The sequence below is a fragment of the Paenibacillus sp. JZ16 genome (genome assembly GCF_015326965.1).
Classification (GTDB): Bacteria; Bacillota; Bacilli; order Paenibacillales; family Paenibacillaceae; genus Paenibacillus_AQ.
Genome location: NZ_CP017659.1, coordinates 1,960,829 through 2,018,499, shown reverse-complemented (window position 1 = coordinate 2,018,499; position 57,671 = coordinate 1,960,829). Strand labels below are relative to the sequence as shown.

The 57,671-nt window shown below is 49.9% G+C and carries 58 protein-coding genes (2 of these 58 running past the window's edge); 39 read left to right on the top strand and 19 right to left on the bottom strand.

Annotated features, from left to right (window positions below; genetic code table 11):
• Both BJP58_RS09035 and BJP58_RS09030 read right to left on the bottom strand, forming a co-directional pair.
• A protein-coding gene (locus BJP58_RS09035; RefSeq protein WP_194543639.1) for an ABC transporter permease subunit crosses the window boundary here: on the bottom strand, nt 1–227 show its start. 715 nt of this gene lie to the left of the window's left edge; 227 of the gene's 942 nt are visible here — the first part of the coding sequence; the start codon lies at nt 225–227; its stop codon lies off the left edge, out of view.
• Between the two features lie 44 nt (nt 228–271).
• Nucleotides 272–1,534: an ABC transporter substrate-binding protein gene (locus BJP58_RS09030; RefSeq protein WP_194543638.1), complete on the bottom strand. Its 1,263-nt coding sequence runs from the start codon at nt 1,532–1,534 to the stop codon at nt 272–274.
• A gap of 431 nt (nt 1,535–1,965) precedes the next feature.
• Between BJP58_RS09030 and BJP58_RS09025 the strand changes: the two genes are divergently transcribed.
• The 4 genes from BJP58_RS09025 to BJP58_RS09010 all read left to right on the top strand — a co-directional run bounded on the left by BJP58_RS09025 (nt 1,966) and on the right by BJP58_RS09010 (nt 7,772).
• Nucleotides 1,966–3,168 carry an ROK family transcriptional regulator gene (locus BJP58_RS09025; protein WP_233355011.1) on the top strand — a complete coding sequence of 401 codons (1,203 nt, stop codon included), beginning with the start codon at nt 1,966–1,968 and terminating at the stop codon, nt 3,166–3,168.
• 69 nt (nt 3,169–3,237) lie between these two features.
• Nucleotides 3,238–4,728: a glycerol kinase GlpK gene (gene glpK, locus BJP58_RS09020; RefSeq protein WP_194543636.1), complete on the top strand. Its 1,491-nt coding sequence runs from the start codon at nt 3,238–3,240 to the stop codon at nt 4,726–4,728.
• Between the two features lie 189 nt (nt 4,729–4,917).
• Nucleotides 4,918–6,648, top strand: coding sequence for a glycerol-3-phosphate dehydrogenase/oxidase (locus BJP58_RS09015; RefSeq protein WP_269468914.1), 1,731 nt, complete (start codon nt 4,918–4,920; stop codon nt 6,646–6,648).
• 131 nt (nt 6,649–6,779) lie between these two features.
• On the top strand, nt 6,780–7,772 hold the full coding sequence (locus tag BJP58_RS09010) for an aldose 1-epimerase (protein WP_194543635.1): 993 nt from the start codon (nt 6,780–6,782) through the stop codon (nt 7,770–7,772).
• Between the two features lie 100 nt (nt 7,773–7,872).
• Here BJP58_RS09010 and BJP58_RS09005 read toward each other — a convergent pair whose 3' ends face one another.
• Complete coding sequence (locus BJP58_RS09005; RefSeq protein WP_194543634.1) at nt 7,873–8,577, bottom strand: YwaF family protein; 705 nt, start codon at nt 8,575–8,577, stop codon at nt 7,873–7,875.
• 261 nt (nt 8,578–8,838) lie between these two features.
• Between BJP58_RS09005 and BJP58_RS09000 the strand changes: the two genes are divergently transcribed.
• Complete coding sequence (locus BJP58_RS09000) at nt 8,839–9,786, top strand: hypothetical protein (RefSeq protein WP_194543633.1); 948 nt, start codon at nt 8,839–8,841, stop codon at nt 9,784–9,786.
• Between the two features lie 86 nt (nt 9,787–9,872).
• Here BJP58_RS09000 and BJP58_RS08995 read toward each other — a convergent pair whose 3' ends face one another.
• The 3 genes from BJP58_RS08995 to BJP58_RS08985 form a co-directional block, all read right to left on the bottom strand.
• Entirely contained in the window at nt 9,873–10,217 is a 345-nt protein-coding gene (locus BJP58_RS08995; RefSeq protein WP_009590070.1) for a LytTR family transcriptional regulator DNA-binding domain-containing protein, read from the bottom strand.
• Nucleotides 10,218–10,350: 133 nt separating this feature from the next.
• Nucleotides 10,351–11,544: a peptidyl-prolyl cis-trans isomerase gene (locus BJP58_RS08990; protein WP_194543632.1), complete on the bottom strand. Its 1,194-nt coding sequence runs from the start codon at nt 11,542–11,544 to the stop codon at nt 10,351–10,353.
• Nucleotides 11,545–11,678: 134 nt separating this feature from the next.
• The gene (locus tag BJP58_RS08985; protein WP_194543631.1) at nt 11,679–12,749 is read right to left on the bottom strand and encodes a permease; all 1,071 of its coding nucleotides are present in this window, start codon (nt 12,747–12,749) and stop codon (nt 11,679–11,681) included.
• Between the two features lie 292 nt (nt 12,750–13,041).
• Here BJP58_RS08985 and selD point away from each other — a divergent pair, with 292 nt between their 5' ends.
• Nucleotides 13,042–14,094: a selenide, water dikinase SelD gene (gene selD, locus BJP58_RS08980; protein ID WP_194543630.1), complete on the top strand. Its 1,053-nt coding sequence runs from the start codon at nt 13,042–13,044 to the stop codon at nt 14,092–14,094.
• A 39-nt stretch (nt 14,095–14,133) separates the two neighbouring features.
• The gene (gene mnmH, locus BJP58_RS08975) at nt 14,134–15,186 is read left to right on the top strand and encodes a tRNA 2-selenouridine(34) synthase MnmH (protein WP_194543629.1); all 1,053 of its coding nucleotides are present in this window, start codon (nt 14,134–14,136) and stop codon (nt 15,184–15,186) included.
• A 193-nt stretch (nt 15,187–15,379) separates the two neighbouring features.
• Here the strand turns inward: mnmH and BJP58_RS08970 are convergent, their stop codons facing one another.
• Nucleotides 15,380–16,024 carry an SDR family oxidoreductase gene (locus BJP58_RS08970; RefSeq protein ID WP_194543628.1) on the bottom strand — a complete coding sequence of 215 codons (645 nt, stop codon included), beginning with the start codon at nt 16,022–16,024 and terminating at the stop codon, nt 15,380–15,382.
• Between the two features lie 179 nt (nt 16,025–16,203).
• On the opposite strand from BJP58_RS08970, the gene BJP58_RS08965 reads away from it, so the two are divergent.
• The 5 genes from BJP58_RS08965 (at nt 16,204) to BJP58_RS08945 (ending at nt 24,087) form a co-directional block, all read left to right on the top strand.
• Nucleotides 16,204–16,893, top strand: a complete 690-nt coding sequence (locus BJP58_RS08965; RefSeq protein WP_194543627.1) for a phosphatase PAP2 family protein — start codon at nt 16,204–16,206, stop codon at nt 16,891–16,893.
• 107 nt (nt 16,894–17,000) lie between these two features.
• Nucleotides 17,001–18,059 (top strand): FUSC family protein, encoded by a 1,059-nt coding sequence (locus BJP58_RS08960; RefSeq protein WP_071220011.1) that lies wholly within the window; start codon nt 17,001–17,003, stop codon nt 18,057–18,059.
• A 293-nt stretch (nt 18,060–18,352) separates the two neighbouring features.
• Entirely contained in the window at nt 18,353–20,683 is a 2,331-nt protein-coding gene (gene helD / locus BJP58_RS08955; protein ID WP_194543626.1) for an RNA polymerase recycling motor HelD, read from the top strand.
• Nucleotides 20,684–20,993: 310 nt separating this feature from the next.
• Nucleotides 20,994–22,697, top strand: a complete 1,704-nt coding sequence (locus BJP58_RS08950; protein ID WP_194543625.1) for a methyl-accepting chemotaxis protein — start codon at nt 20,994–20,996, stop codon at nt 22,695–22,697.
• 85 nt (nt 22,698–22,782) lie between these two features.
• Entirely contained in the window at nt 22,783–24,087 is a 1,305-nt protein-coding gene (locus tag BJP58_RS08945) for a bacillibactin exporter BcbE (RefSeq protein WP_336245466.1), read from the top strand.
• Between the two features lie 61 nt (nt 24,088–24,148).
• Here the strand turns inward: BJP58_RS08945 and BJP58_RS08940 are convergent, their stop codons facing one another.
• Both BJP58_RS08940 and BJP58_RS08935 read right to left on the bottom strand, forming a co-directional pair.
• On the bottom strand, nt 24,149–25,387 hold the full coding sequence (locus tag BJP58_RS08940; protein WP_194543623.1) for an MFS transporter: 1,239 nt from the start codon (nt 25,385–25,387) through the stop codon (nt 24,149–24,151).
• Between the two features lie 8 nt (nt 25,388–25,395).
• Nucleotides 25,396–25,836 (bottom strand): MarR family winged helix-turn-helix transcriptional regulator, encoded by a 441-nt coding sequence (locus BJP58_RS08935; RefSeq protein ID WP_308116327.1) that lies wholly within the window; start codon nt 25,834–25,836, stop codon nt 25,396–25,398.
• 230 nt (nt 25,837–26,066) lie between these two features.
• On the opposite strand from BJP58_RS08935, the gene BJP58_RS08930 reads away from it, so the two are divergent.
• The 4 genes from BJP58_RS08930 to BJP58_RS08915 all read left to right on the top strand — a co-directional run bounded on the left by BJP58_RS08930 (nt 26,067) and on the right by BJP58_RS08915 (nt 32,514).
• A complete protein-coding gene (locus BJP58_RS08930; RefSeq protein ID WP_194543622.1) occupies nt 26,067–26,804 on the top strand; it encodes a glycerophosphodiester phosphodiesterase in 738 nt (245 codons plus the stop codon).
• Between the two features lie 4 nt (nt 26,805–26,808).
• Complete coding sequence (locus BJP58_RS08925; protein ID WP_194543621.1) at nt 26,809–28,017, top strand: SLC45 family MFS transporter; 1,209 nt, start codon at nt 26,809–26,811, stop codon at nt 28,015–28,017.
• Between the two features lie 153 nt (nt 28,018–28,170).
• The gene (locus tag BJP58_RS08920; protein WP_194543620.1) at nt 28,171–29,181 is read left to right on the top strand and encodes a LacI family DNA-binding transcriptional regulator; all 1,011 of its coding nucleotides are present in this window, start codon (nt 28,171–28,173) and stop codon (nt 29,179–29,181) included.
• 111 nt (nt 29,182–29,292) lie between these two features.
• On the top strand, nt 29,293–32,514 hold the full coding sequence (locus BJP58_RS08915) for a cellobiose phosphorylase (RefSeq protein ID WP_194543619.1): 3,222 nt from the start codon (nt 29,293–29,295) through the stop codon (nt 32,512–32,514).
• Between the two features lie 131 nt (nt 32,515–32,645).
• On the opposite strand, the gene BJP58_RS08910 is transcribed toward BJP58_RS08915, so the two are convergent.
• The 3 genes from BJP58_RS08910 to BJP58_RS08900 all read right to left on the bottom strand — a co-directional run bounded on the left by BJP58_RS08910 (nt 32,646) and on the right by BJP58_RS08900 (nt 34,485).
• Nucleotides 32,646–33,236: an IS3 family transposase gene (locus BJP58_RS08910; RefSeq protein ID WP_267907880.1), complete on the bottom strand. Its 591-nt coding sequence runs from the start codon at nt 33,234–33,236 to the stop codon at nt 32,646–32,648.
• 273 nt (nt 33,237–33,509) lie between these two features.
• Nucleotides 33,510–34,199, bottom strand: coding sequence for a helix-turn-helix domain-containing protein (locus BJP58_RS08905; protein WP_194543617.1), 690 nt, complete (start codon nt 34,197–34,199; stop codon nt 33,510–33,512).
• 112 nt (nt 34,200–34,311) lie between these two features.
• Complete coding sequence (locus BJP58_RS08900) at nt 34,312–34,485, bottom strand: glycine zipper domain-containing protein (protein ID WP_194543616.1); 174 nt, start codon at nt 34,483–34,485, stop codon at nt 34,312–34,314.
• A 218-nt stretch (nt 34,486–34,703) separates the two neighbouring features.
• Between BJP58_RS08900 and BJP58_RS08895 the strand changes: the two genes are divergently transcribed.
• The 3 genes from BJP58_RS08895 to BJP58_RS08885 all read left to right on the top strand — a co-directional run bounded on the left by BJP58_RS08895 (nt 34,704) and on the right by BJP58_RS08885 (nt 36,461).
• Complete coding sequence (locus BJP58_RS08895) at nt 34,704–35,327, top strand: TraX family protein (RefSeq protein ID WP_194543615.1); 624 nt, start codon at nt 34,704–34,706, stop codon at nt 35,325–35,327.
• A 57-nt stretch (nt 35,328–35,384) separates the two neighbouring features.
• The gene (locus BJP58_RS08890) at nt 35,385–35,816 is read left to right on the top strand and encodes a hypothetical protein (RefSeq protein ID WP_113057284.1); all 432 of its coding nucleotides are present in this window, start codon (nt 35,385–35,387) and stop codon (nt 35,814–35,816) included.
• Nucleotides 35,817–35,885: 69 nt separating this feature from the next.
• Entirely contained in the window at nt 35,886–36,461 is a 576-nt protein-coding gene (locus BJP58_RS08885; protein WP_071220022.1) for a macro domain-containing protein, read from the top strand.
• 383 nt (nt 36,462–36,844) lie between these two features.
• Here BJP58_RS08885 and BJP58_RS08880 read toward each other — a convergent pair whose 3' ends face one another.
• Nucleotides 36,845–37,042, bottom strand: coding sequence for a hypothetical protein (locus BJP58_RS08880; protein ID WP_194543614.1), 198 nt, complete (start codon nt 37,040–37,042; stop codon nt 36,845–36,847).
• Between the two features lie 88 nt (nt 37,043–37,130).
• On the opposite strand from BJP58_RS08880, the gene rpiA reads away from it, so the two are divergent.
• The 4 genes from rpiA (at nt 37,131) to BJP58_RS08860 (ending at nt 39,572) form a co-directional block, all read left to right on the top strand.
• Nucleotides 37,131–37,847, top strand: a complete 717-nt coding sequence (gene rpiA / locus BJP58_RS08875; protein ID WP_194543613.1) for a ribose-5-phosphate isomerase RpiA — start codon at nt 37,131–37,133, stop codon at nt 37,845–37,847.
• A gap of 49 nt (nt 37,848–37,896) precedes the next feature.
• On the top strand, nt 37,897–38,346 hold the full coding sequence (locus BJP58_RS08870) for a MarR family winged helix-turn-helix transcriptional regulator (protein ID WP_071220025.1): 450 nt from the start codon (nt 37,897–37,899) through the stop codon (nt 38,344–38,346).
• A gap of 30 nt (nt 38,347–38,376) precedes the next feature.
• Nucleotides 38,377–38,808 carry a GNAT family N-acetyltransferase gene (locus BJP58_RS08865; RefSeq protein WP_071220026.1) on the top strand — a complete coding sequence of 144 codons (432 nt, stop codon included), beginning with the start codon at nt 38,377–38,379 and terminating at the stop codon, nt 38,806–38,808.
• 128 nt (nt 38,809–38,936) lie between these two features.
• Nucleotides 38,937–39,572, top strand: a complete 636-nt coding sequence (locus BJP58_RS08860) for a GDSL-type esterase/lipase family protein (RefSeq protein WP_194543612.1) — start codon at nt 38,937–38,939, stop codon at nt 39,570–39,572.
• 82 nt (nt 39,573–39,654) lie between these two features.
• Here BJP58_RS08860 and BJP58_RS08855 read toward each other — a convergent pair whose 3' ends face one another.
• Nucleotides 39,655–40,326: a tetratricopeptide repeat protein gene (locus BJP58_RS08855; RefSeq protein WP_071220028.1), complete on the bottom strand. Its 672-nt coding sequence runs from the start codon at nt 40,324–40,326 to the stop codon at nt 39,655–39,657.
• A 178-nt stretch (nt 40,327–40,504) separates the two neighbouring features.
• Here BJP58_RS08855 and BJP58_RS08850 point away from each other — a divergent pair, with 178 nt between their 5' ends.
• Both BJP58_RS08850 and BJP58_RS08845 read left to right on the top strand, forming a co-directional pair.
• On the top strand, nt 40,505–40,759 hold the full coding sequence (locus BJP58_RS08850; protein ID WP_071220029.1) for a helix-turn-helix domain-containing protein: 255 nt from the start codon (nt 40,505–40,507) through the stop codon (nt 40,757–40,759).
• A 206-nt stretch (nt 40,760–40,965) separates the two neighbouring features.
• The gene (locus BJP58_RS08845) at nt 40,966–41,073 is read left to right on the top strand and encodes a YjcZ family sporulation protein (protein ID WP_233355008.1); all 108 of its coding nucleotides are present in this window, start codon (nt 40,966–40,968) and stop codon (nt 41,071–41,073) included.
• A gap of 285 nt (nt 41,074–41,358) precedes the next feature.
• Here BJP58_RS08845 and BJP58_RS08840 read toward each other — a convergent pair whose 3' ends face one another.
• The 3 genes from BJP58_RS08840 to BJP58_RS08830 form a co-directional block, all read right to left on the bottom strand.
• Nucleotides 41,359–43,332: a stalk domain-containing protein gene (locus BJP58_RS08840; RefSeq protein WP_194543611.1), complete on the bottom strand. Its 1,974-nt coding sequence runs from the start codon at nt 43,330–43,332 to the stop codon at nt 41,359–41,361.
• Between the two features lie 250 nt (nt 43,333–43,582).
• A complete protein-coding gene (locus BJP58_RS08835; RefSeq protein WP_194543610.1) occupies nt 43,583–43,753 on the bottom strand; it encodes a hypothetical protein in 171 nt (56 codons plus the stop codon).
• Nucleotides 43,754–43,836: 83 nt separating this feature from the next.
• Entirely contained in the window at nt 43,837–44,046 is a 210-nt protein-coding gene (locus tag BJP58_RS08830) for a DUF5316 family protein (protein WP_194543609.1), read from the bottom strand.
• 475 nt (nt 44,047–44,521) lie between these two features.
• Between BJP58_RS08830 and rsmD the strand changes: the two genes are divergently transcribed.
• A complete protein-coding gene (rsmD, locus tag BJP58_RS08825) occupies nt 44,522–45,127 on the top strand; it encodes a 16S rRNA (guanine(966)-N(2))-methyltransferase RsmD (RefSeq protein ID WP_194544876.1) in 606 nt (201 codons plus the stop codon).
• Nucleotides 45,117–45,632, top strand: coding sequence for a pantetheine-phosphate adenylyltransferase (gene coaD / locus BJP58_RS08820; RefSeq protein WP_071220034.1), 516 nt, complete (start codon nt 45,117–45,119; stop codon nt 45,630–45,632). The genes rsmD and coaD overlap by 11 nt, the downstream gene beginning before the upstream one ends.
• Here coaD and BJP58_RS08815 read toward each other — a convergent pair.
• Nucleotides 45,610–46,842 (bottom strand): nucleoside recognition domain-containing protein, encoded by a 1,233-nt coding sequence (locus BJP58_RS08815; protein ID WP_194543608.1) that lies wholly within the window; start codon nt 46,840–46,842, stop codon nt 45,610–45,612. The genes coaD and BJP58_RS08815 overlap by 23 nt on opposite strands.
• Nucleotides 46,843–46,955: 113 nt before the next feature.
• On the opposite strand from BJP58_RS08815, the gene BJP58_RS08810 reads away from it, so the two are divergent.
• Nucleotides 46,956–47,996: a SepM family pheromone-processing serine protease gene (locus BJP58_RS08810; protein WP_194543607.1), complete on the top strand. Its 1,041-nt coding sequence runs from the start codon at nt 46,956–46,958 to the stop codon at nt 47,994–47,996.
• Here the strand turns inward: BJP58_RS08810 and BJP58_RS08805 are convergent.
• Nucleotides 47,986–49,221, bottom strand: a complete 1,236-nt coding sequence (locus BJP58_RS08805; protein WP_194543606.1) for a nucleotidyltransferase — start codon at nt 49,219–49,221, stop codon at nt 47,986–47,988. The two genes, BJP58_RS08810 and BJP58_RS08805, sit on opposite strands and share 11 nt — an antisense overlap.
• A gap of 198 nt (nt 49,222–49,419) precedes the next feature.
• Between BJP58_RS08805 and BJP58_RS08800 the strand changes: the two genes are divergently transcribed.
• From BJP58_RS08800 to smc, 11 genes are all read left to right on the top strand, one after another.
• A complete protein-coding gene (locus BJP58_RS08800) occupies nt 49,420–49,929 on the top strand; it encodes a YceD family protein (RefSeq protein WP_194543605.1) in 510 nt (169 codons plus the stop codon).
• A gap of 51 nt (nt 49,930–49,980) precedes the next feature.
• Nucleotides 49,981–50,154, top strand: a complete 174-nt coding sequence (gene rpmF, locus BJP58_RS08795; protein WP_006211382.1) for a 50S ribosomal protein L32 — start codon at nt 49,981–49,983, stop codon at nt 50,152–50,154.
• Nucleotides 50,155–50,294: 140 nt separating this feature from the next.
• Entirely contained in the window at nt 50,295–50,906 is a 612-nt protein-coding gene (fapR, locus tag BJP58_RS08790; RefSeq protein WP_179090709.1) for a transcription factor FapR, read from the top strand.
• 24 nt (nt 50,907–50,930) lie between these two features.
• Complete coding sequence (gene plsX / locus BJP58_RS08785; protein ID WP_071220039.1) at nt 50,931–51,917, top strand: phosphate acyltransferase PlsX; 987 nt, start codon at nt 50,931–50,933, stop codon at nt 51,915–51,917.
• An 8-nt stretch (nt 51,918–51,925) separates the two neighbouring features.
• Entirely contained in the window at nt 51,926–52,915 is a 990-nt protein-coding gene (locus BJP58_RS08780; protein WP_071220040.1) for a beta-ketoacyl-ACP synthase III, read from the top strand.
• Between the two features lie 48 nt (nt 52,916–52,963).
• Complete coding sequence (gene fabD / locus BJP58_RS08775) at nt 52,964–53,896, top strand: ACP S-malonyltransferase (RefSeq protein WP_194543604.1); 933 nt, start codon at nt 52,964–52,966, stop codon at nt 53,894–53,896.
• A gap of 47 nt (nt 53,897–53,943) precedes the next feature.
• The gene (fabG, locus tag BJP58_RS08770) at nt 53,944–54,693 is read left to right on the top strand and encodes a 3-oxoacyl-[acyl-carrier-protein] reductase (protein ID WP_071220042.1); all 750 of its coding nucleotides are present in this window, start codon (nt 53,944–53,946) and stop codon (nt 54,691–54,693) included.
• Between the two features lie 109 nt (nt 54,694–54,802).
• Complete coding sequence (acpP, locus tag BJP58_RS08765) at nt 54,803–55,036, top strand: acyl carrier protein (protein ID WP_006211375.1); 234 nt, start codon at nt 54,803–54,805, stop codon at nt 55,034–55,036.
• A gap of 163 nt (nt 55,037–55,199) precedes the next feature.
• Complete coding sequence (gene fabF, locus BJP58_RS08760) at nt 55,200–56,438, top strand: beta-ketoacyl-ACP synthase II (protein WP_194543603.1); 1,239 nt, start codon at nt 55,200–55,202, stop codon at nt 56,436–56,438.
• Nucleotides 56,439–56,450: 12 nt separating this feature from the next.
• The gene (gene rnc, locus BJP58_RS08755; protein ID WP_071220044.1) at nt 56,451–57,149 is read left to right on the top strand and encodes a ribonuclease III; all 699 of its coding nucleotides are present in this window, start codon (nt 56,451–56,453) and stop codon (nt 57,147–57,149) included.
• A gap of 206 nt (nt 57,150–57,355) precedes the next feature.
• Nucleotides 57,356–57,671: the beginning of a chromosome segregation protein SMC gene (gene smc / locus BJP58_RS08750; RefSeq protein WP_194543602.1), read on the top strand. It continues 3,254 nt past the right edge of the window; 316 of the gene's 3,570 nt are visible here — the first part of the coding sequence; its start codon is at nt 57,356–57,358; the stop codon falls past the right edge of the window.

Genomic DNA, 57,671 nt, shown 5'->3' with positions numbered 1-57,671 from the left:
GCGAAGTTATCAAATCCGATGAATTGGGGGGAGGTTAGTCCATCCCACGACGTAAACGACAGGAACAGGGATGCTGCGGAAGGTGCCATATAGAACAGACCGAGGCCCAACACGACAGGCAGAATGAAGATGTACCCCCAGACAGCTTCGTGTACGGCGAGTTTCCCTGCTTTTCGCTTGGTTGTCGTTTTAGGAGGTTCTGTGGTCACGGTGATGGGAGAGCTCACAGGCTGCACCGTCCTTTCTTAATTTCCGTATTGGGAGCGGTTCGTCATTTCGTTTCTGTCGCAAGGATGGCATTCATCTGTTCGCCGGCATTTTTTAATGCTTCTTCAAACGATTTCTTTCCGAGGAAAGCCGCCTGAATTTCCTTCACTTCAGCGTCCTGCCATTCTGCGGTTTTCTGGGATACCGGATAAGGTACGGCGAACTCCAGGCTGTCCACGAACACCTGCAGATCAAGAGAAGGAATGGACTTCAGCCAGCCGCCCTCCGTGCCTTTGTACGCAGGCATCGAGAATCCCGATTCCGCGAGTAATTCCTGCCCTTCCTTACCGGAAAGAACTTGAATCAGCTCCCAGGATTCCTGCTCGACTTTCGTTTTGCCGTTGATGGCCCAGCTGAGTCCATGAACGATCGATGCCTTTTCCTTGCCGGCAGGAAGTTCAGCGACACCGAGTTTGTCGCCGAGAAGCTTATACAACTCAGGCGAGTTCACCGATATCCCCGGGAACATGGCCGCCTTGCCGGAGCCGAACAATTGGCGGGACTTCGTTTCAAGCTGCTGCTGCGCGCTTGGGGAATAGCCTTTTTCAATCAAGCTCTGTTCCCACTGGAACGCCGATAGTGCTTCGGGTGTATCAAATCCGGATGATTTCTTATCGTCCGAGATGACGTATCCGCCCGCTTGGGCAATGAAGTTGTAATATCCGATTTGGCTGTCGATCGGGGCTATGAAGCCGTAAATGCCGTTTGATTTATCCGTCAGCTTGGCTGCGTTCTCCTCGACGGTTTGCCAGGTCCAGGTTTTGTCGGGATAAGGCAGACCTGCTTTGTCAAACAATTCTTTATTGTAAAAAAGTCCGACGGAATCCTGGAAATAAGGAAGTCCGTGAAGTTTACCCTGATAGGTGTACATATCGACGAGCGCTTCGGTATAAACCGAGGTATCCAGACCGCTTTGCTCAATTAGGGGAGACAGGTCTTTAATTAGACCGGAGGAGGCATAGGAATGAAAGTTAGGGCCGTTCATCCAGTAGACGTCAGGGCCGCTGTTGCCGGCGAGGCTGGTTTTCAGCTTGGTCCAATAATCGGCCCATGGGGTGTAAGTCACTTTCACTTCAACATTCGGGTGCTTCTCATTGAAAATTTTAATGGACTTGTCCAGCGTGTCCCGCACATTTTCGTCCCATAGAGCGACGTTGATGACCTTCTTGCCGTTATCTCCGCCAGAAGCATTGCCGCCTCCGCAAGCGGACAGTAACGCGGTGAACACAAATAATATCGAAATCAGGACAGCAATTCTTTTTTTCATCAGATAACCCTCCTTGAATTCACATGATTTTTGATCAAGCGTGGTTGGTCGTACGGCTTGTTCGAAGTGAATCGGACCCCTTAAGCGCCTCCTTTATGTAAGTGATGTAAAAAGCGATAGTTATTCCATAAGTCGAAAAAAGTTAACATCAAGATGCTATCTTTCTTGACCGAACAACCAGCTTCTATTGCGAAAGATTATATAATTCCCTTTATTATTTTTCAAGATAGCGATTACAAATCGATTTAAATTCTTTTTTTCACAATATGAGCGAATCGTTATGGGACCTAACGAGACTTCTTATTTCGATTGATGGAATAAGTTTTTGTTCCGTTCTGGAACATGTTATAGTGGTTCTATCCTCATTTTTCCGATACAGAAAGTCCTACTATATGAAGAAATTAAAGAAAGGTTGAGCTCGCTTGAACAATATGAAAAAAGGTGATCACAAGCTGATTCAGGCATTAAACCGGTCCAAGGTGCTGAACAAGATCCGTACAGAGGGACCCATATCGAGAATCGATCTGGCCAAAAAAAACAAGCTGAGTCCCTCCACGGTCGCCTCTGCCGTACAGGAGCTTATCAAGGAAGGCTACGTTTCCGAGATTGGAACAGGCTCCTCCAGCGGTGGAAGAAAGCCCATTCTGCTCAAATTCAATCCGGATAATCATTATTTGTTTGCAGTAGCGATTACGAATTCGGTCATGATGCTGGCCCGCATGAATCTGGAGGCGAAGGTGCTCCGGAAGGAAACGCATCCTCTAGCCGGGCTCCAAGGAGAAGCCGTTATCGAGCGGCTGCTGAGCTTGATGGACGATTTCATGTCAGGACAAGTGGACCTGGGGCGGTGTGTCGGGATATCCATTAACGTGCCGGGCATTGTGAGTGATAGTCAGGGCATGGTGCGTTATAACACGAAACTTCGCATGACCGATGTTCCGTTGAAACGGATTATGGAAGAACGCTACGGGCTGAGGACGTGGGTAGAGAACGATATGAATTCCGTTGTGCTGGCTGAACGCCGATTTGGCGATTACGCATATGCGAACCTGATTTATATATCCATTGGCGACGGGCTTGGTTCCGGTATTTTGATTAACGATCATCTCCTAAGGGGCAAGCATGGCGGTGCCGGCGAATTCGGTCATACGAGCGTAAACCGCAGCGGCATCCGCTGTGAATGCGGCAATGTAGGCTGCTTGGACAGTTACATCAGCTGGATTGCCGTGTATTCGCGAATCATTACGGCGATCGCGACAGGGAGACCGACGCTGATTCAGGAGCTGAGCGGGGGAGATTACAGTAAAATTGTTCCGTCCGTATTCAAGGAAGCTCTTCGCAGAGGGGACAAGCTGGCAAAGGATCTGAATGAGGAAGTGGCGGAGCTTCTGGGAGCGGCCATCGTCAATCTGATCAACATGTTTAATCCCGAAGCTCTGATCCTGGGCGGGGACATGGCACATGGAAACCCGGAATTGCTGGACATGGTTCGCAGCTATATTGACCGGCATGCGCTGCCGATTCTGAAGGAGGACATGGTATTTGGCCTGGCCTCCCTTGGCGAGGAAGACAAGCTAATGGGTGCGGCTTCGGTCTTGCTGCAGGACTTGCTAGGTTTCTCCCTGACGGAATAATGGATTTGACAACGTTTCCACCTGCACGTTATCTTTGGTTAAATGCATATGCGGAAGGGGAGAAGTTGATTGGAGCAGTACATTCTGGCACTTGACCAAGGAACGACAAGCTCGCGCGCGATCCTGTTTAACAAGGAAGGAGAAATCGTACACTCAGCTCATAAGGAGTTTCCGCAATATTTTCCCAAGCCGGGCTGGGTGGAGCAGAATGCCAATGAAATATGGGGTTCCATTCTTGCGGTCATTGCAACCTGCTTATCCGAAGCGGGCGTAAAGGCGGATCAGATTGCCGGAATCGGAATTACGAATCAGCGGGAAACGGCCGTGGTATGGGATCGCAAGAGCGGCGAACCGATTTACCACGCCATTGTCTGGCAGTCCCGCCAGACGGCGGGCATCTGCGAGGAGCTGATTGCCGCCGGACATGACGGGACGGTTCGGGAGAAGACTGGACTCTTGATTGATCCTTATTTCTCGGGAACGAAGATCAAATGGATCCTAGATCATGTAGATGGTGCCCGTGAGCGGGCCGAGCGCGGAGACGTTATATTCGGGACCATCGATACCTGGCTGATCTGGAAGCTGTCCGGAGGCCAGGCGCACGTGACCGATTATTCCAACGCATCGCGTACGATGCTCTATAACATTCATGAATTAAAATGGGATGAGGAGCTCCTGCAGCTCCTAGATATTCCGATGGCGATGCTGCCTGAAGTCAGGCCTTCTTCCGAGATTTATTCCAATACCGTTTCCTATCATTTCTTTGGGCGCAAGGTTCCCATTGCCGGAGCAGCCGGCGATCAGCAGGCGGCGCTGTTCGGGCAGACCTGCTTCTCGAAAGGCATGGTGAAGACAACTTACGGAACCGGCAGCTTTATGCTGATGAACACCGGCGACAAGCCCGTAAAATCCGAGCATGGGCTGATCACTACGATCGCCTGGGGACTGGAAGATGGCGTACAGTATGCACTCGAGGGCAGCGTGTTCGTGGCCGGCTCGGCGATCCAGTGGCTGCGCGACGGGCTGCGGATGTTCCGCGAAGCGAAGGACAGTGAGCCTTATGCGCGCCGGGTCAATTCCACGGAGGGCGTGTACGTGGTGCCGGCTTTTGTTGGACTTGGCAGCCCATACTGGAACAGCGATGTCCGAGGGGCAGTCTTCGGCCTGACACGAGGCACGTCGAAAGAGCATTTCATCCGTGCAACCCTGGAGTCGCTTGCATACCAGACGCGGGATGTTCTATCCGTGATGGAAGAGGATTCCGGCTATAATATCACATCCCTGCGTGTGGATGGAGGGGCCGTATCCAACACGTTTCTCATGGAATTCCAAAGCGACATCCTGAATGTGCCGGTCGAGCGGCCGAACATTACGGAGACAACGGCACTCGGTGCCGCCTATCTGGCGGGGCTCGCTGTCGGCTTCTGGAAGGATCAGGAGGAAATCTGCAGCAAATGGAGCATGGGGCAAAGCTTTAAGCCAACCATGGAGGAAGACGTAAGGGAGCAATTATACAGCGGCTGGAAAAAAGCCGTTTATGCGGCAATGGCTTTTCATTAGCATTTTCTGTGGTATAATGATCAATAAGTGAATATTTGTCTGGAGACTTGGAGAGACCACTAGGCGCGGAATACCTCATGTTATGGGGTTTGTTACTGCGTGTTTCGTGGTCTCTTTTTTGCTGTCTTTTTTCATTGGAAGGGTAACGAGAGATAAAAACAGGGTAAATCATACTGGGAGGGATTCATTGTGAAGCAGGCACAGACGTTTTCAAGTTTGGACCGCAGGCGTCGATTTCAAGAAATGGCAGAGGGAACCTTCGATCTGATTGTCATCGGCGGCGGCATAACGGGTGCAGGAATTGCGCTGGATGCGGTCACGCGCGGGATGTCGGTTTTGTTGGTTGAGATGCAGGATTTTGCCGCAGGAACGAGCAGTCGTTCGACCAAGCTGGTGCATGGCGGACTGAGGTACCTGAAGCAGTTTGAAGTCGGCATGGTGGCCGAGGTTGGCAAAGAACGGGCCGTTGTGTATGAGAACGGACCGCATGTAACCACGCCGGAATGGATGCTCCTGCCGATACACCAGGGTGGCACCTTTGGGAAATTCAGCACCTCCATCGGGTTGATGGTGTATGACTTTCTGGCTGGCGTAAAGCGGGGAGAACGGCGTTCCATGCTGTCCGCATCCGAGACGCTGAAGCGGGAGCCGCTTCTGAAGCAGGAGGGCCTTAAAGGCGGCGGCTATTATGTGGAATACCGGACGGACGATGCCAGGCTGACGCTGGAGGTCATGAAGGAGGCAGCCGCCAGAGGGGCGGTTCTGTTTAATTACGCAAAAGCCGAATCGTTGAATTATGATGCAAATGGACGAATTACCGGTATCACCGTACGGGATATGCTGGGTGGCGGGGTCAAGTCCGTATCCGGAACCAAGATTGTAAACGCAGCAGGGCCGTGGGTGGATCAGGTGCGCGAAATGGATAAGTCCAAGAAGGGGAAAATGCTTCAGCTGACCAAAGGGGTTCATCTGGTCATCGATCAATCCAAATTCCCGCTTCGTCAAGCGGTGTACTTCGATACACCTGACGGCAGAATGGTCTTTGCCATTCCCCGTGACGGGAAGTCCTATGTCGGAACCACCGATACGGTCTATAAGGCCGATCCTGTACGTCCCTTGATTACGGTGGAGGACCGGGATTATATATTGAAAGCTATACATTACATGTTCCCTGGTGTGAAGCTAAGTCCGGCAGACGTGGAATCGGGATGGGCGGGAGTCCGGCCCCTTATACTGGAGGAAGGCAAAAGCCCGTCTGAAATTTCACGCAAGGATGAAATATGGGAGTCCCCGTCCGGCCTGATCACCATTGCCGGTGGCAAGCTTACGGGCTATCGCAAAATGGCCGACACCGTTGTCGATCTGGTTGCAAAACGGATCCAAGAGAACGGCGGGAAAGCATATGGTGCCTGCGTAACGAAGAATCTGCCGATTTCCGGCGGTCAGGTTGGCGGATCCAGCCAATTCCCTGATTTTGTCCGCAAGCAGGCGGAGATTGGCGCCGCGCAAGGAATTGACCGTAAGCTCGCTGAGCAGTGGGCGCGAATGTACGGATCTAACGTGTCGGAATTGTACCGCCTGGCCAAAGAGGGCTCCGACCAAGCGGAGGCAGCGGCGCTTCCGGTATCGGTGCTGGTTCCGCTGATGTATGCGATTCAGCATGAGATGGCAGCGAAGCCGGCCGACTTTTTCATCCGTCGCACGGGTTCCCTGTTATTTCATATCGATTGGACGAGAAAATGGAAGATGCCCGTGATTGATTATATGGCTAGGGTACTGGGTTGGAGCGAGCAGCAGACCCGCGAATACACGAAGGAACTGGATGAGGAGCTGGTTTCGGCCACACAGCCGGCAGTAAGCGATCAATCGGCCCCGGCTCCAATTCCGCAAAACCCTTCTACAACGAAACTTTCATCTTAACCGGCATGCAATTTTAAACGGACGGAGGGCGGAGGGGATGACAAGGGTTGACGATCCCCTCTCAAATATAGAAGTAAGGGCACTGATATGATAATCTATATACGTTCACACTTGAGAGGAGAGATCACCCGATGAACCATAAAGCGTATGAAGGATCATATCACGGAGAGCGCGCGGTTTGGCTCCAGCACGGCCCTTACGAGGCGGCGATATTGCCCGAAATCGGAGGCAATCTCATTGCTTTTAGGGATAACGAAAGCGGTTACCGGTTCCTTCGCGAACCGGAAGCAGACGAAATGGAAGCATTCAAATCCAATCCGGGCGTACACGGCATTCCTGTTCTCTTTCCGCCTAATCGTTATGAGGACGGGCGGTTTCCATGGAATGGACAAACCTATCAGTTCCCGATCAATGAGGAAGCGACGGGCAATCACCTTCATGGTTTTTTACATACGATTCCTTGGAGCGTCGAGGATTTTGGCAGCAGCGAGTCTGAAAGTTACGTGGTGGTTTCGGTCACCATTGATGAGAATCATCCGGTGTATGCGATGCTCCCGCACCAGTTCACTTTCCGGCTTCGCTACACGCTGAATCAGGATGGCTTGGCCCAGCATGTGTTTATACGTAATCAGGGTACCCGCAGCATGCCGTGCCTGCTAGCCTTTCATACGGCGATCAATGCTCCGTTTGCCCCGGAGAGCACGGCGGATGATTGTGTCGTAAGAATAACGATCGGCGAACGGTGGGAAATGAGTGACCGGATGCTGCCGACCGGCAAGTTCCAGACTCTGACGACAGAAGAGGAGCTGCTTCGGACAAGCGGTGTAACTCCCTATTTTGATTCGATGGACAACCATTACACGGCCGTCCCGCAGAACGGCAGAAACCGTATGGAATTGACAGATACCAAGCTTGGCAAAACATTCGTTTACGATGTCGGCAATTCGTATAAGCAGTGGATGGTATGGAACAACAAGGCCTCCCGGAAGTTCTTCTGTCCGGAGCCGCAGATCAACCTGGTCAACGCACCGAACGTAGACTTGCCTGCTGACGATATCGGTCTGTTCGGTTTGGCTCCGGGAGAAATTTGGGAAGCAACCTCAAGGCTGTATCTTAAGGATTAGTAGTCAGACCCTTTCCCCCAAAAAAAAGCGTATGGATTCTGGCACCCGGCTACACAGGGCGTTTACCATCCATACGCTTTATGTTTATTTGATTCCTTCTTCAACTGCCGGACGAAGAAAAAGTTTGTTCCTGTTTACGGCGGCGACTGCGTTTAATGCGATCCGGCATGACAAAAAAGACGATATACATAAGGATAAACAGCGTGAGTGCGATGAGTTCCTCAACGAAAATGTATACGGGATGCGGTCCAAGCAGGTCCAGCAGCGAAGCCGTGTCCGGCTTGCGCATCAGGAACATATAATTCGAGCCGACAGCGAGGTTGACCAGCCCGACAACGAATGCGGATACGTTTAGGAAGACCATCGTCCAGCCGATGGATTTCCAGGTTGGACGGTATCCTCGAACCCATGTCATGTACAAAGCCGTCAATATGATCGCGATATGGACGACGAAGAAATGAAAGAACCGGAAGTGTGGGAAAGGATAGCCCAGATTCGGTGTTAATATAGCCTGTAAGGCCCCTCCGATGCCGGCAAAGTAAACCAACGGATATAGGCGGCGTTCATCCGTAAGCAGGATGGCGATGGAGAGAAACAGGGTCAGACTGCACAATTCCAATGGAAGCGAAGTGGCAGGGTCCCATATTCCCGTTGACGCATACCAGATATGAAGGGAGGCTTCCGGTAACGAAAGCGCAGCAAGCAGTCCCCATCTCACGGTCTTTTGCAGAGAAGCATTGGAGGCGATTACGGTTCTAAACAAGTACAATAGTAAGCCAAGAGCGATAAACACCATAATGGCCATCCAATGTTCGATGGAGAAAGCAGTAAAAACTTCCGGATATCTCGGATCAAAATAGGGATCGATTCGTGATCATCCTCTCTATGTTCATAAGCCTTAGATTTGATATTACCATAGTGTGGAATGGGTTAGGAATAGGATCATATCTCGCATCCTTATGTATCATCAGGTACAACCAGACCAGAATACATTACATTTATGTGGGTGTGCAAGACCCCAATAACCTGCCGTTATAAATTATAACGATGGAAGAGAGGTACATTTATGGCGAGCAAACGACAGGGAATCAAACGTTATGCAAGTCTCCTGCTTAGCTTAGCTCTGATCTTCAGCTTAAGCGGACTTGCTCCTCCAGGGGAAGCCGAAGCAGCCAGCTCCAAGTACAAAAAGTTTTTCGATATCAGCAAAAAGGGAGCCGCCATTCCCGGTTACTCCGGAACCAAAGAGTGGATTCCGCAAGGGCTGGCTCTTGTTCCGAGCAAGAATTGGATCATTATATCGCATTATTGGGGCAATAAGGACAGCAATCAAGCCAGCAGCATTTCGATTACAAGCAGCAAAACCAACAAACGTATCAAAACCCTGTATTTGTATGAGAGCGGGAGCAAAAAACATACCGGGCATGTCGGAGGGCTTGCGGTCAGCAAAAAACATCTGTGGGTGGCGTCCGGCAAAAAGGTGTATAAAATTCCGCTGAGTACAATTAGCAGCAAGAAAGATTATGGCAATATTGTCATGACACCTTATGCGCTCGGTCATAAAGCATCCTATGCCACGTATTCCGACGGCATTCTATGGATCGGCGAATATATGGATGGCGAGGATCAAGGGGGCAAGCAGTGTGCGCCGGGACCTAAGGGCAAGCTGCGAGGCTATCCATTAACGTCCAGCGACGCTTTGCCGCCGAATCGGAAAGCCGCCTATACCTGGAGCACACCTGACCGTATCCAAGGGGCGGTCGTGACGAAAACCCGCGTTGTATACAGTCAATCCTGCGGACGCAACAATGCAAGCAAATTGCTCATATATACTCGTGGAACAAAGGGAAAGGCTGCGGCCACGCCGTTGACGATGCCTCCGATGTCCGAGAATATTGCGATGCGGGGCCATGACCTGTACGTTCTGTTTGAATCCGGTGCCCGCAAGTACAGAAACGGTGCATTGCCGCTGAAGCATCTATACATCGTTAATGCTAGGAAACTGAAGTTATAGCCTGTAAATTAAAAGATCCCGCCTCCGTTTGACCGGATACGGGATCTTCTGTCTTGAGCGCCTGATTCTTGAGGAGAGCGCTGCTCTTAAACAGGCTGTTTTACTTCTGCGACAAGGCGCTTGAGCGATTCTTGCTTCCATCTCGGAATCCGAAGATGTTTAGCAGAAGGTGCCTTCTCCCCAAAGTAAACGATGCCTTGTTCTACCGTCGTGATTTTGTCAACGTTGACGTAGCAGTTGCCGCCGACATGATAGAACTGTTTACCGGAGAGCAGGGATGCGATTTTTTCGGCAGTCATTCTCTTTTTAATATTGTAGTTTCTGCCGTGAAAGCTGACCAAACCGTGCGATCCGGTTTTAAAGAACAGAATGTCTGTCTCCACCACGAAGTCCTCATACATGTTGCGGGATTCCGATACGTGCTTCATCATTCTGCTTCCCCCTTTTCCAAGATCAACATTTGATAACGCTTACATTCTAACATGTTTTCCCTGGTGTTGAAAGAACTTTTTATTTCGCATTAAAAAAAGCCCATACCGCAAGGGTAGGGGCTTGGACTAACATTTAAGGTGCAGCAGGTGCTTCAGGTGCTTCTGGTGCTTCTGTTGCAGGATCTGCTGGCGTTTCAGCCGCAGTTTCGTCCAGCGTATTGGTGATGGTTGCTTTATCCTTCAGCTCCTGAATATAGGCTGTGGATTCGGAATAAACCTTCTGGTTCTCAAGCTGACTGCGGATTTCTTCCTTCTTATCTTCAAGGGTAGGGTTCGTAGCTTCTTTATGATCGGTAACCTTGATGATGTGGTAACCGAAAGAACTCTTCACCGGGTCGCTGATTTCGCCCTTCTTCAATTTGAACGCTGCTTCTTCAAATGCAGGGTCCATCTGGCCGCGTCCGAAGAAGTCCAGGTCGCCGCCGGTCTCCTTCGTAGCATCTTGGTTCTTCTCTTTTGCAATCGCTGCAAAGTCAGCGCCTTCCTTCAGCTGCTTCACGATGGCTTCGGCTTCTTCCTTGGTCTCGACCAGGATGTGGGATGCGCGAACTTGCTCAGGCGTAGCGAAGCTGTCTTTGTATTGGTCGTAGATTTGTTTAATCTCATCATCGGTTACTTTGATTTTATCGGCCATCAGCTTTTTGAGCTCGACCTGGGTTTTGGTCTGTTCTTTAAGATCGTCGAGCGTCATGCCGGCTTGCTGAAGCTGCATATTGAATTGGTCCTCGGATGGGAAGGTCGCCTTCAAGGCATCCACTTCTTTACTTACATCAGCGTCGGTCACCGTTATGGATTTCTTCTTCAGCTCCTGCTGGATCAATTCCTCTGTGATCATGGAATTGAGTGTTTGTTTACCGCCTGCGCTGACAAGCTCATCATACAGATTATCCTTGGTAATGTTAACGTCATTGACTTTAGCTATAGCTTCATTGCCGGATCCTTTGGCAAACGGAGGGACAATCAGGACGACGATTAACGCTGCCGCCAATACGAGCGAAGCGATCATCCAACCTTTGCTTCCGTTACCGCCGCCACCTGCAGGAGACTGTTCATCGAAATGCGGTTGATCCCCTGCCGGATGCATGAGTGCAGGCTGTTCGTTCTCATCCTTGTGAAGCTCGATGGGCTCCGGATAGGTTGAATCTATTCTTTCTTCTTCATGAGACAAGCTGCCCGGATCTTGTTGGTTATTCTCTTTCTCTTGGGCTTGTCCTTGTTCATCCTCGGGTTGCCCCGGATGGTTTGGCTGCAAATCGTTATCTTTCATTTAATGATTGACTCCCTTCGACTGCATGTAATAATGAGTTGGTTCATTCTTTAATCACTTTACCAGATAAGCCAAGGGTTTACCTTAAGAAAAAATAAAAATTGAAAAGATAAGCGAAAAAGTTGGAGCTGGGTCTACAGGATCAGCATGCCCGCTATACCGCATACGATTCCGAGCAGCACTACAGAAGCAACAACAAACCACATGACATTCCTCGGGAATGAGCGTCGTACCATGAGCAGGGACGGAAGACTGATGGCCGGCAGCGTCAGAAGCAGCGCTGCGGCCGGGCCCGCTCCGAGACCCGCTGCCATAAAGGCCTGAATGATCGGGATTTCCGCTGCGGTTGGAATGACAAACAGCATTCCCATCACGGAGAAGAAGATGACGGCCAGCAGCGTGTTTCCTGCAGCAGCTCCCAGATGCGGAAACATCCACACTTGCAGTGCGCCAAGGAGAAGCACGGCTATCAAATACGCCGGAACCACGCGAATCAACATATGACCGATGCTGGCGAGCCAGCGTTTCCACAGCGGACGTTCATCGGTTTGATCGGTGCTCTCCGGCGCGTCAATCTCTACCGGATCCACCTCTTTGGCGAAGCGGTTAGCCAGGTAACTGACGCCAAAGGTCAGAATGAGGCCGAAGACTAAACGCAGCGCGGTAAATTTCCAGGATAAAACAAACGTCATAAAGACGAGGGTTGCCGGATTGATGGTCGGATTGCCGATCCAGAACGCGAGGGCGGAGCCCACGGACACCTTTTTCTTACGCAGACCGATCGCGATCGGTGCCGCGCAGCAGGAGCACATCATCCCCGGAATGGAGGCAATTCCTCCAATCGCCGTGCTGCCGAAGGTGGTTTTGCCGAGAACGCGGAGCAGCCATTGGGAGGGCAGTAGCGACTGGATCAAGGTCCCGAGCAGAATACCGAGCACCGCCGCTTTCCATACTGCTTTAAAATACGTGACCGCATAGTCCCAAGCCGCTTGCCAAGAAGGCACGACATTGCCGGGCTCCATGCCTAATATGGAGGAGCCGATGCTGTGCTCCATAATAGCTTTGAGCGCTTTATCATAATAAGGCCACCACTTTACGTAGGTTAGCCCTGTTGCTGCAATGATGATGAAGACGGTGATAAACCAGATGGTTCTTCTGCGATCCGAATGATCGAAGGCCATTCTGCCGTCGCTTGAGTGATTCATGATCTATATTCCCCCGATGCGGTGTGAAATGATTTACATATCCAATCAATTAGTATATCACATTGTGAGCAGAAAGAAGAAAGATATTCCCGGTAATTGCAAGATATAGGAAGACCATTAGACTTGGAGCAGCCAATTTCTTATAATATAGATATTGTGTGTGATCACAAGTGTTAGTAAACGGACGAATATCAGATTATCCCCGGGGTAGATGAGACGTTTTTATGCATCCACGCCGGGTTTGTTGCATGTGTTTTATAAATTCAACTCTTAAGCGAAGGGAAGACCCGTGATGAGTCAATCGGAGAAAATAAAATTAACCTCGTATTCTTCTAAAGGAGGATGCGGCTGCAAGATCGGACCTGCGGACCTGGCGCAGGTCATTCGCAAGCTCCCGCAAGCCGAGCCGAATCCTAATTTATTGGTCGGTTTAGATACAAGTGATGATGCAGGCGTATACCGTCTCACGGATGATTTGGCTATGGTTCAGACCGTCGATTTCTTTACGCCGATTGTGGATGATCCCTATGATTTCGGACAAGTGGCTGCTGCGAATGCTATCAGCGATATTTACGCCATGGGAGGCAAGCCGCTGACTGCCTTGAATATCGTGGCATTCCCGATCTCAACGCTGGACAAGCAGGTATTGACGGATATTTTGAGAGGTGCAGGAGATAAATTGAAGGAAGCGGGGGTTACCCTGGTTGGCGGGCACTCCATCGATGATAAAGAACCGAAGTTCGGCCTTGCCGTTACAGGTACTGTCCATCCGGACAGAATAAGAACCAATGCCGGCGCTAAGCCAGGCGATGCCTTGATTCTGACGAAGCCGATCGGCGTGGGTATCCTTACGAGTTCCATCAAGAAAGATCTGTTAAGCGATGAGGAGATTCGCCGAGTTACCGCGGTCATGGCCGCATTGAACAAAACGGCTGCCGAGCTCATGGAACCGTATGAGGTGCATGCTTGCACCGATGTAACTGGTTTCGGTCTCCTTGGACATGCGCTCGAAATGGCCAAGGGAAGCGGCACGGGGATCCGTATTTCCAAACCTTCCGTTCCCATTTTGGAGCGGGTTCGAGAGATGGCTGATGGCGGTGTTATACCAGGCGGTACGAAAAACAATTATGATCACGTGAAGGACGATGTGGATTTCCCGAATGACATGGATCAGATCGATAAGTGGATTCTGTGCGATGCCGTTACTTCAGGAGGACTCCTCATTGCGGTTGATGGCTCGCAGGCCGATCAGCTTCTGGCAGAGCTTCGCGAAGCCGGGCTGGAAGCCGGGAGAATCGGCCAGGTCGTGCATGACCATCCGAATCGCATTGTCGTTGAGTTATAAAGTGAATCGGGTTTTGTATCAATAAAGGAGCGAGCAGACATGTTTCAAGACATCACCGTAAAAGAATTAATGGAACTGCAAAGCAGCAAGAAGATTACTTTGATTGATGTCCGTTCCCCTTCAGAGTACAGGGATTCCACGATTCCGGGAAGTCTGAACATTCCGGTCTTCAATGATGAAGAACGGGCGGAGATCGGGACGATTTATAAGCAGGTGAGCGTGGATGCGGCTAAAGAGCGTGGACTTGCCATTATGTCGGCCAAGCTCCCGAGCTTTGTGAAGCAATTCAAGGAGATCAAGGGAGATAAGGCGGTCTATTGCTGGCGTGGCGGCATGCGCAGCAGGACGGCCGCAACCGTTCTCTCATTGATGGATATCCATGTTAACCGGATTACGGGCGGGATTAAGGCTTACCGGAAGTATGTGCTGGATACGCTGGAGCATAAGAGTCTGGACGCGGAAGCATTCGTCCTTCACGGCTTGACAGGCACAGGCAAGACGGCAGTGCTTAGACAGCTTCAGCAGGAAGGCTACCCTGTCGTGGACCTGGAAGGGCTGGCAGGACATCGCGGCTCGATCTTTGGCCATATCGGTCTACAGGCGAATAATCAGAAGACATTCGATTCGGAATTGTTTGAGCGGCTGAAGCAACTGGAATCCTCGCCGTATTTGTTATTTGAAGCGGAGAGCAAACGGATCGGCAAAATCGCCGTTCCCGATTTCCTTATGCAAAAGAAGGAGTCGGGGGTAGCCATCGTGTTGGAACTGCCGATGGGGGAGCGTGTTCGCCAGATCCTGGAGGATTACAACCCTGCGGCTTATAAAGAGCAATATTTGGCGGCCTTTCAATTAATCAAAAACAGGATCCATACGCCTATCGCCGCGGAAATTGGCAAGTCTTTGGAAGAGGGGCTGTTTGCCCAAGGAATACAGCTGCTCCTTGAGCATTATTACGATCCCAAGTACAATCACTCCTTCAGTCAATACGAGGGCAGCACGCCCATCGTTGTGGCGGTAGACCGGGTGGAAGAAGCAGTGGATGCGGTTAAAGACATATTGCGGACTCAAATGCAGCAGAAGACCGGCGCGTAAGAATGCATTACAAACGTAGGAATGCATTACAAACGCTAATTGACAAAGCGAGTTATAAAATATGCGCCTGCGTTGGCAGGGACCGCTTTTATTTTGAGCTGGTTAATAGTACGAAAAGATCGCCCCTGAAGTAGAGCGGATAAGAGCGTACCGCTTATACTTCGGGGCGATCTTTTTTGATAAAGGACTCTTTTCAAATGGAGGCTAAAGCTTTGGATATGGGAGTATCCCCTGAAATTAAGTCGAAGGAACGACGGAAGGTATTTTCTTCATCCAGTGATAACAGAATCGTTCGCGCTACATCCTCGCGCGGAATCGAACCGCCCCGTATATTTTCCGCAGCGGCGATGTGTCCGGTACCAGGGTTATTCGTAAGTCCTCCAGGACGAATGATGGTGTACGTGAGGCTGCTCTGACGAAGCATGCGATCCGCGTAATGTTTGGCGGCATAATACGGTTTGATCTCCTCACTCCAATATTCCCGATGATGGGCCCCAATTGCACTCACCATCATAAAGCGCCTAACAGACGCCTGCTCGGCGGCTTCCATCATTTTTACGGCTCCGTCTAGATCGATTAACAGAGTCTTGTCGTATCCAGTAGCTCCGCCCGAGCCGGCAGCGAATACCACCGCCTGGCAATTCTTCGCTGCATCCGCAAGCTCCTCGACCGACCCTTCCAGGTTCGCAAGAACACACTCTATTCCGGCAGCTTGATATGGGGCTGCTTGCTCCTCCTTTCGTACCATTGCTCTTACGGTATAACCTTCATGCTCTTGCAACAGATGGGTAAGCTGTTTGCCTATTTGGCCGTTGGCACCGACAACGAGAACCTTCATGTGGACAACTCCTTTATGGTAAAAATGATCTTGAAAGAGTAATCATTGCGATTTTGACATAGACTACGGGATATTTCATGTATCTCCCATCTGGACTTTTCTTTATCTCAGGAAAATGATATTATCTTGTTTTCACCAACTCGCACGGATTCGAAACAAAGGCAAAGGAGAAAAGAGAGTTGAGCGGACAGAAGCTACACACGACTTCAGGAAGACAACGCTGGATTTTCCTCATATCGATAATCAGCTTGATCGGATTTGCCACGCTGGCTGCTTTGGTAAAGCGGCAAAGCCTGGCAACGTTTGATTGGGCGATCCTAACAACGGTACAAGCCTGGGAGCATCCGCTTATCACGGATATTGCTATCGGGCTGTCGTTTATAGGCTCCATCGGACCGGTGATTGTGTTATGTCTGATTGTAATCGCCGTGCTATATTGGGTACTGGGGCACCGCATGGAGATTCTTCTCCTTATTGTGGTCGTCTTCGGTTCATCTATTCTGAATTTATTATTAAAATGGGTCTTTCAACGGGCAAGGCCCGACATCCACCGCTTAATTGAAATTACGGGATACAGCTATCCCAGCGGACATTCCATGGCCGCCTTCTCATTCTACAGCGTGCTCACTTACTTGTTGTGGAGACATATTGACAGCAGGGCGGGGAGAGGAATATTAATATCCATCTCCGTCACCATGATTCTCGGCATCGGATTAAGCAGGGTCTATCTCGGGGTCCACTATCCAAGCGATATTGTTGGTGGATATCTGGCTGCTTGTGCTTGGCTTGCATTTCTGGTCCGATCTTACGAGAAGAGGATGGGAAAGCGGGCCAATTCGGAAGATGTGAATGAATCAGAAACTGCATAACATTGGAAGCGTAAGGGTAATTCATGTAATAGCGGTTCAAACGGAGGAGTATGTATCATGGTGTGTATCCATAGATGTGAAATTGGGTTAGGTAAGGAGGGCTGTCTGTGGCGTTTGGAGCAAGAATGTTCAAAACCGGCTTAGCCGTAACGCTGGCTCTTTATTTAGCCATGCTGTTTGATTTTAAATCCCCTGTCGTTGCCGCCATAGCAGCGATTTTTGCGATGCAGCCATCCATATACAGGTCGTGGAGATATTTCCTGGACCAGCTGCAGACCAGTACGCTCGGTGCGATTCTGGCGATGCTAGGAGGATACTTTTTATCGAATCAGCCGATTTCCGTCGGTTTGGTATGTATTCTAGTAATTATGATTTGCATGAAGCTGAAAATGGGCGAGACCATCGGACTTACGCTAGTTACGGTTATCTCCGTGATGGAAGCTTCCGGTCAATGGGATTTTGCACTCAATCGCTTTATTCTGACGATTATCGGTATCATATCCGCATTTCTTATCAATATTCTTGTGTTTCCCCCGAAACCCAAGGAACAGTACATCACGCGGATTCATATTGTATTTGGCAAAATGTCGCTGCTGCTGCGCACGGCCATCTCCCACGAAATGAAGGATTCGGTATACCGCGCGGAGAAGAAGGAACTGGAATCGGCGATCAAATCATTGTCCGATAAATACAATTTGTTTGAGGAAGAGCAGAAGAAGCTGAAGCGGGCGAAGTACAGTCAAGCAAGGCAGCTGGTGGTGTATAAACAACTGCTTCAATCCCTTCGTAAAGGGTATGAAGTGCTGGATGCGGTCGAAAACCACTATTTCCAGGCGGAACGATCCGAAGAAATCGACGAGCAGTTTGATCACAATCTGGAGCGGTTAATGAAGTACCATGAGCATATTTTGTGGAAATTCGAAGATAAATTGAAACCGAATGAAGACGAGGCCGAGACCATGGCGGAGAACAATGAAACGTTCATGGAGCAGGTGATGTGCGGACCAGGCGCCAATCCAGGGGGGCTTCGACTGTCGGTGGTGGCCGCCTCCATGTATGATTACGGGTATCAGCTTGACCGGCTGAACCGGGTCGCGGATCAAATCAGCCGTGTCGTGGATGATAAAGAGCAGGAGGAAGCCTTGTTCTCGTGGCTGCGTAAATAAGAGAAGTCATCATGAGGGAGCCGATCAAGATGCCATATTTGATCGGCTGTTTTTTGCACCGGGATTATAGGACTCCTCTTGGCAGTGAGCCTTGGGAATGGTATTGTATATAAACGCAAAAAAACCGCCCCGGTGGGTCGGCTGTCTGAAATTCGATGTTGAATTATGCGGGTTACATTGCTATAATTAGCAATGGTTTGTCATTAAATAACGATGATTTGGTTAGAATATCACAATTGTATTATATCACAGACATATTACGCTGTCAACCAGTATATTAGGGGGATGAACAAATGGCTATCAGCGAACAGGATTGGCAAGAAGAACAGGCGCGGGTAACGGAAGTGACAACGAAAATCGGTAATAAAATATCTCAGCTGGAAGCGAGCGTCGGGGATATCCGTGAAGTCGTTATTGATATGCGGAAAGACTTCTGGGACGAAGTAACGGTCAACTTCAGCAACCCGGACGATTTGGGTGAAACGTCCACCAACCTGAGGCAGCAGTCGCAGGTGCTGGCGGAACGTGAGCATGCTCATCTGCAATCCAGCAAGCTGCTTAAGAAATATAGAAAACTTGTGGAGTCCCCTTACTTCGGACGCATTGATTTTCAGGAGGAAGGAACCGCGGAGACGGACATTATTTATTTGGGAACAGGATCTTTTTTGGATGAACATATGGAGACGTTTCTGGTTTACGATTGGCGGGCTCCAATCTCGAGCTTGTATTATGATGGGGCGCCCGGCCCGGCCCAATACGAAACGCCCTCGGGCACGGTTAAAGGCGAAATGCTGCTTAAGCGCCAATTCGTCATCCATAACGGCGAGATCAAGGTGTTGTTTGATACCGGCGTAACCATTGGAGATGAGCTGCTGCAGCAGGTGCTCAGCCATAGCGCGGATGATCGGATGAAGAGCATCGTAGCTACGATTCAGAAGGAACAGAATGCCGTCATCCGAAACGACAAAACCCGCATGCTGATCGTTCAGGGGGCTGCCGGCAGCGGCAAAACCTCAGCGGCACTGCAGCGGGTAGCTTATCTGTTGTATAAGTATCGGGAGACGCTTCGGGCCGACCAGATGATTCTGTTCTCTCCGAACCCCCTGTTCAATAGTTATGTATCCACGGTGCTTCCGGAGCTTGGCGAGGACAATATGCAGCAGACGACCTTCCAGTCCTATCTGGAACACCGGCTGGGCAAGGAGTTTGAGCTTGAAGATGTGTTTACGCAGACAGAATCCTTGCTGAATGCGGACGATTCGCCGCATTACCGTGCGCGACTTGAGAGCATATCCTTTAAATCCTCGGGAGCCTATCTGGATACCATCAGACGATACAAGGAATTGCTGGAGAAGGGCGGGATGCTCTTTAAGCCTGTCGTATTCCAAGGTAAGGTGATCGTCAGCGCCGACGAAATGTCCGCGCAGTTCTATAGTTATGATTCGGCGGTTAAACTCGCTGGCCGGATCGACCTGATGAAAGAGTGGATGCTCAAACGTCTGTCGGAGTTCGCCCAGAGCGAAAAAGACGCCCCGTGGGTGGAGGAGCAGATCCAGCTCCTGGATACGGAAGATTACCAGCGGGCCTTTCAAACGATGAGACGTAAGCAGAACCGGAAGTCGGACACCTTTGACGATTTCGATAAAGAAAGGGATGTCCTTGCCAAAATGGTCATCAGCAATCGGCTCAAGCCGGTTAGACGCTGGATCAAGCGGTTTCGATATGTGGATGTAAAGGGCATGTACCGAAAATTATATACCGATGAATCGCTATTTCGCCGGGCGGCCGGACATTTGGAGACGCTCCCGGACTATTGGGAGGAAATCTGCAGTCTCACCGCTGCGTCACTGGACAACAAATCGCTGCTGTATGAGGATGCGACTCCGTTCCTCTATCTAAAGGAGCTGCTTCAAGGTTTCCGCACGAACACGTCGATTCGTCATGTGATTGTCGATGAAGTACAGGACTATTCGGGATTTCAGCTGGAATTCCTGAAGCGATTGTTCCCGCGAGCGAAAATGACGGTGCTGGGGGATCTCAATCAAGCCATTTACGCACATGGAGAGGCGCTTGGCAATCTGGAAAATCTGGTGAGTCTGTACGGCGAGGAGGATACGGAGGTCATCAATCTGACGCAAAGCTACCGGTCTACGTATGAAATCGTTGATTTCACGCGGCAGATGATACCGGGCGGGGAACGGATTGTACCATTTAACCGGAGCGGCGAAGCTCCACAGGTGGTTGCAGTGAACGATAGAGAACGTCTGCATGAAGCGATAGTCTCTGATATCCGTGAGCTTCATGAACAGGGATTCCAGTACGTGGCGGTGATCTGCCGGACAGAAGAGGAGAGCAGACGCGTACACGAGCAGTTGTCGGCAGATATCCCTGCGCGATTAATTACCAAAACCACTCCTGCATTTGAGAAGGGAACGCTTGTCGTTCCTGCCTATCTGGCCAAAGGCGTGGAATTCGACGCGGTGATCATATACAACGGCTCCGAGGATGTGTACCATCGCGAAAGCGACCGCAAGTTGTTCTACACCGCGTGTACGCGTGCCATGCACAAACTTCATGTATATCATATCGGGGAAAAAAGCCACTTTATACCGGATCAAAACTAAATAATTTAAGGTCTGTCTGCGCAACATCTCAGGCAGGCCTTTTTTTTCATGAATGATATATGAAAACCAAGCATGTTTCATAGAAGAGGAAAAAAACGGAAGCGAAATTAGGAAGCGGTAATGAGCAAGCTTTATACCATAAGGAGGGAGTTATCCATTATTTATCATGATTTGACCGGTGATTAATAATATTTTTCAATTATTTTCGGGAAAAGCGCTTTCTCGATCGCCGAGTCTATTCATTTTTGACATAAATTTGACGAAAAAAGGTTTGGGGGTATACTACTTATCAAAGGTCGGGTGCTTGCGGATGAAGATAAAAACAAAATTAATTCTTTCGTCTACGATTCTTGCAGTGGTAACGTCGGTAATCGTAATTATCGCGTTTATCACTTCGAATATGACGGAGAAGAGGTTCAGCAAGATTATTGAAGTGGATCAGAAGGTCATTTATAACCTGACGCAATTGGAGACTCTATTGACGGGCGTCTCTAATGATGAACGGGGGTACCTATTGACCGGTGATTCGACCTTTGCAGATTCATTGAAAGCGAAGCAGGAGTCCGTCACCAAACTCATGGCCGAAACCAAAGGCTTGATGACGGCTGAGGAAGACCGCAACGTTTTTAACGAGATCGAAACCGGGTATGTCATATACACCGAAGCCGTGAATGAGGTGTTAAACAAATTAGGGTATGACACCGGTTTTTACAAGGCTGTACCGTTCCGGGTATATGAAGCTGCTTTTAACCAGGAACGCGAGGTGCGCAAGTCCTTCAGTACGCTTATCGGACAATTTACAGTACATAAAAATGAAGCCTTGGCTAAGCAGGCTGATCAGATTGCGGCCAGCAGCCGATTTCAGAATTTGATCATTATGTTGATCGGAGTTGCAGCCGTTGTTTATTTTGCCATACAAGGATATCTTCTTACCCGTTCGATTCGTCCTTTGAATCAGATGAGCGATCAGCTATTGAAGATTGCCGAAGGCGGAGGGGATCTGGTTACCCGATTACAGATCAATACGAAAGACGAAATCAGGGATGTAGCTGACGCATATAATAAATTGGTCGATGGCTTCAGGGAACTCGTCGTACAGGTGCAGGATACGGCCGGCAAAGTCGGTATCGCAGCTTCGACGCTGCACTCCACAACCGAGGAGATTCGTCAAGCTTCCCAGCAAACCTCAGGTATTATGGAAGAGCTGGCGGCCGGGGTAGAGAACCAGCTTCAGGATACGGAGGAAACGACGGCTACGGTAACGGACATGGCGGAAGGAATGAAACACATCGCGCATGCCGCCCAAGACGTCTCCGGCTTGGCAGCAACGACGAACCAGCTTGCGGCTGAAGGGGAACAGGCACTTATCCATACACTGTCACAAATGGAAGGCATACGCACCAGTGTGGATCAATCCGCGCAATCGGTGCGTGCGCTCGGCGAAAAGGCCTCCAACATTGGAGCGATGGGTCAGATCATTATCGAAATTGCGGAGCAAACATCATTGCTTGCCTTGAATGCCTCAATTGAGGCCGCTCGGGCGGGCGAGCATGGCAGAGGTTTTGCGGTTGTAGCGGCGGAGGTCCGGAAATTGGCTGATCAGGCATCGAACTCCTCCGTCGAAATCAGACAATTCGTCCATGAACTTCAGCAGGATATTGTTGATCTGGCCGGTGTTATGGAGCAGGGGACCCGCGAAGTGACCGAGGGCATGAATGTGGCACAAGGAGCCGAGAGGGCCTTTAAGGACATTGAGCAATCCGTCGGTGAATTGAATGAACAAATTCAGAGTGTCACCGCTGCAACAGAGCAGATGAACTCCGGAGCGGGAGAGCTTGTTCACGCCATCCGCCGAATCCAGGAGGTCACCGAGACGACGGCAGGGGGAACTCAAAGCGTCAGTGCCGCCACGGAAGAGCAGCTGGCCTCAATGGAGGAAATTACCAATTCCGTTGAAGATTTGAATGTCATGTCCAGCAAGCTTCGGCAGTTGATGTCCGGCTTTAAAGTATAAATAAGGAAAAAATGTATATGGGAAAAAACGGCCACCTTGCAATCATGCATATTCCGGGGAAAAGAACCTACAATATGGATGACAGATAACGCAAAGGTGGTCTTCTCTCATGGAAAACAAGAAATGGGATCTGGTTGCCCTTGCATCCATACCACTCATCATGACGTTAGGCAATTCCATGCTGATTCCCATTTTGCCGCAGATCTCCAAAGCTCTAGGGATCAGTTCCTTCAAAGTTAGTATGCTTATAACGGTGTATGCTGTTGTAGCCATCTTACTGATCCCGATTGCCGGTTATTTATCGGATCGGTATGGACGAAAGAAGATCATCATCCCTAGCTTGATTATTGCGGCATTAGGCGGAGCTGTCTCGGCTGTGGCTGCCTGGATGCTGAGTGGGACGGCGGCATATTACGTTATTTTGGCAGGACGGTTTCTACAGGGAATTGGTGCTGCCGGGGCATTCCCCATTGTCATTCCGCTTGTCGGCGACATGTTTAAAGAGGAAGAAAAGGTCAGTAAGAGTTTGGGCATTATCGAAACCTCCAATACGTTTGGCAAGGTAGTCAGTCCAATACTGGGCGCCCTGCTCGGAAGTTTTATCTGGTTTTTGCCTTTTATAGCGATTCCGGTTCTTTGCCTGATCTCTATCGTGCTTGTCATTTTTCTTGTGAAGACACCCAAGTCGAACAACGACGATAAACAATCCATACGCGAGTTTTTGAAAACAACCAGGCAGGTTTTGCACGAGAAGGGAAGATGGCTGTATGCGATATTCGCCATCGGCGGCATTGCGATGTTTGGCGTGTTCGGCGTGCTTTTCTATTTGTCGGAGACGCTCGAGAGCACTTACAATTTGCACGGTGTGATAAAAGGGCTTGTGCTTGCGATTCCGCTGGCTTTGTTATGTCTGTCTTCCTATTTAGCCGGTAAATTCACGGGCAAAAATAAAGCGGCTAAAAAGTGGACCGGTTTCGCGGGTATGGCCATTTTGACGGCTTCCCTGATTGTCACCGGATTTAGTTCGCAGATTTATTTTGTCGTCGGTATGATGACACTTGGCGGCATCGGGATCGGGATGGTACTGCCATGCATGGACACGCTGCTGACGGAAGGCATAGAGAAGGAGCAGCGAGGTACCATTACCTCGCTATACAGCAGTATGCGTTTTATCGGCGTATCGCTCGGACCTCCAGTTGTCTCGCTGCTCCTCGGGGCGAATCATTGGGTGCTGTTCGGCACTTTGGCAGCCGTCGCGGCTGTAGGCAGTCTGCTCACCTTATTCGCCGTGAAGCCGGAGGCAAAGGAAGACGATACCGGAGGGAATTCATACCGAGTCGACTTCAAGAAACCCCAGGGCTTGAAAAAGAAAGGTCTTGTCCATAAATAACGGACAAGACCTTTCTCATATCTGGATATTTTCTTTGGATTTGCACCCATTGCTAACTCTGTTAACCAGCAGCAGTGGGTTCGGTATCCTCAAGCTGTGACATTCTTTTGATGCGTGATTGTCCGGTTACCTGCATGATGATATAAATCAGGATTAACATCACAAGCGCAATGGCTGAATAACGGTACATGATCGCGTAGGAAGTGGATTTGGCGATGGAACCGAGCGCGATCGAGCCGATAGCGACACCGAAATCCAGAGAGTTGAAGAACATGCCGTTGGCCATGCCGCGCTGCAGCGGATGAACCTCCTGAATCATCCAGGTCTGGATGGATGGCTGCATTGCACCGAAGCCAAGGCCATAACATAATGCCGATAACAGCATAGTTCCCGTCGATGTGGCGAAGGTCAGTAACAACAAACCGGCGACCATTAGAATAGCAGCGGGTATAACCAGTGCCTTGTGTCCATACCGGTCATAGATTCTGCCGGAGAACGGCCGCACCAAAATAATGGCAATGGCATTGAACAAGAAGAAATACTGGGGATTCCGGAGGTGAGCCTCGGTGCCGAACAACGCCATGAAGCTCAACAGTCCGCCGTACGTAATGGACATCAAAAAGTTAAGGACGCTGGGCAGAATCAGCTTTTTATTGAATGAACCTTTAGGTTGCTCCTCAACTCGAGGTTGAACCGCTGCGGGGAGCTCCATATTTCGTTTTGCTGATCTTGACGTCAAAACGTAGGCGAGCGGGAAGATAAGTACATTGATCATGACGGTGATGATCACAAGCGGTGTGAACCCCCCGTCTTGCAGGAGCGTCAAGCCGATCATCGGTCCGATCGACATAGCGAGCGTAGTGGATAAACCGAAGTACCCCATGCCCTCGCCCAGCCGTTTGATCGGGATGACGTCCGATGCCATCGTAGGAAACGAGGTGCTGGTCATGCCAAAGCCGATGCCAAACAAAACGCGCATCAGCAGCAGAAAGGCAATGCCGGATGCCCAGTAATAACCGAGCGTAGCTGCCAGTGAAATGAACAGCCCGACGTACAGGAGCAGGCGCAGCTTCCCTTTTTCCAGCGCTTTACTTGACACGAAGCGGGAAGCGATCGCGCTGAAGGCGAACACGCTGGTTATCAGGCTGACCTGCAGCGGGCTTGCCATAAACGCCTCCTTGGCATATGCGGGCAGCGTGGTCAGCATCATCTGCAGGGTCAGAAACAGAAAAAGGTTGCTGACCATCAAGGTGATGAATTCTTTGGTCCATAATCGTTGTTTTGTATTCATTTCATTCATGTGAAACATCACTCCTGTTTGTCTAAGTTGTGTATGTTGGCATTGATGCGCGAGAGCGTGTCCCAGAACATCTCTAATTGATGATCGTCAATGCCTTCGATTAACTGGCTTCCGCATTGACTTTCGATGGTTGTGGTTGCCTCGATCAATTCTTTGCCTGTATCCGTCAAAAAGAGCTGGAAAGCTCTCCGGTCGTTAACCGAAACGGATTTGCGAGTATACCCTTTTTTCTCGAGCAGATCCAAAATACGGGTAGTGGTTGGTTGGTCCTTATCCGCTTTGGCGGCAACTTCCTTTTGATTTAACCCTTCGTGCTCTCCGATGTGGTATAGAACCAGCCATTGCTCGGGGGTGATATCATAGGGCTTCAGGGCATTGGCAAACAAATGCGATGCGCGGCGATAGGTGTAACCCAGATGAAAACCGATGGAGGGGTTGCGTTTAGGCACTTTCAAGAAACAAGTCACACCTTTCATTTCAAGTTTTCAAAAATAGTTGTCTAAACAATTATATGCCTGACATGCAAATCAGTCAAACCATTCAAAAAATTAATTATCTGCATGACAGGGTTTCGTTCAACGATGTGGAATATGAAAAATGGAATGATAACATAGCTCTAACAATTGCGAGCTATATTTATAGTACAAACCAATATCTAACCACTCAGGAGGAAGTACAAATGTCACAATTGATTAATTTTGCACACCGCGGGTCATCGGCCATATGTCCCGAGAATACGATGGCTGCTTTTGCCAAAGGCTTGGAACAGGGAGCTACCGGGATTGAAACCGATGTTCAGATGACGAAGGATGGAAGGCTGGTTCTGATCCATGATGAGAGTGTCGCCCGTACCACGGGGGCCGAGGGGCTAGTCAAGGATTATACATACGATGAGCTGGCCAAGCTGGATGCAGGCTCATGGTTTGGAGCGGTTTTTCAAGGGGAACGGATACCGCTGCTGGAAGAACTGCTGGAATTAACGAAAAATCACGGCACGATTGTTAATATCGAGCTGAAGAACGGATCGATTCAATATCCCGAGCTGGAAAAGCGCGTGATCGAGACCGTAAGACATTACAATATGTCAGAGCAAATCGTCATCTCAAGCTTTAATCATTATTCCCTGGTGGAGTGCAAACATATTGATCCTGAAATACGAACTGGCCTGTTGTATGGCGAAGGGTTATACAAACCGTGGGAGTATGCCAAATTGGCTAAAGCGGATGCTCTTCATGCATACCATCGCGCAGTTCTGCCGGAATGGGTAGAGGAAGCGAAACAGCATGGCGTAGTCTATCACCCTTGGACCGTCAATGACGAGGAGCAGATGAAAGCCTTGATCGATGCCGGCGTGGCGGGCATTATTACGGATTATCCGGATGTACTCGGAGGATTGCTACAAATTAAGGGAGCGTGACTTTGTGAAGAAAACATGGCTGCTGGGCTTTGGCTTTTTCAGCATTAGCATTACCTGGGCGCTGTACAATGCGTTTGTGCCCTATTTTCTGGAGGATTACATATCTAGTGTTGCCCTGATCGGTTTCTTTATGACGATCGACAATTACTTTGCCTTGTTCTTGCAGCCATGGATCGGAAGTCGCAGCGACAGGACCCACACCCGGTACGGCAGAAGAATGCCTTACCTGCTCATCGGTATGCCGCTTGGCGCTCTGTTTACCGCAATCATTCCGTTTCACAACGGGATGGCGACATTGATACTGTTCATGGTCCTCATGAACCTGGCCATGAGTCTGTATCGTTCGCCTACCGTTTCATTAATGCCGGATATTACGGAGGAGAAACGCCGCACGAGAGCCAACGGCATCATTAACTTTATGGGCGGCATAGGGTCCATATTGGCTTTTGGCGTGGGCTCGGTGCTGTACAGTGCTCATCAGTCCCTGCCTTTTATTGCCGCAGCGGGCATAACGCTGGTGTCGTTGTTCATTTTGAGAACGTTTATCCAGGAGAAGCGTGACGCTCCAGGCTATCAGGCTCAGACGGCCGCCAAATCTAAAGTTTCCTTCAAGAGTCAGATCAATCGGACGACGGTGCTGCTCTTGGCGGCGATATTTTTCTGGTTTGTCGCATATCAAGGGGTTGAGACGCTGTTTACTTTGTACGGGAAAAACGAGATGGGGCTAACGGAATCGCAGGCTTCCTTTTCCCTGACGTTTTTTTCGCTCGCCTTTGTTGTGTTCGCCATTCCAAGCGGATGGCTTGGCGGTAAATTCGGCAAGAAACGGATGATTCTGATCGGAGTCAGCGGGCTATTGGTTGTCTTTGCGCTCGTACCATGGGTTGAGTCACTGCTATTGCTTCGCATATTGCTGACCGTTGGCGGATTATTCTGGGCTTGCATCAATATCAACTCCTATCCATTTATCGTATCTACAGGATCGGAGGACAGCATTGGGACACGGACGGGAATGTACTATTTGGTATCCTCACTTGCGGCAATCTCGTCACCGCCTCTTCTGGGCAAGCTTATTGATGGCATGGGTTATTCGATTCTGTTTTATTGCGCCGCAGGCAGCATGCTGCTCGCGCTGATCTGCGTGCTGATGATCCGGCATCAGGAAACGGAAAGCCCTGCAAACTCGCAGACCGCTTCCGCCAGCTTGTCCTAGCCGATTAAATTTTTTGCTAACCGAAGGTTAGGCTCCTGCTGGTCAGTGTGTACGGAATAACATTGACGAGAGCTTGCCGGCACAGGTAGAATCTAATATCAGATAGATTTGAATTAGAATATGCCGGCAAAGGTGCAGGAGCTGATTCCAAGGTTGACAACGATTTATGATATTGCCAAGAAAACAGGCTATTCGCCTACGACGGTGTCGAAAGTCTTCAACAATTATCCGGATGTCCGGGAGAAGACGAGAGCCAAGATTCTGGCAACCGCGAAGGAAATGGGCTATCTTCCTAACGCAAACGCCAGATCGCTTACGACGAAGAGATCCTGGACCATTGGCATTCTCTTTGTGGAGGCTACAGGAGCAGGGATTCGTCACCCTTATTTTGGAGCCGTCATCGAAAGTTTTAAGAAAATTGCCGTATCCAAAGGGTATGATCTGATGTTCATCTCCAAGGATGTCGGCGGCCGAAGAAGCAGTTATGTGGAGCATTGCAAAATTCGGGGCGTCGACGGCGTGGTCGTCATTCTGTCGAGCAGCGAGGACCCCGATTTCAAGGAGCTGCTGGATAGCGGCATACCGTGCGTCATTCTGGACTCGTCACCGGAGCATGTGCATTCGGTTTACTCCGACAATATTGGGGGGAGCATGCTGGCACTTCGGTATTTGCATTCGCTTGGACATCGCAGCATTGCCCATATATCGGGCGGATTGAATACGTTTGCAGGCGAGCAGCGTCAGCAGGGCTATGAGCAAGCCCTACGGGAGCTTGATCTGGAACGAAGGGAAGAGTACATAACAGGCAGCGATTTTTTCTCCATCGAGAGCGGATATGAAGCCATGAAGAGGCTGCTGGGGCTGGAGGATCGGCCGACAGCTGTTTATGCCGCTGGAGATCTGCTTGCGCTTGGAGCTATCCGTGCCGTGCAGGATCATGGCTTGAATGTACCGGGAGATGTGTCCATCATCGGTTTTGATGATATAGAAATGTCCCGTTATATTACCCCTGCGTTAACGACCATACGCCAGGATACGGAGCAGCTGGGCACCGTTGCGGCAGAGATCCTTCTTACTTCGATCGAAGAACAAGACGCACCAGTACAGTCGGTTATGCTGCCGGTTCAATTGATTATCCGGGAATCCTGCCGCCCGGTCACTTAGGTGAAATATAAAGGCAGGACTCATTTTCGCCACTTTTCGAAACCGGTTTCGAAAAGTGGCGAACGCTGAATTTTGAATCAAAGTATGAACCCATTTAAGGAGGATCTGAGCATGTCAAATTATCGTTTTGAGAAGGATACCTTTGTGATCGAGCAGTATGATCACGCCAAACCGTTTTCCAGCTTCCTGCCGGGGATCGCTGGCTTGAAGGGGATCCCGATGTGGACCTTTTATGTGAATCGGGGTCAGGGGATTTGCAGCTTCGGCATACGGGATAAGAACTCGCCGATCATGGAATTTTCCCCGGCAAATATCTCGTATAAGAATGTGTCGACAACCGGTTTCCGTACGTTTATCAAGATGGCGGGGGCACCGGTAGTCTATGAGCCGTTCCAATCCTTTCAGCCGGATTCCAAAGCAAAGAGAACGATGTTGATCCGTCAGAATGAGCTGTTCATTGAGGAGGAGCATGCTGGTAACGGATTACGCACGTCGGTGTCGTATTTTCAGCTGCCCGGTGAAGATTTTGCCGCACTTGTCCGCGAAGTCAGCGTAACGAATATCGGAGCTCAGCCTGTATCGCTTGAACTGCTGGACGGCATGCCGGAGATTCTGCCTTACGGTGTCGAGAATAGCGGGTACAAGGAGGTCGGCAATCTCCTGCGTAGCTGGATGGAAGTAGAGAACCTTGAACGGGGGATCCCGTTCTATAAAGTTCGCTCCAGTACGCACGATGAGGCGGAAGTCAGCGAAGTTACGAGCGGTCACTTCTATCTGTCGTTTGATCAGCACGGGAAGTTGATCCAACCCTTTGTAGACTTTGAGCTGATCTTTGGCGAAAACACTTCATTAATCCACCCAGATCGATTTGCCGTGAGCTCGGTGGAAGCTTTGATGAACGCCAAGCCGTATGCCGTCAACAAAGTGCCCTGCGGATTCAGCGGGGTGTCGGCTACGCTTGAACCTGGGGAGACGGTGACGTTTTATACGCTGGTAGGCCATGTGAACGATATCGGCAAAATCAATAAGCGCTCCAAAGATTTGTGTTCGCCTGCCTATATCCTCCGTAAACGCGAGGAGGCCTCGGCGTTGACACGGGAATTAACCGAGGATGTTGCAACCAAAACGGGATTACCGCTATTTGATGAATATAGCCGTCAGTCCTATTTGGACAATTTTCTGCGGGGCGGATATCCGTTCCTATTCGATAATGGGAAGGAAGGGGCCGTTGTCCATCTATACTCCCGCAAGCATGGGGATCTGGAGCGGGATTATAACTTCTTTTCTCTTGCGCCGGAGTACTATTCACAGGGGAATGGAAATTTCCGGGATATGAATCAGAACCGCCGAAATGACGTGTTTTTCCACCCGAAGGTAGGTACATTCAACATCCGGATGTTCTTCAGTCTCATTCAAGCCGACGGATATAACCCGCTTAGCGTAGAAGGAACGAAATTCCGCGTGAGTGAAGGGAAGAAACAGGAACTGGAGAAGCTGCTGCGGGCCTCCGCGGCTCAGGAAGATTATGAGAAGCTGGCCAAAGCATGCGACGGGGATTATACGCCGGGTAAAATCATCAACGCGATTTCGGATCAAGGCATCAGGCTGGAGATCAGTGAGGAACGGTTCCTGTCCGGGCTGTTGACGATATCCGATCAACATTTTGCCGCTTCGTTCGGCGAAGGGTTCTGGTCGGATCATTGGACTTATAATATGGACCTGGTTGATACCTACTTGGATATATATCCCGACCGTTATGAGGAACTGTTGTTTGGCGAGAATGCGTATACGTTCTTTGACAGCCCGGTGTTCGTCCTTCCGCGGAGTGAGAAGGTAGTGATCAGCCGGGGCAAGGTACGGCAATATGGTGCGCTGTTGGAGGACGAGGAGAAACTGAACAAGCTCGGCAGAAAAAGGAACGCTGCGGAATGGCTGCGTGTAGATGGCGGACTAGGCGACATTTACCGCACGAATCTGTTTGTCAAAATGATCTCATTATCCCTCAATAAAATGGCAACACTCGACCCTTACGGGATGGGGGTAGAGATGGAGGCGAACAAGCCGGGCTGGAATGACGCGATGAATGGTTTGCCGGGCCTTTTTGGGTCGGGCATGAGCGAAACAATGGAATTGAAGCGAATGGTCGCATTTATCGTGGATGCGGCCGAGCGGTTCGGCCATCGAGTGATTCTGCTACCGGAGGAGATTGCGTCTTATTTAGAGAGCGTATACGAAGCCGTACAGCTATACCAGTCCGGCTCACTGGACTCATTCGGTTATTGGGACTTGGTAGCGGGGCAGCGTGAATCCTATCGTGCATCGGTTCGGTACGGGATTAGCGGCCGGGAGGTTGAAATTTCGGTGAAGAACGTGAAGAGCATGTACGAAGCCTTCCTGGATAAAATCGAAGAAGGAATCCAGCGTGCCGAGCAGATGGGTGGCGGAATCGTGCCAACGTATTTCCGTTTTGAAGCCGAGCGATTTGAAAAGGTTCGGGATGCAGCGGGAAACCCGGTGATTACCCGCTATGGTTTGCCTGCCGCAAAAGTGCTTGAATTCAAGGCTTATGCGCTCCCGCATTTTCTGGAGGCACCGGCTCGCGGCATGAAGCTCGCCGATGAAGGCCGGGCGAGAACGATGTATGACCGGATCAAGGCATCCGATCTGTATGATTCCGCGCTCGGAATGTATAAAACGTCCGTCAGCCTGGAGGGAGAAACCGATGAAATCGGACGCATCCGTGCATTTACAGCCGGCTGGCTGGAGCGGGAATCCGTATTTTTGCATATGACCTATAAATACTTGCTTTCATTATTAAAAGCCGGATTGTATGACGAGTTTTTCTCGGAGATCAAAACGTCCCTCATCCCTTTTCTGGACCCGGCTGTTTATGGACGCAGCACGCTGGAGAACTCCTCGTTTATTGCCAGCAGCGTGAATCCGGATCCCCACGTGCATGGACGTGGTTTTGTGGCAAGGTTGAGCGGATCGACGGCCGAATTCCTAAGCATGTGGATTACGATGATGGCAGGAAAAAAGGTATTCCGATACGAAGGCAGCCAGCTGCAGCTTCATCTGAACCCCGTTCTCCCAGCGTGGCTGTTTGACGAGAATCAAGAAGTGTCGTTCACCTTCCTTGGGGCCGTCAAGGTGACGTATCGCAGCGAGCGCGCAGCCAATACGTACGGTCAGGACGGCGTTACGATTCACCGTTTAACTCTCACCACGGTGGGAGGAGATTCGATCGAAGTCGATGGGCCTCATATTACAGGTGAGTTGGCTCATGAAGTCCGTAACGGGAACATCCGGTCCATTCACGCTGTAATGAAATAGAGGGAAACGCAAGCAAACAGGCCACCCGAGATGATGAAGTGCTCCCTGTCAAGTAGACAGACTAAAAAAGCAAAATCATTAGCACTCAATATCCCTTCGGTTATCAAGACTGAGGGGATTATTTTTCTTAGTTAAGCTGCTCGTCGATATTCGTTAGGGGATAAGCCGTTTAGTCGTTCGGTGTATCGAAAATTATTGTAATAATAGATATAAGCTCTTACACTACGAAGGAGACTGTCATACGTATCGTACTTCTCCAGATAATAGCTTTCTGCTTTTAAGGTACCCCAGAATCGTTCAATGGGTTGGTTGTCCAAACACCGGCTTACACGAGACATACTTTTTGTAAACTTGTATCTCTTTTGAAGTTGTCTGTATTCCAGCGAAGTATATTGAAAGCCGCGATCACTGTGCAAGAGCGGCGTAGCATTCGGATTTCTTTTATATGCTTTCTTTACCGTATTCATGACAAGCTCATTGTTATTGGAATGGCTGAACACCCATGAAACAACAGAGTTGTCATATCCATCAATAATGGCACTCAGGTAGGCCTTGCGGCCATTTCCGTACTTTAGCTCTGTTACATCGGTGCACCACTTTTGGTTGGGGACCTCCGCTTGGAATTTTCGGTTCATGACATTCTCAGCGATATGTTGGGCTGGAGCTTTCATGTAATTTGGCCGTTTTTTGCGAATCACTGCCCTTAATTCAAGGGCTCGCATGCCGTTTACGGTTGTAACTTTTTTTAAGCTTACGATTTAACTGAGTACGCATTTGGCGATAACCGAGTATCCCGTTTCGTTTGTCATAGCGACGCTTGACTTCCTTGGCTAGTGCAAGATGTTCAAGTTCCCTGACGGATGGGATCCATTTCAGCCACTTATAATAGGCAGATCGGGCGATTCCTGCTAGCTCACAGAGCTTGGTGATCGCATATCCCTTCTCGGCATGCAGTTCTGTAATCGCTTGATAAATGTCTGCATGCCGAACAAGGGTTAACGTGTATTTCTTCGCCGGATCTCTGTCAACTTTTTTGCGAGTGCATTCTCCATTTCTAAATGCTCATTTCGTGCCTCGAGTTCCTTGATCCGAAGCTTTAACCGTTCCTGTTCGTCTAGCTCTTCTAGCGGCTTTTTACGACCTCGGAGGTCTTTTAAGGCTCCATGACCACTCGCTTGATATTTACGAACCCATGCGTACACTTGCTGGTAAGAGACCCCGTACTTGTCGATGACTTTCTGGTAATCTAAATCATGGGCGATGGTGAATTGTACAATTTCAATACGTTCTTCGTAAGTCGTTTTCCGTCCTTTATTCATATGAGGGGGTTCAATCCTTTTCCGAGTTGGTTTCATTTTCACCCCTTCAGTATACTTGGAAATCCAGCTCTCTAACACAGATTTACTCGAAATATGGTACTTTTTCACCACCGCTCGTACAGAGTATTCTCCAGAGCGTACATCTTGAATGGCAGATAGTTTTAGCTCCTTGGAGTAGGATTTCCATCCCCTGGATTCTCTTAATCCTTCTTCTCCATCTACTTTGTATTTCCTTATCCAATCATTAACCGTGTTTTTATGGACCCCCAGTTGTTTTGCCTCATGGTTAGGATTGGATTCATGTTGCAAGCAACGCCTCACAACCTGAATCTTGATTTCATATGAAATCGGGCTTCTTTTGGACATTACAAAAACTCCCATCATAGGTAGAAGTAGAATTTCATTTTTTCTACTGTCTACTATGATGGGAGCATATCAATGAATCGGGTGGTCTATTCACTGTTATTTGAAGTTCTGTTTATTCATTAGGGGGCTTTTTGTTATTGCTTGACATGGCCGAGCCAAACGTAATGCCAATGGCGGCACCGATCGCTATGCCGATAGCGATATTATCCATGGCAACACCAATGGCTACCCCAACGCCGACCCCCATGCTTATCCCAAGGGCCATGTTGTTCTTTTTCTTTTCCATACGACCGTCACCTCTATCTGTATCTGTTGATCCCGACAAGCGTCCTTCCTACTCTAGCTGCTATTGTTTTTATTATAGAGGATATTGGACGTGGATGTCGGATATCCGCTGCTTCATGTTTTCTTCGCTTGCAAGTCCCAGTGTTGCAACCCATAATAGATATATCGATTTGAAATACATATGAATTCAACATCTCCGAGTGCGAGGAGGGGGTTGTCATGCAGTGGATCGCCATGCTGACGATGCTGATCGATCATGTAGGGCTTGTGTTTTTTCCGCATCAGGAGATTTGGAGAATCATCGGCCGCATTGCTTTCCCAATCTACGTCTATGCTCTTGTTCAGGGGCACCGCTACACTTCTTCGAGACCCAAGTATATCATTCGGCTGGCCGTTATTGCGGTGATCTCCCAAATTCCCTATCAGCTTGCGCTGGATCCTGAAGGGTTGAATGTGGTCATTACCCTGGTTGCTGGAGCTATCGTTTTATATGTGCTGGAACGTTCGGAATCCCAGCTGTTATCGTGGATGGTTGTTGTTGCCGCCTGTGCCCTAATGAGTGAATTTCCGTTTGATTACGGAGCTTACGGACTGCTGTTGATTTTGATTTTCCGATATGCTCAGGCCAGCTGGCTTGTTCCGCTTCATATGGTGCTGAACCTGTTATTCTGGTTCCTTAATAACTGGGAGCTGCAGATGTGGAGCGTCATCCCGACGGCTGTGATAGCTTATGGCCCGCATGCATGGAGGAAACTGGAGTCTATCCGGGTGAGTCGCTGGGTATGGCGTTCATTTTATCCTCTGCATTTACTGATTATTGCGTTATTACGGGTGATTGTATAGAGATGCACTCTTTAGGTTACCGGTTGATGGATTGATTATATACAAGGAGAGACATACATGTTGAATATCGCAATGGCTGCCTGCATCCTATTGTTCGCAGCGGCGGGTTACATCGCATTCATGAATTCCAAATTAATTGCGGATAAAAAACGGGAAGCATACATTCCTCCGCCTGCTTCGGAATATACCGTTTATATGACGCCTCAGTTCACGGAGGAGGACAAAAGATCGATGAGTCCGATCGGCGTCATGGAATTTCGCGACCCGCAAGGGATGATGAAGGTATATCTTTGCCGGGTCAGGAATGCATCCGAGGATCTGAAGCTGGAGCAAGCCGGCAATGTGTTTCTTCATCATTTGACGAAGGCCAGGGACACTGGCACGCTGATGTTCTACCGCACGGTGGAGGAGGCGCTGCAAGGACCGGAAGAGAAGAGTTTGACCGACCGACTGTCTGCAGCTGCCAAAAAAAAGCCGAGAACAGAATAGGCAAACAGGGTCAATCCACCCACTAGCGGGGTAATAAAGAAATAAAAGACCGAAAGGAGATTTTCCGAAATGAAAACATTTAAAATCGGAAGGACATCGGTCTCCGTCTTTATAGGCGATATTACGACATGGACGGGCGACATTATCGTCAATGCTGCAAATTCGGGACTGCTGGGTGGAAAAGGCGTGGACGGCGCAATTCATAGCGCCGGCGGGCCGGAAATCATGGAGCAGTGCATGGAAATTCGCAAGCAGCAAGGCGGCTGCCCGCCAGGCAATGCCGTGATTACCGGTGCAGGCCGGCTGCCTGCCCAGCATATCATTCATACGGTCGGCCCGATCTGGGAGGGCGGCGGACGGCGTGAGGAGCATACGCTGGCGGAATGCTACCGCAACAGTCTCCTGCTTGCAATCGAGGTGGGTGCCAGAAGCATCGCCTTTCCTAATATAAGCACGGGTATCTATGAGTATCCTAAGGCTCCGGCATGTGACGTTGCGTTAAAGGCGGTTACGGAGCTGCTTGAGGAGGATCTGCCGGATAACCGCCTGGATCGGATTGACTTCGTTTGTTTTTCTCCTGATAATGAAGAGCTTTATATCCATTGGCTTGAGCAGTACACACAGGAGAAGGAGGCGCAAGTATAAGAAAAACCTTATCGACGCACATTCTCAGAAGATAGACCGCGTTTATGGGAAGTTTTTCTTGCGATATCAGGAATGCCATGCTTCGAAGTTTTAACTTTCTGATATCTAAAGAAAAACCTTATCGACGCACATTCTCAGAAGACAGACCGCGTTTATGGGAAGTTTTTCTTGCGATATTCAGGAATGCCATGCTTCGAAGTTTTAACTTTCTGATATCTAAAGAAAAACCTTATCGACGCACATTCTCAGAAGACAGACCGCGTTTATAGGAAGTTTTTCTTGCGATATCAGGAATGCCCGTGCTTCCATTCCCGGAAGACAGACCGCGATTCATTAATAAAATCAGGGGCGCAGTTAGCGCCCCTGCCGTTTGTCAGTCGACTTTACATATGATAGGAACCGCTTGGCTCAAACAGCACCCATTCCAGCATCGTGATCATATCGTCGAGGCGGGTTTCCTGATTGAGAAGGGAGGCTCGCTCCGGACTGTTCTCCTCAAGAGCAGTCAAGCGAGTGTGCAGCTTTTTCTTCTGCATCATAAGTTCATTGATCTTGGATTTGATTTGGTTCTCGGTTCGCATAAGTACAATCCTTTCGTTTGTATGAAATCCATCTGTTTACCCCATATTATAGCATTTGACTCAGCTTAAGACGAAGGAGCGGATTCGCATGGAAAGTGAATATAATATGAAGAAAATCGCGGCGGAGCATGCCGCCAAGTATGTCCAGGATGGGATGAAGATTGGGCTGGGCACAGGCTCAACCGCTTATTACGCGATTCTCAAAATCGGCGAGATGGTCCGATCCGGACTCTCGATTCAGGCCGTGGCTACCTCTGAAACCTCGGAGAAGCTGGCGATGGAACAAGGGATATCCTTGACGCCTATCCATCAGATCGATCGCTTGGATCTGACGATTGACGGGGCGGATGAGTTGGATGACCAGCTCCGTTTAATCAAGGGAGGGGGCGGAGCGCTTCTCCGCGAGAAGATCACGGCTTTTCACAGTGAACGGCTCGTGATTGTGGCGGATGAAGCGAAAACCGTAGCTCAACTCGGCACTTTCCCGCTGCCGGTTGAGATTGTCCCTTTTGCTTTTGAGTGGACTGTTCGGTCACTAGCCCAGCTTGGTTGTTCGGTGGAGATCCGCCGTAAGCAAGATGAGGGATTTTATGTTACGGATAACGGGAATTATATAGCTGATTGCCGGTTTCAGCATATTGCCCGTCCTGAGGAATTGAGCTCTCGGCTAGGCGCCATTCCTGGCGTGGTTGAACATGGGCTGTTTATCGGTATGGCTGACCAAGCGATCATCGGCTGCCAGGATGGAACGGTACGGATATTACATTCCGGGAGCATAGAAGCAAAGAATACATTTGACAGTTGATCCGGCGTTCATTAACCTTAATAACATGATATCTTTCGGAGGGTGAAATATGTCGGATATTCAAGAACACGAGGATACCCCGTTACATTTGCTGGTTGTCCTTGCCAGAGCTTATAACGCAGTGATGACACATTCGCATCGCAGCATCAATAGTCACGGATTGAACTCCACCGAATTCGGCGTATTGGATGTGCTCTATCACAAAGGACCGCAGCCGCTGCAAAAAATAGGCGAAAAGGTGCTCATTTCCAGTGGTAACATTACATACGTGGTGGACAAGCTTCAAAAGAAAAACCTGCTGGTTCGCCGGGCTTCCGCTGAGGATCGCCGCGTCATTTATGCTGAGCTTACCGCAGAGGGAAAGGAATTCTTCGAAGCCATCTTTCCTCAGCATCAGGAATTGATGGTTAAGGTGCTTAGCGGCTTGTCGGAAGACGAGAGAGCGCAGGCGGCGATGCTGCTGCGTAAGCTTGGGATCAGTGCGGAGAAGATGTTATAGACCTATAGAAGTTTTAGATTGGAGATATGTATGCTTAAAGATATAACGATGCAAGCGATGCAACCCGAAGTAAAGGAACTGCTCAGTTACTCGGTATTTCCGGATCCGGAAGCCGTGGATCAGGCGGCTGCTGCTTATGAGACGGGCCCAAGCCGGTTGTTTGGATTTGAAGAGGACGGTCTTCTCTTAGGAGTCATCGGTTTTGATGTCGACCAGGACGAGCTTACCATTCGGCATCTTGCCGTTCTTCCGGAGAATCGGGGAAAGGGATATGGACGAGGATTGATTTTGGAGCTGCTCCTTGAGGTCCAGCCTAAGCCGGCCCGAGTTATTGCCGAAACGGACGAAGATGCCGTAAACTTCTACCGCAGTATCGGCTTTGAGGTGTACAGCCTGGGAGAAAAGTATCCGGGTGTTGAAAGATTCCGCTGCATTTACGAGGTGGAGGAATCCGAAGAATAGGCTATTCTTATCCAAAGCATGTTTGCCGTCTTCGAGTGGAATTAAAATTGCCATTCAAGACAATAGACCCGTTTCGCAATGGGGGTACTCCTCATATAATGTCGTAACGAGCGGGGCAGGGGGTGAACATGTTGGTGTACCATTATACCGCTGTCGGCGATTCCTTGACCTTCGGGTTTGGGGCGATGCCTGGCAGCGGTTTTGTTCCGTTATACCGCCGGATGGCGGAGGAGAAGCTTCGCCAGTTCGTGGCCCATGAGAATCTCGGGGTCAATGGATTAACCTCGGATGAGTTATACGATCGGGTCGTTCAGCTTCCTACGTATCGCTTTCACCTGCAGCAGGCTCAGATCATCACGATATCGATCGGAGGGAATGACTTGATACGTGCGGTAAAGTCCACGGGAGGCCCACCGAATCGGGAGGTGCTGGATGCTGCCTTGTATCGATGTCAGAATCATGTGGCTAATACCATTAGACATATCCGTAAAATAAAGACTCCGGTCAGCAAACCTTATTTTATTCGCGCTATCGGTCTGTATAATCCATACCCGGCCTGGACGGAGGCAACGGAATACGTGATTCGGTTCAATCGGCACTTGATGGGGCTAAGTGATGGTTATTTTCGAGTAGCTGATATTTACGCACAATTTTCAGGCCGAGAGAAAGAACTGATGTCGGTGGACGGTTTACACCCGAATGGCCGAGGGTACCGGGTGATCGCGGAACAATTAAACCGGCTTGGGTACAAGCCGCTTGCATAACCAATCGAATGTTTAAGAAAAAAAGGGTGTCCCCTGGTCTCTCGACCAGGGGACGCCCTTTGATTTATGTAATCCTTATTAATTATAATAATTTCCTGAAAAAGCTTCGTACGGCCCATTTGCGTTCTTGCCGTTTTTTGTATTTCGGCAGTGACCGGTATACATCCATAGATTCCTGATAAGACTTCTTGGCATCCTCGGTCCTTCCCAGCGATTGATACATATATCCCAGCAAATAAAAGGCTTCGCTTGAAGAAGAGTGAATGGAATGGAACTGCTCTAAATAATGGAGCGCCTTCTCCCGATCCGAATCCCGAAATGCATCGGCAAGCCTAAGATAAGGCCGGCCGTATTTGACCCTCGGGTTGATCTCCAGGGCCCGGATAATATCCGACTCTCCTTGCGGTATGCTGCCGGTATGCAGCCGTGCGTTTCCGATATCGTCCCAGAACTCGGCGGAGTCCTCCAAGCTGGATTCAATGGATTCAAGGAGCTTCAAGGCTTCCCCATACTTACGTCGCTCCAGAAGCAATCTGGCAAGCTCGTGCCTTGATGAAACGTCGCTGGGGCTAACTGCAATCTGTCTGCGCAGCTTGGAAATATTACGTGCGCGCTTAATTGGCTTTGTCACGCTGGGAAATACCCCGACGAAGCGGCGGTCCAGCACATACACGATGAGCAGCAGCACCAGGATCGCCGTAATCGGATTACCGAAGATGTAGAACAGAAATCCAAAAATGATGAGTTTAAACAAAAGGGATCCCTCAATTTCTATGTGAAGTTGTAACACAAATTATACCATAACATGGATTTATTTAGGTGGAAATACGATCGGTTCCATAGACCTTGAATACATGCGCATGTCGGAATAGGCCATAGGTATTGAAAGAAGGTCGATGATAGCCGATAAAGGTAGTAAAGAGGTGATAATCATGGCGAAAAAGGGACAAATATTCCATCATTACAGTTTTGAAACGAAGAAAAAGGCAGTCGCCATGCGGCTGGAGGGCATGACTAAGAAAGAAGTGGCATCGGCCTTACAAATATCTGATATCGGACGGCTGAAAGTGTGGATGCGCAAATACCGTGAGTTGGGCGAAGAAGGTTTGGTCGATCGCCGCAGGAGAATTGTATATTCAGATCCTGACACCGAGCGGGATGAAAAAGAACAGCTTTCGCAGGTATAGACAATAAGTGATCGCATGAGGTGTGGTAAACGACCGTTACACCATGCCTCTTTCATATGGGAATCAAGGGTGATGCTCTATAGTCGTATCCGGGATTTTCGAATGCATGGGCCAATTCATTAATCTTATCCCGAACAGGCGGCAGCCCAGTTCATTTGAGCGGAACCGACATAACATGTGGTATGTTCAAAAAAGGAGGGATTCATGTGAGCGGAGTAGGAGAAGGTTACGGCGGCTATGGATATGGCTCTTCTGTAGGTGCTATTTTGGTATTATTCATCTTGTTGGTGATCATTACTCGCGCATTTATCTAATCCGTCTTTTGAGCGAACAAACCAATTGAATCAATAAGTAAATACCGAGCACCTTGAGCAGTCACAACGACAGACCGTCCAAAAGAGGCATGGCCTCTTCTTAGGGCGGTCTTGTTCATGATGAAGGGAGTATCGGCGTGAATGATTTGTCATGAATATCGTTTAACGTTTAACCTCATATGAGAATAATCTCCAAAAAAACAGACCGCTCGAGAAGAGTGGTCTGTTTTTGGGAGAACGAATATGGACCCGGGTCCATCCTCTGTCCCCGGTGTGCTACTCATGCTACATCATAATCAATATAACCTTACCGTTAACGAAAGATACGATATCAAAATTCGAGTACCCCCAGGTTTCAATGGTTTTCCCGCCGCCAGTGGTAATGTCCTTGGCCGCCGGATTTCCCCATGACAGCTGCACCTGTTCTTTGGTCATCCCGAGGGAAACCTGGCCTGCTTTAATCTGTTTCCAGACCGATGCGGACCATTTGTATTTTTGGTAAGGGTCGTAATTTAATAGGGAAGATCGGTCCGCAAACAGCTGCATTACTTCCGAAGACCGCATAGGATAGCTTTTCACTGTTTTTCCAGAAGCCGTTTGGAAAATCACATTGAATTCGCCTTTGTCATCCGGCAAAATGTCGGTTACCGTCAATTTCGAGAAGCGTTCCAAGTCTTCGAAATCATTCACCCAATACGTTCGACCAATAAATTTAACCAAGCTGCCCTGCATCGCTTTTTTGATCAAGCCAGCCGTCTCATTGGAAACAACGGTCATGACTGCATCGCTCCCGAAGGAGATATTCGCTTGTTTCCACTTGGCTTCCCAGCCGATTTTCGCGCCCAGAACATCGGATAACACGGAAGCTGGAATTAGCAATTCGCCTTTGTCGGTCATCGGAGCTGCCTTTAAGCGCAGCGGGCTGCCATTCAGCTTGGCCTGGTTGCTGCCTGCCGTGAGCAAGAGCACGGTCTCTCCAAACTTGGCCTCCACGGATCCTTTTTTGGCCGAATAGGTGCCGCCCAGTGCCTGGATGACGGATTTGGCCGGCACCATGATATTCCCGTTTACTTGTTTCGCATATTTCAAATTGTTGCGCAGGCTGGACGATACCGTAATCGATTTGGACAAACCGCCCGAGGTTACCGTAATCTGTGTCTTGCCAACGCCCGCAGACTTCAGTATTCCGTTCTTCTGTACGTTCATCAGATAAGGCTTCTCTATATCGATCAGGGCATCTTTAACCGGCACTTTGATCTTGGCCCCGTTCGTGTAAGTCTCCTGGATACTGACTTCAAGGGTATCCCCTACATAAGGCTTGGCTTCGGATATCGAAACCGATAAGGCCTTAACGACTGGCACATCAACCGATTTGTTCTGCCCGTTCGTGTGGTGTATCCAGCTTCCGTCAGAACGCTGAGCATAGAACCCCTCCGACAGATCCTCGGCATTTCCGTAAATCGAGGTTCTTACGATCCCGCTTAGTCCGGAGACCTGCTCCTTGAGCTTCCAGCGGTCTTTATACACTCCGGTTGTCCATACGGTTCCGTCTTGGAGCGTCACAATCAGAAGATCCGTCGGCTCATTGGATGCATAAACGATATGAGCTGCGTTCTGGGCGACGGTAACCGGGATGATGCGCCCGTTATCATCAAAGTTGGACGTTTCGTATACCACCACGTCACCGTTGTCACGCAATAGGGCAACACGCCCGCTGTGAACCGTCATGGATTTGACCCCGACCGGGTTTTCCACGATACCGAGCTTCTTGAATTGTCCCTTTTTGTAGTTATCCTCTAATAGCAGCTCCCCGTTTGAGGACAAGGCGGCAAATTCTTGATCCGCATTGGCGATAAGCAAAATGCCGCTGAGGTTTTTTGCTTTTTCCGAGCCGCCCCATACGGTGCCGTCCGACTTCAGCCAGTAGGAACCCGCTATCTGCTTCACTCCGCTTGTTCCCGGAACGACCTCGGGTCCCTTGCCGATATCCCATTCCACTAATCGCCCATCCTGCGTCATGCCGATGCCTCCGTATTCATAACCGCTGATGGCTGCAACTTTACCCGGCGTCCGTATGGCATGTCGTCCGTCGATCAGGGACCACATGGAGCCATCGCTCATCAGGTAGGTGTTCCTTCCCGCAATGTCGCTGATCTGGAGCCTGGACTCTTCGGCAGAAGCGATCCCGTGCGTCGTGCCTGCAAAACCAAGTCCCGCCAGCATGGTAAATAATACGAGAACATACAACGTTCTTCTCACTTACATGACCTCTCTTTACTATACAATTAGGAATATTTTTCAAACAGCTTAATTGATTCGACAAAATTTACGCTATTCCTGCAATTGTCGCGTGGTGCTATGGATAAAAAAGGGAGCAAAAAAACGCCCTCCGATAGATATCTGGGGACGTTTTGTCGGTTAAGCTCGTGATTGTTTGTTGAATTGCCTTGACCTTAACGGTGTTTTAGTTGAGAGATTACGGTGGGGATCATTGGTGGCAGAAACTTGATTATGTAATATCAGTTCCTCTCAACAGCAATAAAGCCGCGTATAAATCATTCTTCACTGTTTCGATTATGGCGAATTTCCTGAACGTAAGAAAAGAGATTAAAGCGATCCAGGCATATTTCATTCTCGTTCGTTCTATTTCTGTATCTTCATGGCTAATGAAACGATTCATGAATCAGTTCCTCCCCTTGAAATGGGTGTCTTTGTCCCACTATTCGTGCGCCGGGTCGCGAGCAAATGTTCACAGTGTCAACCCTAGCGGAACAAATACACAATGCCGGCGACCGCAAGAAATACGAAACCGGCTAGTAAGAACCAGATGGATACTTTCTCCCTGGATGCGCGGTTGTCCTTGGGTTCAGTAAAGAAGTAGTCTCTTTGATGGTAATCCGTAGTAATAAACGCTCCGGATAGAAGCCCAGCAATCGCCAGGCAAGCCAATCCTGCATATAAAAACAAGTTCATCACTTGTTCCCCCCATCATGCCCTTTATTGTTAGAACGTTTGCTGAGAGGGAATGGTTATGCATTTTTACACAGGTAAATGCATCGTCTGACTAGAAGCAGCAATTGATATGACAAAAAGCCGCTCATCTCGTTTAGCGGCTCAACATAAAAAAAGAACTAAATCCCTGTAATAGACATTGCCGTTACAGGGATTTAGTTCGGGAACCTCCGAAGAGATTCCCTCATGGGAGAGGAGAAACCGGACGAAGAGCTTATGGGGAAACGTAAGTCTTCTCCGCGGTTGTCTACGACATTCATTGATGTCGATATTTCAAGGATGCCCGGCTGTGGTAGAAATATACATGGCTTTGAAAAAAAATGGCGAGTCATTATGTTTCGTTTTTCATATATGGGATGATTGTGTTACGATAATCACTGTCAATGGCGTTGTCTTGGCAATTAATTTATAGATAATGAAACGGGTGAATGAAGCAGTGAGAGTAGTATCCGGAAGTGCAAAGGGCCGGCCGCTCAAAAGTGTGCCTGGTACAAGCACCCGTCCGACGACGGATAAAGTGAAAGAATCCATATTCAGTATGATCGGCCCTTACTTTGAGGGGGGCGCCCTGCTAGACCTGTTCGCAGGCACGGGAGGCCTTGGCATTGAGGCTTTAAGCAGGGGGATGGATCGTGCTGTTTTTATTGATGTTGAACCGAAGAGCATCAGTACGATCAAGGATAATTTGAAGGCGGCCAGACTTGAAGATAGCGCTGAGGTGTACCGCAACGATGCGGGACGAGCGCTTAAAGCGCTTGAAAAGCGCGGCTACAAGTTCGATCTGGTCTTTTTGGACCCGCCATACAGGTTTAAGAATGGTGACGAGCTGATGCTGGATATGGCAGAGCGAGGTTTGCTGCAGGATTCAGCTGTGGTGGTATTGGAATACGAATCAAGTTACAATTATCCTGAGAAGTTTGGTGATTTTTGTTGTTTCCGGACGGCGAAATACGGAGAAACCGCCATATCGATATATCGTTACGACACAGCGCAAGATCAAGCGCCAGAGCTTGATGAGGAGGAATTACAAGATGACAAATGAGAATACTAGTACATACCGAGTTGCCGTATATCCGGGAAGCTTTGATCCGGTCACCATGGGACATATGGATATCATTACACGCGCTTCCAAGCAGTTTGATCTGCTGATTGTGGCCGTGTTGAATAACTTAAGCAAGAACCCGCTGTTCACGATTGAAGAGCGCAAGGATCTCTTAAAACAGGAAACCGCACATCTTCCGAATGTGGAAATCGACAGCTTTCGTGACCTTCTGGCGAATTATATCCGTCAGAAGAATGCCCAGGTCATCGTACGGGGGATCCGCACGGTGACCGACTTTGAATATGAACTTCAGCTGGCATCCACCAATCACAAGCTGAATCCGGATGCCGAGACGATTTTCATGATGACGCACCCGAAATATTCGTTCCTTAGCTCAAGTCTTGTTAAGGAAATCGCTCATTTTAATGGAGACACCACGGATCTGGTTAGCCCCGAGGTCCATGCCGCGATGCGCCGTAAATTTAGCGGCGATAACGGTCAATAAGACGGGAACACAGCCAGAATGTCGCTATCAATAATAAGCAGATCGCGCCTTGAACCTGCAAGAATGAAGGCAATCCGCTCCAAAAGTTGAAGTGCTGATCCGTATTGGCGTGATCCAGCGGTTCTGTTCGGAAAGCCGGTACGATGCCTGCTGAAAGGGCGCTGACCGGCTTCCACATTGCCAGTGTAATCGCAAAGGCGAGCATGGAATGCAGGGCTCGCTTCATCATAAAGTAACGCCAAGAGAGACCGGTTTCCCGCATGAGCGACAGGCTTTGCAGCTGAGCGCTGATTCCGCTCCACGCAAGTGCGGCGGACAGTATGGCCAGCTGTAAAATTCCAGCTTGGAATGCCGAGGAGCTGATGGACTGGGCTGCCAGATGGGCCTCCAATATTCCGGATACAAGATAGGGTGGAAGCTGCGGCAGCAGGTGACCGGTCAATACTCTGGTCAGGACGGCGAAGAACAAGATAAAGCCGCCTGTCATCATTAAAGTTTGAACTGAACGGGTAACGGAATCGCCCAGTAATTTGCCAAAGCTCCGCCCATCCCGTTGATGGGCCTCCAGCGCCGCAGTCGCTGCCCTTTTAAGAAGGGGGCGTTGGGCGTTTTCCCTTGTCCGTACCGTGTGTAGAGTTGAATTAAATCGTCGTGTGTCTTCTGATGAAACCGGTTTATGGAAGAGTGCGAATATCCAAGCGGCTAGCAGTCCGGAAATCCAATGAACGATCAGCAGCAGATACCCAGCCTCCGGTTTATGAAGGAGGCCGGTTCCGATGACAACGAGAATGGTCATTGGATTACAGAAATGGGATATAGCGGCGAGCCTTCCGGCATCCATGGCGCGAAGCTCGCCTTGTGTATATATTCGGGAGGCGGCCTGCGCTCCTGCCGGGAACCCGGCCGTCATTCCTGTTATAAGAACCCAGCCGCCAGCACCGGGAAGTTTGAATATTTTTTTCATCAAAGGGTCCAGCAGTACGCCAACTCCATGGGCCCAGCCATAGGCGATGAGTATTTCCACCAGTACGAGAAAAGGCAGCAAAGCGGGAAATACGATATTCCACCATAGCTTAAGTGCTTGCAGGGTGGCTTGGAAGGCAGGTTCGGGCGCGCTGACGACAGCCAGTACAAGCAGGAAAGCGGCGGCACCCAGCAGGATGGTGTTCCACAGCCCGTTTGATGACTTGACGGCGTTGTCTTTATTCATAAGGAATCTCCTTTCAGCGTAAACATGGCTAGTACAACTTTATGCAAAGGAGACAACCGTCAGACCAAACTTGGTGGAAGGCTGGATATATAAGGCGGAGGGAAGGGAACCACATGAAGAAGTCTGTAAAACCGAATGGCTTAAAAATTGCGCTGTATTTGTTAATGGTCGGGGTCATGCTGTACGTTGTCGTTTATATGCCGACCCCTTATCTCGTATACCAGCCGGGGAGTGCCGAAGAGGTTCGTCCCATGATCAATGTCGAGAAGGGCGATCCGGCGGAAGAGGGCACTTTTATGATGACAACCGTGTCGGCAAGCTATGCCAATATGGCGTTGTTGATGATGTCTGCGTTTAACCCGAATGCGGAGGTTGTGAAAAAAGCTGAGAAAATGGGCGATCAGAGCAAGGATGAGTATGCAGCCACACAAGTGTATTACATGAACTCTTCCCAGTCGTCTGCAATGGAAGCCGCCTATCAGGAAGCAGGAATTGACTACAGCATCGAGCCTGCTTATGTATTCGTGATGTCGATTTCCGAGAATTCTGTTAATGCCGAGCATTTCCGGCCTGGCGATAAATTGATCAAGATCGATGGGCAGCCGGCAGAGGATAATGAGAAAATTGCCAGCCTGTTAGGCGGGAAAAGCATCGGGGAAGTGGTATCCGTGGAGCTTGAACGCAAAGGGAAAACCGTTAAGGAACAGGTTCAGCTTGTGAGCATTAAGGATGAGAAGACAGGAGCGGAGCGTCCGGGATTAGGCGTCATGATTGCCACGATGCAAAGCGTGGAACCGGCCGATCCCGATCACACCATTCATTTTGCGGATACCAATATCGGTGGGCCGTCAGCCGGACTGATCTTTACTCTTGAAATATATAACCAGCTCACCGATGGTGATTTGAGCAAAGGTTACCGGGTCGCCGGAACGGGTACTATTGATAAATCAGGCGCCGTAGGCCCCATTGGCGGCGTGAAGCACAAGATCGTGGCTGCTGATCGGAAGGAAGCGGATATCTTTTTTGTGCCGCAAAAAAATTATGATGAAGCCAAGAAGCGTGCGGACCGGATCAAAACGGACATGAAGCTGATCCCGGTCGAGGACCTGCAAGACGCAGTGGAGTATCTGGAGGAGCTGCCGCCTAAGGGGTGAGCGGCGGCAGCAGGTAATCGCCGTAGTAGTGGCGCATATCAGGCATAGGTTGCCCGTTGGCATAAACGGCGGCTGCCATCAGGTCCCTCTCCAGCTGAGGATGCTCCAGCTTGGCCGGCTTGTGAATGACGGGGAGTGAGGCGCTGTGTTTCATACGTTTCAGCAGAGAACGCCCTGTCTCGCTGAAGCCGAGGACCCGGATATATCCCGGACCTTTCGCCAGCTCTTCGCGATTCATCGATGACTTGTCATGATTCAGCATGATGTGCAGCAGCATGCGCTGAAGCTTGGTTCGCGTATAGCGCTTGGTCTTCAACGCTTCCAGGAGGGCGTCAACCGTCGGCTGCTCCAGCTGAAATAGCGAGCGCTGAACACGGTGCTCCAAGCCTTCGGTCACTTCGAGAAGGCCTTCAAGCTGCGCGGGCGTATGCGTGAGCAGGGTTTGAAACAGCGGCTGGCGAAACTGCTCCCAATGGACGGGAGCTCGTCCGCTCTTGATTTCCCGCTCCATGATGCTGTGCGTGAATTCCGGCATATAGGGTCTGGCGGCTTCCAGTCCCTGTGAAAGTATGATGTTGCGGATGGCGGTTGCGCTGGCAATGGACGACGCTCCCGGCAAGGGATCATGGTACTGTGCGTTTTCCCTTGGTATGGTGTAGGGTGTAATGCGGCTTCCCAGGCGCTCTAGAGCGATTAGATAGTGCAGGCCCAAGGAATTGTTCGGCTGCGTGAGCAGCTCTTGCAAGTGGGCAATCGCCGGTTCGGACTCACCGAATAGGGCAGCAGCGGCAGCGCCGTAAGCGGATGGGAAGTTCATACCTTCCCGGAGGCGCTTTTCGATTTCGGATCGAAGCTCGCCGGATTCGTTGGCGAGCGAACGGGACAACGGCAGAATCTGCTCCAGCGTACCGCTTTCGGATCCGAAGGAAAGGCAATCCACTACGCCCGTAGCCTCCAGAATGGCAACCGCACCGTACGCGAACCATTCCGCAGGCTGCACGGCATAGGTTACCGGCAGCTCGAGACACAGGTCAACTCCCATGGCAAGGGCCATTTCCGCCCGTGCACGCTTGCTTGCGATGGCAGGCTCGCCGCGCTGGAGAAACGGACCGCTCATCACTGCAACGACGGCATCTGCCCCCGTGACTTCTTTGGATTTGCGATAATGCAATACATGACCGTTATGTAAGGGATTATATTCAACGACAATGCCAACCGTCTTCATTCGTTTCAACTCCTTGATTAGAATATAACATAATTACATGACGATCCTGCAACAATAAGCGCATCCCCCGGGAGAGTTGTAATTCTGGTAGTATGAAGAGAAATATCGGGTAACAATAAAGAGGTTGTTAGGGTTATCCTGTTGACAAAACTCTTTGGGAATCGGTATAATAATCTTTGTTTGTTTGGAGTGATGGATATGCTAATTCAATTTCGTAAATTGACAACCAGCGATCAACCGTTACAGTTCCATCAAACCGTGGATGTAAGCAATGCCGTTAAGGACCGCAAGGATATCATTGCTGTTCAGCCATTAGACGTGGATTTGACAGCAATCCCATCGGTTTCTGGTACGGTGGATGTTCGTGGACGATTGCAAGGCGAGCTGGAGATGAATTGCTCCCGCTGCCTGAAGCCGATCAGCGAACATGTGCTCATCCCTTTTCATGAAGTATTCCAGCCGGTGGAAGATCCTGAATCCATTCAGGATGAGAATGATGACACTACATACGTGCAAGGTGAGAGTGTGGATCTCACTCCCTATGTAGAAGAAGCATTTTTGCTCCACCTGCCGCTAGCTCCGGTATGTAAAGCCGACTGCAAGGGGCTCTGCCCGAATTGCGGCAAGGACCTGAATGAAGGCACGTGCGACTGCGATACGGAAGTGATCGATCCTAGGCTAGCCGGTCTGAAGGACTTCTTTAAATGATGATGGATATGGCACCCGTTCAGCGGGTTGAACTGATAAGGAGGTGGGAACATGGCAGTACCTCAACGTAGAACGTCCAAAACACGTCGTGACAAGCGTCGTACTCATTTTAAGCTGGCTGTGCCAGGCATGGTGAAATGCGAGCAATGTGGAGAATTGAAGCTTGCTCATCGCGTATGTAAAGTATGCGGAACGTATAAGGCAAGAGAGATCATCAAACAATAGTTTTTAAATAAGTAGTACTTCATCTTTGGTGAGGTGCTATTTTTTTTGTCTGAAGCCCCCCTTTCTTTTTGACGTGACATGATTTATACTTAACATTAGTACCAGGTTCTAATATTTGCGACTAATTTACATATATATGTTTGAAGAATGGCGGCTTTCATAGCGGCAGAAGGAGTTGTTTCGTCATCGATCGTTTATCCAAGAAAGACCGTCACCAGCGGCTGATTCAGCTGATCGACGAGAATCCCTTTGTTACAGACCGCGAGTTGACTCGCCAGCTTAAAGTGAGCATTCAGACGATACGCCTTGACCGTATGGAACTTGGCATCCCGGAGCTTCGTGAGCGAATGAAGCAGATGGCGGAGCATTCCTATGACCAGGTTCGTTCCTTGTCGCTCGAAGAGGTAATCGGGGATGTCGTTGACTTGCAGTTGGACAAGAGCGGGATATCGATATTTGAAATCCGTGAGGAACATGTATTCAGCAAAACGCGGATTGCCCGTGGGCATTATGTGTTCGCTCAAGCCAATTCACTTGCCATCGCCGTAATCAATGAAGAAATCGCATTGACGTCTTCAGCGGATATACGGTTTTTGAGACAGGTTCGTCTCGGCGAGAAATGCATTGCCAAAGCCTACGTTAGGTCCATTGCCGGCCAGAAGGGGAAGGCCAAGGTGGAAGTGTTTACTTATGTCGCTGATGAAATGGTGTTTCAGGGGAATTTCGTAATCTACCGATCTGCAGGAGAATGACATAAGTAAAGGAGGAAGTTTGGCATGAGAATTGCGATTGATGCAATGGGCGGCGACAATGCCCCCCAGAGTAACGTCGAGGGCGCTCTCATTGCCGCACGGGAATGGAGCGATACCGAGATCATTCTCGTTGGGGATGAAGCGCAGATTGGAGCGCTGCTGAAGGACAAGCCGTCCAATCTGAAGGTGGTTCATGCAAGTGAAGTCATTGAAGCGGAGGATGAGCCGGTTAAGGCGGTCCGCCGGAAGAAGGATGCTTCGATGGTTGTGGCGGGACGGATGATTCGCGAAGGTGAAGCCGATGCCATGATCTCGGCTGGCAATACAGGAGCCCTCATGACGACCGGGTTGCTGGTCGTTGGCAGGATGAAGGGGATTGAGCGTCCTGCGCTTGCGCCTATGATTCCTACGCTCGACGGCAAGGGGATGCTCGCCTTGGATCTCGGAGCGAACATGGATTCGAAGCCTGAGCATCTGCAGCAGTACGCACTAATGGGCAGCCTGTATCGCGAGAAGGTGCACGGAATCACCAAACCGCGGGTCGGGCTGTTAAATGTCGGTACCGAGCCGGGCAAGGGAAATGAATTGACGAAGCATGCTTATCCGTTACTGGAGGAGCTGCCTATCCATTTTGTTGGAAACGTCGAGTCCCGCGATGTCATGAACGGGGTTTGCGATGTGCTCGTATGTGACGGGTTCTCGGGCAATATTTTGTTGAAATCGATTGAAGGAACGGCTGGTGCGCTCTTTTCGCTGTTGAAGGAGCAGTTCAGCAAGTCGCTTAAGACCAAGATGGCCGCCGCCTTGATGATGCCGGAGCTTCGCAGCCTGAAATCAACGCTCGATTATAAGGAGCATGGCGGAGCACCTTTGCTTGGTCTGAGCGGTCTGGTCGTTAAGAGCCATGGTTCGTCGGATGCGAACGCCATCAAGAATGGGGTTCGCCAAGCGCGGACGGCGCTGCAGAACCGATTGGTAGAAAGTATTTCGAATGAAATCAGCGGGAAGTGAGTGAGGAAATGAACAATTTGCGTCCGGTCGGTATTATTGGCACAGGCAAATACGTACCTGAGAAAATATTGTCAAATCATGATTTGGAGAAAATGGTAGATACAAGCGATGAATGGATTGTCTCGATGACGGGAATCCGGGAACGACATATTGCCGCTCCGAACGAAGCGACGTCGGATTTAGCTTATCATGCTGCTGTGAACGCGTTGAAATCCGCCGGAATGAACGCCGAGGATCTGGAATTGATTATTGTGGCGACGATTACGCCGGATATGTTCTTTCCCTCCACCGCATGTTTGCTCCAGGATCGGCTTGGTGCCAAAAAAGCGGCAGCATTTGACCTGTCGGCGGCTTGCTCGGGATTTGTATACGGTCTGGCAACAGCTACAAATTTCGTGAAGACGGGCATGTACAACAACGCATTGGTGATCGGGGTAGACTGCCTGTCCCGCATTACGGACTACACCGACCGCAATACCTGCGTCCTGTTCGGCGACGGTGCCGGCGCGGCGATTGTCGGTGAAGTGCCGGAAGGCCGCGGGTTCCAGGCCTTTGATCTGGGTGCTGAAGGTGCGGGCGGAGCACATCTGTACATTGAGGCAGGCGGTTCGAGATTGCCGGCTTCCGCCGAAACGATTAATACGAATAAACACTTTATTTATATGAACGGCCGCGAAGTGTTCAAATTTGCGGTACGGGTGATGGGATCTGCCACGGAAGCCGTATTGTCCAAAGCAGGCATCGACAAAAAGGATATCGACTTATTCATTCCTCATCAAGCCAACATCCGGATCATTAAGTCTGCCATGGAGCGCTTGGAGCTTCCGGAAGAGAAGGTCGTAATCAATGTTGATAAATACGCCAATACCTCAGCCGCTTCCGTGCCGCTGGCTCTTGTCGAAGCACAGGAATCCGGTCGCCTGAAAGAAGGAGACAAGGTGTTGATGGTTGGTTTTGGCGGAGGATTAACATGGGGTTCCTCCGTACTCATCTGGTAACAGAATAGGATTTAGACCTAGTGAAATAAAAGAAGGGAGCTAACGATTTTGGGTAAAACAGCATTTATATTTCCAGGTCAGGGCGCTCAGTCCGTCGGAATGGGAAAGGATGCCTATGATGCGGTTCCTGCCGCAAGGGATTTGTTTCTTACCGCGGATGAACAGCTTGGATTTCCGCTCAGCTCCATTATTTTTAATGGTCCTGATGAAGATTTGAAACAAACGGTAAATACGCAGCCAGCTCTCCTCGCAACCAGCATGGCTTATCTGGAAGCCATTCGCGGCAAGGGGGTCGAACCGGATTACGTTGCGGGACATTCCCTTGGCGAATACAGCGCACTTGTATGTGCAGGCGTGCTCTCTTTCGAAGAAGCGGTATCGATCGTTAGAGCCCGCGGAGAATACATGGAGGCAGCCGTACCCGGAGGTCAAGGCGCCATGGCAGCCGTGCTTGGCGCAGACCGTGAGGCTTTGTCCGAGCTGTGCAAGAGCATTACGGCAGAGGGACATGTTGTAGAACTTGCGAACATGAACTGTCCGGGACAAATCGTCATCTCGGGTTCCGCACAGGGCGTCGCAGCTGCCGCAGAAAGAGTCAAGGAAGCAGGCGGCAAGCGGGCTATCCCTCTGGAGGTAAGCGGACCCTTCCATTCGACCTTGATGAAGGAGGCGGCTAACCGACTGGCTGATAAACTGGAGCAGGCTGCGTTTAATACCCCATCCGTTCCGGTAGTTGCCAATGTGACGGCGCGTCCGGTGGAAGATGCCGCTGCCATCCGCGGTCTGCTGGTGGAGCAGGTTTACTCCCCCGTGCTATGGCATGACAGCGTGGAATGGATGATCGCTCAAGGAGTGGACACCTTCGTCGAGATTGGTCCCGGCAGTGTTCTCAGCGGTTTGATCAAGAAGATTGACAAATCCGTCAAAGTCATTAATGTAAATAGTCTGGACAGCGTCAGCAGTTTGGAGACGGTCGTATAAATAACGATGGATAAAAACCAGATCACTTTCGGAAAGGAGGAATAGGTATGAGTGAAGCTCTAAAAGGACAGACTGCGCTTGTTACGGGTGCTTCCCGCGGCATTGGCCGGAGCATTGCTCTCGGACTAGCCGATCTGGGCGCTAACGTTGCTGTCAATTATGCAGGCAGCGAAGCAGCTGCAGCCGAGGTTGTGGAAGCGATTCGCGCAAAAGGCGTATCGGCCATCGCGGTTAAATCCAACGTTGGACGGACCGAAGAAGCCGATGCCATGGTAAAGCAGGTGTTGGAGACTTTTGGTCGAATTGATATCCTGGTGAATAATGCAGGGATCACTAGAGACAATCTAATCATGCGGATGAAGGAAGAGGAGTTCGATCAGGTAATCGAAACGAATCTGAAAGGGGTATTCAATTGCCTTAAGGCGGTGACGCGTCCTATGATGAAACAACGTTATGGGCGCATTATCAATATATCCTCCGTTGTCGGAGCGCTTGGCAATCCGGGGCAGGCCAACTATGTTGCGGCCAAAGCCGGAGTCATCGGTCTGACCAAATCAGCCGCTCGGGAGCTCGCTTCCCGTGGAATTACGGTGAACGCCGTGGCACCTGGTTTTATCGATACCGATATGACCCGGGAACTTCCTGAGGACATGCGGGAAGGCCTGCTTGGCGGAATTCCGCTCGCCCGTCTGGGGCAGCCGGAGGAGATTGCCGGCGTGGTTGCTTTTCTAGCATCTTCCAGTGCATCCTATATGACTGGACAAGTGCTGCATGTGGATGGCGGCATGTATATGTAGGCGCCGCCAATGTTCCGGCGCTGGCCGCTGGGCATTAAATCGTTTTCAAATGCCTTCTATGGCAATTTGAAGTCATATCTCGTATAATTACCAAGAGGAGGTGAGCCGGATGTCCGATGTATTGGAACGCGTGAAACGCATCGTTATCGACCGCCTGGGTGTTGACGAAGCCGACGTAACATTAGAAGCATCTTTCAAAGACGACCTTGGAGCTGATTCTCTCGATGTAGTTGAATTGGTGATGGAGTTGGAAGATGAGTTTGATATGGAGATCTCTGATGAAGATGCGGAGAAAATTACGACCGTAGGTGAAGTTGTAAACTACATACAATCTCATACCTAAGTCATTACAGTTAAGTCCCGTTCTTTAGCAAGACGGGACTTCTCCACATTCAATCGAAGCTTTTTTAGCAAAACAAGTGATAGATTATTACTGCCTTCGTTATCATGAGTCTGCATGTGCGGCTTCATAGATGGACGGGCAGTCCATATAGAGGTGAAACTGTTTGAAACATAGAGTCGTTGTAACAGGAATGGGCGTCATGACCTCGATTGGTCAAGACCTGGATACATTCTGGAACAGTTTGATGGAAGGCAAGTCCGGCGTATCCCGCATCGAAGCATTTGATGTGAGTGATTACACAACACAGATTGCAGCATCCATGAAGGATTTTAATCCGGAGGATTACATGGATCGCAAAGAAGCCCGCAAGATGGACCGTTTTGTACAGCTTGCGGTTGCAGCCGGTGCGAAGGCGCTGGAGGACAGTGGCCTTGAAATTGGCGTGAATGCCGATGCAGAACGGGTTGGCGTTTCGATCGGATCGGGTATCGGCGGTTTGGGAACTTGGGAAGATCAGCATAATATCTTGCTCGAAAAAGGCCCGAAACGTGTAAGTCCCTTCTTTATTCCAATGATGATCGCTAACATGGCCTCAGGCCAGATGTCGATCAATCTGGGAGCCAAGGGTCCGAACACTACACAGGTTACGGCTTGTGCTACCGGAACGCATTCGATCGGCGATTCATACCGTCTGATACAGCGCGGTGATGCCGATGTCATGATCTGCGGCGGGGCGGAGGCAACCATTCGTCCAACAGGGATGGCTGGTTTCTGCGCTATGCGTGCAATGTCAACCCGCAATGACGAGCCGGAAAAAGCCAGCCGGCCATTCGATACCGGCCGCGACGGTTTTGTTATGGGTGAAGGCGCGGGCGTGCTTGTGATCGAATCCCTGGAGCATGCGTTGAAACGCGGTGCCAAAATTTATGCCGAGGTGGTTGGCTATGGCCTTAGTGCCGATGCCCATCATATTACCGAGCCGGATCCGGATGGAGCAGCTCGCTGCATGAAGATGGCGATCCGTGACGCAGGCATTGCGCCGGAGGATGTGGATTATATTAATGCTCACGGGACTTCAACGCCGGTGGGAGACCGCTCGGAAACCAAGGCCGTTAAGATGGCTCTCGGTGACCATGCCTATAAAGTAGCCGTTAGTTCAACCAAGTCGATGACGGGGCATTTGCTAGGCGCTGCCGGCGGCGTTGAAGCGGTTATCTGCGGACTGAGCTTGAAGAACCAAACCATTGCACCAACGATTAACCTGGAGGATCAAGATCCGGAGTGCGATCTTGACTACGTACCGAATCACCCGCGTAAAGCCGATTTGGATATCGTCATGTCCAATTCGTTCGGATTTGGCGGGCATAATGCCACGATTATCCTGAAAAAATACGCCGAGTAAGGGGACAGTGTGTTGAGTGGAGATCTGAAGCAGTTACAGCATAAACTTCAAATCCAGTTTCGCAATGCAATGCTGCTGAAGCAGGCCTTTACCCACGCATCTTATGTAAACGAACATCGCTTCAGTCAGAGCCAGGACAACGAGCGTCTTGAATTTCTAGGGGATGCTGTTCTGGAGCTGACGGTGAGCGAATTCTTATACAACCTTTTTCCGGACCGTCCGGAAGGCGAGTTAACCAAGCTGCGGGCCGCTATCGTATGTGAGCCCTCCCTGGTGCAATTCGCTGTAGGTCTGGACTTTGGTCGTTACGTTCTGCTAGGCAAAGGAGAGGAAATGACGGGCGGTCGAACCCGCCCGGCTCTTCTGGCAGACGTATTTGAGTCATTTGTGGGGGCGCTTTATCTGGATCAGGGATTGGAAGCGGTTCGCCGGTTTTTAAGCGACCATGTCTTTCCCACGGTGACCGTCAACGGTCGTCCGCAGATGAGCGATTATAAGACTGAGCTTCAGGAACTGACCCAGCATCACGGCATGGGCGCACTGGAATATCGTATCGTAGAAGAGCGAGGACCGGCACATGAGCGGGAGTTTGTCTCGGAGGTATACATGGGAAGCGAATGTCTTGGACGCGGAAGCGGCAGATCCAAGAAAGAAGCCGAGCAGCAGGCAGCGGCAGTAGCCTTAAAGCAGCTGAAACGTGCGGATGCCTAAAGCTTCGCTGATGTGATGACAAACAAAGAGCAAAGAGCAGTCAAGCGGATAACCGGACCCGGATAGGATGACTGTTTTTTGCTCTTTTCGTTGTCTGTCTTTTGATCAAGGGACAGCTGCTTATAACGTTGATGGACCTCGTCCAAAGACGGCGGTGAAGCCGATTCTACTTATGTTACAATAGCAGGAGAGGTGATAGTTCGAATATGTTTTTGAAACGGATCGAGTTAGCAGGATTTAAATCGTTTGCCGACAAGACGGAGATGGAATTTGTCCGGGGAATTACAGCCGTTGTAGGTCCGAATGGCAGCGGAAAGAGCAACATTTCCGATGGGATCCGCTGGGTGCTTGGCGAGCAGAGCGCCAAATCGCTTCGCGGCGGCAAGATGGAGGACATTATCTTTGCCGGAAGCGATGCGCGTAAAGCGGTTAATTATGGAGAGGTCTCCCTTACTCTGGATAATGAGGATCATGTACTACCGCTGGATTTTAATGAGGTAACCGTAACTAGGAGGGTGCACC

What these genes read in the sequence shown, in the direction of transcription:
- BJP58_RS09030 (WP_194543638.1), bottom strand. Translation starts at nt 1,534, where the DNA reads ATGAAAAAAAGAATTGCTGTCCTGATTTCGATATTATTTGTGTTCACC.
- BJP58_RS09025 (WP_233355011.1), top strand. Translation starts at nt 1,966, where the DNA reads ATGAAAAAAGGTGATCACAAGCTGATTCAGGCATTAAACCGGTCCAAG.
- BJP58_RS09010 (WP_194543635.1), top strand. Translation starts at nt 6,780, where the DNA reads ATGAACCATAAAGCGTATGAAGGATCATATCACGGAGAGCGCGCGGTT.
- BJP58_RS09005 (WP_194543634.1), bottom strand. Translation starts at nt 8,577, where the DNA reads ATGGCCATTATGGTGTTTATCGCTCTTGGCTTACTATTGTACTTGTTT.
- BJP58_RS09000 (WP_194543633.1), top strand. Translation starts at nt 8,839, where the DNA reads ATGGCGAGCAAACGACAGGGAATCAAACGTTATGCAAGTCTCCTGCTT.
- BJP58_RS08995 (WP_009590070.1), bottom strand. Translation starts at nt 10,217, where the DNA reads ATGATGAAGCACGTATCGGAATCCCGCAACATGTATGAGGACTTCGTG.
- BJP58_RS08990 (WP_194543632.1), bottom strand. Translation starts at nt 11,544, where the DNA reads ATGAAAGATAACGATTTGCAGCCAAACCATCCGGGGCAACCCGAGGAT.
- BJP58_RS08985 (WP_194543631.1), bottom strand. Translation starts at nt 12,749, where the DNA reads ATGAATCACTCAAGCGACGGCAGAATGGCCTTCGATCATTCGGATCGC.
- selD (WP_194543630.1), top strand. Translation starts at nt 13,042, where the DNA reads ATGAGTCAATCGGAGAAAATAAAATTAACCTCGTATTCTTCTAAAGGA.
- mnmH (WP_194543629.1), top strand. Translation starts at nt 14,134, where the DNA reads ATGTTTCAAGACATCACCGTAAAAGAATTAATGGAACTGCAAAGCAGC.
- BJP58_RS08970 (WP_194543628.1), bottom strand. Translation starts at nt 16,024, where the DNA reads ATGAAGGTTCTCGTTGTCGGTGCCAACGGCCAAATAGGCAAACAGCTT.
- helD (WP_194543626.1), top strand. Translation starts at nt 18,353, where the DNA reads ATGGCTATCAGCGAACAGGATTGGCAAGAAGAACAGGCGCGGGTAACG.
- BJP58_RS08950 (WP_194543625.1), top strand. Translation starts at nt 20,994, where the DNA reads ATGAAGATAAAAACAAAATTAATTCTTTCGTCTACGATTCTTGCAGTG.
- BJP58_RS08940 (WP_194543623.1), bottom strand. Translation starts at nt 25,387, where the DNA reads ATGAATGAAATGAATACAAAACAACGATTATGGACCAAAGAATTCATC.
- BJP58_RS08930 (WP_194543622.1), top strand. Translation starts at nt 26,067, where the DNA reads ATGTCACAATTGATTAATTTTGCACACCGCGGGTCATCGGCCATATGT.
- BJP58_RS08915 (WP_194543619.1), top strand. Translation starts at nt 29,293, where the DNA reads ATGTCAAATTATCGTTTTGAGAAGGATACCTTTGTGATCGAGCAGTAT.
- BJP58_RS08910 (WP_267907880.1), bottom strand. Translation starts at nt 33,236, where the DNA reads ATGCGAGCCCTTGAATTAAGGGCAGTGATTCGCAAAAAACGGCCAAAT.
- BJP58_RS08905 (WP_194543617.1), bottom strand. Translation starts at nt 34,199, where the DNA reads ATGTCCAAAAGAAGCCCGATTTCATATGAAATCAAGATTCAGGTTGTG.
- BJP58_RS08900 (WP_194543616.1), bottom strand. Translation starts at nt 34,485, where the DNA reads ATGGAAAAGAAAAAGAACAACATGGCCCTTGGGATAAGCATGGGGGTC.
- BJP58_RS08895 (WP_194543615.1), top strand. Translation starts at nt 34,704, where the DNA reads ATGCAGTGGATCGCCATGCTGACGATGCTGATCGATCATGTAGGGCTT.
- BJP58_RS08890 (WP_113057284.1), top strand. Translation starts at nt 35,385, where the DNA reads ATGTTGAATATCGCAATGGCTGCCTGCATCCTATTGTTCGCAGCGGCG.
- BJP58_RS08885 (WP_071220022.1), top strand. Translation starts at nt 35,886, where the DNA reads ATGAAAACATTTAAAATCGGAAGGACATCGGTCTCCGTCTTTATAGGC.
- BJP58_RS08880 (WP_194543614.1), bottom strand. Translation starts at nt 37,042, where the DNA reads ATGCGAACCGAGAACCAAATCAAATCCAAGATCAATGAACTTATGATG.
- rpiA (WP_194543613.1), top strand. Translation starts at nt 37,131, where the DNA reads ATGGAAAGTGAATATAATATGAAGAAAATCGCGGCGGAGCATGCCGCC.
- BJP58_RS08870 (WP_071220025.1), top strand. Translation starts at nt 37,897, where the DNA reads ATGTCGGATATTCAAGAACACGAGGATACCCCGTTACATTTGCTGGTT.
- BJP58_RS08865 (WP_071220026.1), top strand. Translation starts at nt 38,377, where the DNA reads ATGCTTAAAGATATAACGATGCAAGCGATGCAACCCGAAGTAAAGGAA.
- BJP58_RS08860 (WP_194543612.1), top strand. Translation starts at nt 38,937, where the DNA reads ATGTTGGTGTACCATTATACCGCTGTCGGCGATTCCTTGACCTTCGGG.
- BJP58_RS08850 (WP_071220029.1), top strand. Translation starts at nt 40,505, where the DNA reads ATGGCGAAAAAGGGACAAATATTCCATCATTACAGTTTTGAAACGAAG.
- BJP58_RS08835 (WP_194543610.1), bottom strand. Translation starts at nt 43,753, where the DNA reads ATGAATCGTTTCATTAGCCATGAAGATACAGAAATAGAACGAACGAGA.
- BJP58_RS08830 (WP_194543609.1), bottom strand. Translation starts at nt 44,046, where the DNA reads ATGAACTTGTTTTTATATGCAGGATTGGCTTGCCTGGCGATTGCTGGG.
- coaD (WP_071220034.1), top strand. Translation starts at nt 45,117, where the DNA reads ATGACAAATGAGAATACTAGTACATACCGAGTTGCCGTATATCCGGGA.
- BJP58_RS08815 (WP_194543608.1), bottom strand. Translation starts at nt 46,842, where the DNA reads ATGAATAAAGACAACGCCGTCAAGTCATCAAACGGGCTGTGGAACACC.
- BJP58_RS08810 (WP_194543607.1), top strand. Translation starts at nt 46,956, where the DNA reads ATGAAGAAGTCTGTAAAACCGAATGGCTTAAAAATTGCGCTGTATTTG.
- BJP58_RS08805 (WP_194543606.1), bottom strand. Translation starts at nt 49,221, where the DNA reads ATGAAGACGGTTGGCATTGTCGTTGAATATAATCCCTTACATAACGGT.
- BJP58_RS08800 (WP_194543605.1), top strand. Translation starts at nt 49,420, where the DNA reads ATGCTAATTCAATTTCGTAAATTGACAACCAGCGATCAACCGTTACAG.
- rpmF (WP_006211382.1), top strand. Translation starts at nt 49,981, where the DNA reads ATGGCAGTACCTCAACGTAGAACGTCCAAAACACGTCGTGACAAGCGT.
- plsX (WP_071220039.1), top strand. Translation starts at nt 50,931, where the DNA reads ATGAGAATTGCGATTGATGCAATGGGCGGCGACAATGCCCCCCAGAGT.
- BJP58_RS08780 (WP_071220040.1), top strand. Translation starts at nt 51,926, where the DNA reads ATGAACAATTTGCGTCCGGTCGGTATTATTGGCACAGGCAAATACGTA.
- fabG (WP_071220042.1), top strand. Translation starts at nt 53,944, where the DNA reads ATGAGTGAAGCTCTAAAAGGACAGACTGCGCTTGTTACGGGTGCTTCC.
- acpP (WP_006211375.1), top strand. Translation starts at nt 54,803, where the DNA reads ATGTCCGATGTATTGGAACGCGTGAAACGCATCGTTATCGACCGCCTG.